Below are 44,606 nucleotides of genomic sequence, written 5' to 3'. Positions count from 1 at the left end.
ACAGCTCTTCGATCGATTGAGCACGCAGTCGATCCATTGAACCAAATCGTGCGGCCAGGATTTGTGCTGTCCGCTGCCCGACATGTCGGATATTGAGAGCAGTCAGCAATCGCCAGAGGGGTTGTTGACGAGAAGCTTCCAATCCTGCCAGGAGTGAATCGACAGATTTTTCGCCGAGTCTTTCGAGCTCAAGCAGTTCGGCTCGTTTATCCACAAGACGATAGAGATCGCTGATACTCTGTACCAAACGACTGGAAACCAGTTGCTCGACCAGCTTTGTCCCCAGGCCTTCAATATCCATCGCCTGGCGGGAAGCGAAGTATCTGAGGGATTCGCGAAAACGAGCCGGACAATTGATGTTCGGGCAGCGAATGTAAACGCCCCCTTCATCCTGTTCGACGATTGTGGAACACTCGGGGCAAGTCTCGGGAAACTGATAGGGTGCAGTGTTTGGGGGCCGCAGATGTTCTTCGACACGCACAATATGGGGAATGATCTTGCCTGCTTTTTCGACAACGACCGTATCGCCCACGCACAGGCCCAACCGTTCAATTTCATCGCGATTGTGCAGACTCGACCGCGAAACGGTGGTCCCGGCAATCTCAACAGGTTCGAGATCGGCCACTGGTGTCAATACGCCTGTTTTCCCCACCTGCACGGTGATGTTGATGACCTTGGTCGCGGCTTCGTAGCGTTCCCATTTATACGCGACAATCCAGCGCGGGCTTTTGCTGGTCATCCCCAGTTCCGCCCGTAGAGCCAGATTGTTGACTTTGAAGACGAGTCCATCGACTTCGAAATCGAGCGTCGAGAGCGCTTCCATCATGGCGGGCGCTGCAGCAACCGCTGCTTCGAAGGAGGAATGGCAAGCCGTCATGGGGACAGTCGGCAATCCCACCTGATGAAAGAGTTCCAGATAATCGGCATGTGTCTGGAATCGAGTGGCCTCCTGCTCGTCGATGGCTCCCAGGGAATGGGCAAAGAATCGAAGCTGCCTTTGAGCACACAACTTCGGATCAAGCAGCTTGAGTGACCCTGCCGTGGCATTACGGCTGTTTTTAAAGGGTTCTTCACCTCGCTCCAGTTGATGAGCACGAACTTTGGCGAAATCCTGATTGCCGATATAGGCCTCACCACGAACTTCGAGCAATCGCGGGATGTTCGATTCGGCAAAGAGCGACTTTTTGGACGAGCCATCATCCAGAAACAGTGGCACGCCTTTGACTGTTCGGGCGTTGTGGGTGACGTCGTCACCGACGCGGCCGTCGCCACGCGTGACAGCACGGATGAGTTGGCCGTCCTCATAGATCAACGAGAGAGCGACGCCATCGACTTTGAACTCGGCCAGCCATTCCATGGGGCCTTTCCAGCCGACTTCACTGGCTCGCCGGGAAACTTTCTGGCCAAACTCCAGCAGGCCCGACTCGTCGTAGACGTTATCAATCGAAAGCATGGGGACGGAGTGTGCGACCTGGACAAACCCTTCGATGGGTTCGCCACCCACTTTTTGCGATGGGCTGTCAGCGGTCACTAACTCGGGAAAAGCCGCCTCCACTTCGAGCAGGCGAGCCATCAGCCGGTCGTATTCGAGATCGCTGATCTCATTCTGGGCGAGCACATAGTACAGACGGTCATGCCGACGGATCTCACTCCGCAATTTGTCGAGAAGATGGCGGGCCTGATCTGCTGATGTCGGCAAAGGCCTGGCCAGGAGTTCTGCGATACTCATCGAGTCCCACATTGGTTCGAGGATTCCTGAATGCTCTCTCGAAGGATCATAGCGGGAAAGGTTCAATTCTCACAAATCGTGGGAGACCCTGTGCCTTCACTCGGCAAGTCAATCATGCTGTGATCTGAACCCAGGTTTGTATGGAGGGGCTTGAAAACCATGATCCCAAAGGATGCCGGCATGACATGGTTGGCAGCAAGTCCAAAGCGATTTGCGTTATGTGTCGACTCACGGAAAACGGCTCGGTCTGTCCGGTAAGCCCAGGCTATTTGCGTTTCTTCTTAGTCTTCTTGCTGTCCTCTTCGTCGTCGAAGTCATCGAAGATCTCCTCGGAGGCAGTTTCGAGGTCATCGGCACTTTCAAGGAACATCTCGTTCGAATCCTGTTCGATGGCATCGGTAAAATCATCATCGCCATCGACCACAGGTTCAAAGGACGAAGTAGCTTCGAGATCCTCTTCGATTTCGAGATCCTCATCTGCGTCGAGAACTTCCGCATCATCCTCGTCGGCAACAGCTTGCGATTTTTTCCCCGCAGGTGACTTGGCAGCAGTCTTCTTGCCTGCTGAACGGCCGCCGAAAATCAGAATCCCGACAGGCATCAGGGCGACTGTCCCGGCACAGAGCAGCGAGAGTCCCACAAAAATCTGCGACATGAGCTGGAGATTGGCCGCATGGCTCACAAACGCCATGACCAGCAAATAGCAGAGGAATCCTCCGGGAATGGCCGCGACGAGCGATGTTAACGCAAAAGAAACTTTTCCCATCAGATGCTCCTGTTGTCGAATCCCGGCCCGGCCCACATTTCGGAAGAATCTTTCCCTCGCCAGCTTAAATTGGCGGAGGGAGCCGGAACAACCCCTTGTTCTATGAGAGGCCGCACCCGGGAAAGGCTCCCGGCTGAATGTACCGATTCTGGCACAGTGTTGTTTTTTCGCTTCGCCGAACCGTGTTGTTTTTTCGCTTCGCCGAACCGTGTTGTTTTTTCGCTTCGCCGAACCGTGTTGTTTTTTCGCTGCACGGTATGGCAAGAATGCGGTGGCTACCGGGAAAGGACGGGATCCAGCCATAACCCCCAATCCTGAAAGGTTCCATCTTCTGAGGGAGAGGTGACGAGTTGCAATTGAGTGACATCGCTCACATCCACCTGGAAGGAAACGAGCTGATCAGCTTTGACAACTGGGGATTTCCACAATGTCTTGCCATCCCCCTGAATCTCGAAGATCACGGAGCCACCGGAACCCGTCGCCAATCCCACCTTCCCTGCGAGTTGTTTCCATTTCTTGCCGAGAGAGTAGACATGCTCAGCCGGTGCATGGGCATAGATTCCTCGAGCAAAGATTTCTCCCCGGCACTCGAGCAGAATGGAGGCGTTGGGTAAGCGATTGAAGGCGGGTTGCATCCAGCCCACTTTGGCAGAGTCGGCTCGATAAATGGTGAGGCTGGACTCTTTACGCTTGCCGGCTTCTTCCGCGGGTGTTTGCGAGGGTGGCGTGGTGTTGAAGAGGACGTTGGCGATGGTCTGAGCGTCACGAACCTTCAGTTTGTCTTTTTCCTGCTTGGCGAGCTTCATATTCCGGCTGTTGATGGCGGCTAGAAACGGGCCCAGCACCTGCCGGGTTTGAATGGCTTTCAACTCGGGAACACCCGCCTTCGTCACGAAGTATGAGTACTCCATTTCTCCCTGTGCGTGCTGACTCGAAGTGGCACCGTTGGCATGCAAGGCGACAAGACGCAAAGTTCCCCACTGGCCGGCAGTTAAGGCCCTGGAACTCAGCTTAAAGGCTCCGTCCCGTGTGGGAATGGCTGTTGCCGATGTGGCGTTGTAGTCGCTGTTTCCTTCGGGATCAAAGTACGCCACGACACCGTAAACGGGAGGCTCTCCCTGAATGTTTCCTTCGACAAAAATCGATTGATCTTCGGCGCGAATCCGCAGGTTTTTCAGCGTCAGATTCGTTTTGAATTCCCGCGGTTCCTGTCGACCACAGAAGAGAGGATGTGAGGCCAGGCGGAGAGCATGAGCAAATGTCAGAAATGTGCCCCGGCCTTCCCCGCGGACTTCTTCGAAGTAGGTGCGATTGCCTGCCCCCATTAACGCAGAGCCAAGGACGGCTTCATCGGGCCGGGCCGTGCAATGAGGTAATCCGAAGGCATGGCCGAGTTCGTGTGCCATGCCGCCGATGAAGATCGAGTTGTGCCTGCCTAAGGAAATGCGACCATATTCGCCGTCGCGAAGCATGGGTTCTTTTTTGGCAAGATTCAACGTGTCGAGTTCCGGAGAATCAAGTTGCCATGCCCTCCCGCTGCGATAGGTGCCGCCAGCGTAGTAGGGTGATTTGTGCTCGAAGGTCAGCTTTTTTTCGTCCCAGGTGGCGAGATTACAGAAGATGGCGATGGTTTCCTGATTGGCATCGATTCCTGCCTTTTGAAGGATGGGCAGACATTCCTTGCGAATCTCGTCGCCCGATTTCTTTTCGTATTCAGCAAAGGGTTTGGCTCCACGCACTTCGTGGATGACCACCTGGCCATTTTGTCCCAACTGTAAGCCGAAAGATTTCGGCCCAAAGCCATTTCGCTCCATCTGGGCTGCGTAGAAGGCCTGGATATGCAGGAGCATGCGAGTCATGCGAGCCTGAAAATCTGCTGGAAACTCCCGATCTTGGGGCGTGAAGCAGACGATGTGCAGATAGCGCTGAACTGGCTGGGTATTCTTTTGGACCCAGGGGTCAAGCAGATCTCGGGCGGCTTTCGCCTGAGCTGCATTCTCTGAGAGATCTGCCGCAACAACTGGTGTAAAACCAGCAAAACAGAGTGCCCATCCGCATAAGGCCGTGAAAACAGTCAACCGCCAGTTCATTCTTGATCTTTCCCCGGTGATCGGCCCAATTGCGCGACAATGATTTCATTATTGTACGCAAACGAAAACTTTTATGCCGGGGATAGACACATCGGAATGAACATTTTCCACAAGTTCACGAATTCCAATCGCTCTTTCCGATTGAGGGAATCGACCAGTCAGGCTTAGAAGCTGCCGCCACCCAGGGCCTGATAGGCGGTAATGGCTGCAGCCAGTTGTTGCTGCTTGGTTTCGATCAAGACCATCCGGGCTTCCATCATATCGCGCTGAGCCAGCAAGACTTCGACATATTCGGCCCGGGCATTCTGGAAGAGTTTGGTCGCACTATCGACCGATGCTTCAAGAGCAGCCAGTTGCTGCTTTTTGATCTCGATACTGGCCTGATAGTTCTCGACCTTGGAGAGTCGATTCACAATCTCGGTGTAGGCATTCAAAATGACTTGCTGGTAATTGTAGACACACTGCAGTTGCTGGGCGTTTGCCGTCAGATAGTCGGCCTGAATGGCACTTCTGTTGATCACAGGCGCCACCAGATCGCCCGCGACGTTGTAAATGAGTGAATCTGGAGTTGAAAACAAATACTTGGCATTGAAGGCGTTATAGCCAACACCCGCATTAACGATCAGTGAAGGATAGAATCTGGCGCGGGCGACTTTCACATCCAGCCCGGCTGCCGAGAGTTCTTTTTCTGCCTGCCGCACATCGGGTCGATTCTGCAGTATTTGGGCGGGAAGGCCGGCACAAAGAGGCTGCAGATTCAAATCCAGAAAGCTCGATGTGGAACGCATGACCGGCTGCGGATAACGACCGACCAGAAAATTGATCCGGTTTTCGACTTCCACGATCTGCTGCAGAATAATCAGTTTTTCACTTTGATTTTTGCGAACTTCCGCTTGAAAACGCTGCACGGCCAATTCGGTATCGCGACCGGCTGCTTTTCGCGCTTTGGCCAACTCCAAACTCTGCTCCTGAATTTCGATCGTTTTATCGAGGATCTGCATCTGGTTATCTAGAGACATCAACTCGTAGTATTTTTCGGCCACTTCGGAAACCAGCCTGGTCACCATGTAGGCCTGACCATCGCAAGTCCCTAAATATCGAAGTGTGGCGGCATCGCGGGCATTGCGGAGTTTTCGCCAGATATCGATTTCCCACGAGATATTCGCGGCGACCAGAAAGTTAGGTAGTGGTTCTGGAAAGGCGACGCCGGGTTTGACATCCAGTTGACTCTCGACGGCCCCTTCACGAGTAAAGAGACCTGGTTTATCGACACCAGCGCCCGCTCCTAAGGTAAAGAATGGCAGAATCGCACCCCGCCTGGCGCTGACTTCGTTATAGGCAATCTGAATATCCTGATTCAGGATTCTCAGTTCCTGATTTCCCACCATAGCCTCTTCAATGAGGCATAAGAGATTGGGATCGTCGAAAAAATCTCGCCAACTGATGAGTGCCGAGTTTTCGTAAGTATCCGCCGCCATTTCGAGGCGTGTGAAACCGACTTGCTCAACATCGGACTTCTCATCCAATGTGGCGGTGCCTGCCTCTTCCGGGCTGGGCGGAACGACGGGAACATCAGGGACGCTCCGTTTGAACCAACTGAAGCTGGATGGCATGGATGGGCCCTGTAAGGGGCCTTCCAGTTCTGGAATGCGGCACGACGGGGCACTCAGCGCCAGGCCGGCGATCAATGTTGGCAGAAGAGTACGTGCTCGACTCTTAGCTTTCGACGGTCTCACTAAGTGGTTCAAAATGTTCCTCCCTGATCAATGAACGCCCATCCGCCATCTTGGCGAATATATAGTAGAGACCTGGAATCACCAGAACTCCGATCACTGTCCCGACCAGCATTCCGCCGACGGCAGTGGTTCCAATCGTACGATTTCCAATAGCTCCCGGCCCGGTGGCTCTAACGAGCGGAATCAAACCGGCAATAAAGGCAAACGAAGTCATCAGAATCGGCCGGAAACGGACTTTACCGGCTTCAATGGCTGCATCCCGAATACTCATCCCGGCCTGCCGGAGCTGGATCGCAAACTCGATAATCAGAATTGCGTTCTTTCCTAACAGACCAACCAGCATCACCAGCCCGATCTGGGCAAAGACATCGTTCGACAACCCCATGGCCTGAAGTGCAAAGAACGAACCAAAAATCCCGACAGGTAGCGAAATAATCACGGCCAATGGGAGAATGAAACTCTCATACTGGCCAACCAGCACCATATAAACAAACACCACCACAATCAGGAAAATATAGACAGCCAGATTTCCTTTATTGGCTTCATCGTAGGACAATCCCTGCCAATCGATTCCGTAATCTGGCGGCAAAGTTTGTTTAGCAACTTCCTGAATGGCCTGAATGGCTTCCCCACTGCTGTAACCAGGTGCAGGAGCCCCCTGGATGGCTGCTGTGGGATACAGGTTATAACGGTTGATCTCATTCAAGCCCTGCTTCTTCTGGATGCGCATAAAGGCCGAATAGGGAACCATCTCTCCTTTATCGTTCTTGACGAACATGTTGTTCAAATCTTCGGGGAATCGCCGAAACTCCGGAGCCGACTGGACGTAGACTTTGTAGAACTGGCCAAAGCGGACAAAGCCCTGCTCCCACGTACTTCCCACGACAATCGAGAGATTCTCAAGGGCGTCGGCGATGGAGACCCCTTTCTGCATAGCGACGTCGTTATCGATGACAATCTCGTATTGCGGGTAGTTATCTGCAAAGAATGTAAAGAGTCCTTTTAACTCTTTTCTTTTCGATAATGCTTCCATGAACTTCTGAGTCACTTCACCCAGTCGCTTATAATTCCCCGTATTTGACTTATCGAGCAGATTCAGCGAGAAACCACCGGCGGCACCGAAGCCCGGGACTGCGGGAGGTTCAAAGAACTCGAGCTTGACGTTCGCAATCGATTTGGTCTTCTTCTCGAGTTCTTCAATGATCTGTTTCGAAGTCAGCTTCCGGTCTTCCCAGGGCTTGAGGTTGATAATACATGTCCCGGCATTTGAGCCGCGACCTTCTGTCAGCACTTCATAGCCTGCCAGAGACGAAACGGAGCTGATCTCGTCAAACTCTTTACAGACCGCCTGCAATTCATGGGATTTGGAGTTGGTGTATTCGAGGGTCGAACCAGGCGGAGTCTGGATAATCCCGTAGATGATCCCCTGATCTTCCAGAGGAATAAATCCCGAGGGAAGAATCGTATTCACGAAGAAGATGCCCGCTCCAAAGCCGGCAATGACGAGCATGGTGAGCATGCGAAGAGTGACCACACCCTTGAGAATGACGACATAGCCTCCCGTGATTCTTTCAATGAAGGCATTGAAGATTTCCAGCAGAATGGCAATAGGGCCGCGCCATCTCTTCTTATGACCGTGATTCATCGGTTTAAGAATCATCGCACAGAGTACGGGCGTCAAAGTTAAAGCGACGACACCAGAAAGGACAATCGACATCGCCATGGTCAGTGCAAACTGGCGGTAGAAGACACCGACGGGGCCCGTCATAAAGGTGACGGGGATAAAGACCGCAGTCATCACGAGAGTGATTGCGATAATCGCTCCGCCAATCTCATGAATCACTTCTTTGGTCGCGTTGTATGGTGAAAGATGCTTTTCATGCATCTTGGCATGGACGGCTTCGACAACCACAATCGCATCGTCAACGACGACACCGATGGCCAGCACCAGAGCGAATAGAGTGATCAGGTTCACTGACATGCCGAACATCAGCATGAAGAAGAATGTCCCGATGAGTGAGACGGGAACGGCCAGAGTGGGAATGAGTGTACTGCGGAAGTCTCCCAGGAAGAGAAAGACGACCAGCGACACGAGCACAAACGCCTCGAAAAGTGTGTGCACGACCTTCTCGATGGAGGCTTCCAGGAAGCTCGAAACGTCGTAGCTGACTTCGTAGTCCATGCCCGGAGGGAATGGGAGATTTTCCTTCATTTCATGCAGATGCTCTTTCACCGCCTCGATGACTTGCGTGGCGTTCGAGCCAGGCGTCTGCTTCAAGACAATGGCTGCTGAAGGATAGCCATCTTTATCGGAGTAGAGGTCGTAGAAGGAGGACGCCAGTTCGACTTTGGCGACATCTTTCAATCTAAGGATCTGTCCATCTTCATTGGCCCGCAGAATAATGTTTTCGTACTGTTCGGGCTTGGTGTAACGTCCTACCCAGGTCAGCACATATTCGATGGTTTGCGAGGTCTTTCCTGTGGCCTGACCAAGACGGCCTGGTGAGCCGATCATACTCTGTTCGGCGATGGCCTTCATAACGTCTGTGGCGGCGATGTCGTAAGCCCGCATGCGGTCAAGGTTCAATTCGACACGCATCGCGTAGGCACGGTTGCCGAGAATATTGGCAGTGCCCACGCCGCGAATTCGCTTGATTTCTGGCAGAACCTTAGCGGTTACGTAGTTATAGAGATAATTCTGATCATCACTTTTCTCAGTACTGTAAACGTTCACATACATCAGCATGCTGGACATGTTCTGCAGCACCACAATCCCCTCGCGATCTACAATCGGCGGGACGCGGCTTCTCACGCTCTGTACGCGATTATTGACATTGAGGACCGCCACGTTGGGATCGGTGCCGGGCTCAAAGACAATGGTGATGGTCGCCTCACCGGCACTGGTCGCAGCCGATGTCATGTACCGCATATCCTGAACGCCGTTGATGGCCTGTTCGAGGATCACGAGGACTGAATCGACCAGCACTTCGGCACTGGCACCGGGATAGGAGACTGCAACCACCACGCTGGGTGGTGCGACGGAGGGGAACTGAGAGATGGGCAAAGCCTTAATGGCCAGCCCCCCCATAAAGAGAATCAACAGCGAGATGACAATCGCGAGTGCAGGCCTGTGTAGGAATTTTGCGAACATACTGGTGTGCCCCTATTCGGCTTTGTTCTTGAGATGACCGAGAACTTCTGCGGGGTCGATGTACTCGTACTCGACCTCGTCACCATCTCGAACCTGCCGCACACCTTCGAGAACGATCTTTTCACCTGCCTTTAAACCACTCCTGATAATAAAGATGTCATCCTTTTCATTACGTATCTGGATCTCCCGTTGACGCACGATGCCTCTGAGAGTGTTCGCGTGATGCTCGGCATGGTGTTCGGGGGAAAGTTTCTTCAAATGGTCGTCATGATGCTTGTCATCGTGCGGTTTCTTTTCGTGAGGCAATGGTGGCCGCTTGGGGGCGGGCTTGGCTGACGGCTTTTTGTCATCTTTTTCGTCGTCGCCATCATCGTCGTCGTCGTCTTCGCCTTCCGTGTGAGCCTGGGCCTGATGCGAATCTGCCATTTCAGGTTCGTCTTTACCTTCACCTTCCGGCACAGGCTCGACAACATAGACAAACCGCTTGGCCAGAATTTCAAAGGTGGCCCGCTGTGGGATGACGACGGCATCTTTCAATGTTTTATGCAGCAGGATGGTTCCGGTCTGACCATGCCTTAAAAGTTGCTCCGGATTGGGAAAGTCAGCACGGAAGGCAATGTTGCCCGTTGTATTATTGAAGTCGGCCTCAATCGCAGTGATCTTTCCGGGGAGTGGAAAGGTGGTGTGATTGGCCAGTACAAGCTCCACTTTGACGTCGGCCTGACCTTCTTTAACCTCTTGCTGATAGGCCAGATACCTGGCTTCCGGGACATTGAAGTAGGCCCACATGACATTGTTATCAGAGAGTGTCGTAAGGATATCCCCTTCGGCGACAAGGCTGCCCTGCTGTTGGCGAAGGCGATCAATAATCCCGTCAAAAGGAGCTTTGACTTCGGTGAAATTCAGCTCGGCCTGAGCCAGTTTCACTTTGGCATTCGCTTTCGCAAGTTTGGCCTGCGCCAGAGCCACTTCCTGCTCGGAGACGACCTTTTGCTCAAACAGTTTCTTCGTATTTTTATATTCGATCTCTACGAGTTGTGCTTCAGCGATATCGGACTCGAGGCGGGCTTGATAGAGGGTTGCCAGGACACGAAAGAGGACATCCCCCTTTTTAACAAACTGGCCTTCCTTGATTTTGATTTCTTCCAGGTAGCCGCTTTCGAGGGCACGCAGTTCAATATGGCGGCAGGAGTGAATCTGACTGACATACTGCTCGGTGATCTGCATGTCTTTGGCGATAGCACTGGTGACTTTCACCAGATGATGCTCGGCGTGATGTGCTTCGGGACGCTTTGCGCAGCCGGAAAAGATGACCATCAATGCGACAGCCAAAGCCAGCGGGCTCCAGAACCGCCACGTTCGCAAACATGCCGGTGAGGACTGCCCTTGTCGTTGATGAAACATTGACTGCATCGTGACGGCCTTCAGGCAATTCGACTGCCTGACTTCAGGCAAACAGAACAATCGACTTTTGAAAATTGAGGCATGCCCATCGAGAGGACGCCTTCCCATCAGAATCGATTTAAGCAATTTCAATCGCATAGTCGCCTTACAGAAGAAATTCGGCATATTGAAGACTTCGTGCATACCTTTTTCTCAAATTGTAAGGATTGGCGAAGCCCCGCTATTTACCTAATGTTCAGAGCAACAAGGTCTTCGGGGCCTCGGTATGATGAAAATCCAAGAGTCGTTCGTAAGTTTCCCAGTTCTCAAGTCACGATTCAAAGAGCGAACAAAAACTCCGCCAATCCACAGAGAGGCCTGATTCCAAACCATGCAGCCGATCTTGCGTCTGATCTGAGAGCCGGTCCGTATGGGAAAACTCCCTGTCGCACAGAGAAGGTTTGCTCACCTATCTGAATTGAGATTATCCCATTCGGGAACCTGTCGGCGAGCAGATACGAGAACCTCACGCTATTGTCAGGGAACTCTGCCACGATCGGGCTTGTCATCAAAGACCTGCGTGCTCTGCGAGCCATGAGAATTCCGAGTGAATTGTGCCTGATTTGCAGCGTTTCAAGGTCGCTGAGTGAGTGAAGACCAACCGGCTATCGGCGATGATCAACGACCTGCAATCAGTTCAATAAGCTGCAGTAGTTATCAAACTTTTAAGCTTGATTGTGGCAGCAGGTGAGCGCTGAGGATGATCACTCGAGGATTGGCGCATGGGGGAATGGATGCGGCGAGAGTATCGAAGCAAGTGCTGTGCGAAAGAACCTCACCCTGTTTTCTCCCAGGAAGATGGGGGCGAGGGTTTTAGAGAGAGGTATTTAAATCAAGCAGGAAACGGAGTTCACCACGAAGGTCACGAAGAGCACGAAGGTTGTAAGAGAGGCAAGAAGGCAGGCGGGAGCCTGCCCGACTTAGGCTCGAAAAAGTGAATCATGCTGATCTTCTTGGAGAACTTCGCGACTTCGTGTGAGGATGAATTGGAAGTTCGATGTTTTCGCACGAAGACGCGAAGGCTGCGAAAGGGAAAGAGTTGGTGCATTTCGCTGGCGCTGCATGGCACCCTACGGTTGGAAGAATATAGAAGACCCTCACCCTGCCCTCTCCCGGAAGACCGGGCGAGGGTTCCAGAGGGAATGCACTGCGCCAAAGACCTTGGGTAAGGAAATTGAAGTCAGCGAGAGATGAATTATTGATGGGTACAAAACGAAAAGAGGCACCCAAAAGAATCGGGTGCCTCTTGAAGTTGGCTGCGGCATGGGCATTTGGATTTTGTGGATGTTCCGCTCTGTCGTGGCAAGTCATACTTTGAACAGCGTGGAGGCACAGGGGCCTTTCAGCGCGATCAAGAACCTGCCATGACAGAATGAACTTCCAACTAGGCCAGTTGCTTTTTGCGGCCTACCAGGGTTCGAATTCGTTCTGCAAGCAGCGCGGCATCGAATGGCTTACGGAATGTTTCGCTGAAGAGTGAGCGGTCGATACCACTCGCTGTGTCTTCATCGGTCAGCAATGCCACCAGAACTGCATCGGCATATTCGCCGTTTTTACGCAGATTCTGGGCAATCAGCATTGCTTCATGCCGTCCCATACTGAAATCGATGACTACCGCATCTGGATGCAGCGATTCTGCCTGAATGCCTGCTTCGAACCCGCTGGCTGCTGCTTCGATTTTGAAGTCTTCGATTGGCATCAGTTCAGTCAGGTTGTGGCGGACCTGGGAATCGAGACCCACGAGGAGCAGTTTGCCCATCGCTTCGTCTTCGAGTTCACCCAGAGGCATGCCGTGCTCCTTGAGGAAGCGGATTAAATGCTCCCTGGGAATGCGGCGATCCTGCGATCCGGGAATGCGGTAGCCGCGCAGACGCCCTGAATCAAACCATTTGGAGACGGTTCGAGGGGCAACTTTGCAGATCTTGGCGACCTGGCCAGTCGTAAAGATCGTTCTCATCGCGGGCACTCCAATCACCTATTATTGTTCACACACAGAAGGGTGTCGCGACCCTCCGGATCTTGACCCTCGCACGACGAATGTGGCTTTCATGGCCGCAACCAAAATGGCTGTCAGAGAAAATCTCTGTCAGCTTTCCGCCTCTTGAGAAACTGTGCCGGGACTCCCGCAGGAGTCTCAACCAATCTCTCAAATGTCGAACGCTGGAAATCGAATCCGACCCGATCCTTAGTTTCGAATTCGAGTGAGGGGCGGGACGTAACCAAACTGGCAGAGCGTCCCTGCTCTGTGCATGAATCAAATTGCCCGCTTGTATCCTGCCCCCCTGGCAGTCGGTTTACCGGCGTTTCCGCCACAACACGATTTCCCGTCCGAAGGCGTTTGTCGTGTCGTTCCGATGCAAACCGTCTGCGTGTTCTTTTCGGCTTTCCTGGCACGATGACTTCAATTCTCTTGTCAAGACTGTCTTTGACTCTTGACGAAGTCGCTGGTTGCCGAGTTTTCGCGCGTTTTCAGGCCGTACTGCTTGCGTGAAATACGCCATTTATCAGCACAGTTCAGGGCTCAAGGAATTCTCAGCGAAGAGGCTGCTGTGACAGAATTCCTTCAGTCGTGAAGCATCAGGACTGAAGGATTGAAAATGATTCGGAAAGGGCTCAAGTTTTCCGGCTGAATCGTATTCGTGAGGCATCTGCAGCCGGAATTTGAGGGACAGTTCAGTGACGCTGAACTTGAATCGAAGCAACGCCATACTTCGTGGCGGCACTGGTGGTGGCAGTGACATGGAACCTGAGGCGGATGACGACATCCGACGTCTGCCAGTCGGGCAAGCACCACGCCCTTTCGTGCTGTTTTGATTTTTTGGAGCTTCAGGGCATGCCACCTGCCTGCCCAGTTAGGTACGGAAAAGACTAGGTACGGAAAAGATCCTCACCCTCAGCTCTCCTGCTCAGACGCGGGCGAGGGTTCTAGATGTGTTGCTGGTTCCAGGATGTGAGCAGGGCATGTGATTGGTTCACCACGAAGGGCACGAAGAACACGAAGGGGAATTCAAAGATAAATTGTGAATGGCAGGCGGGAGCCTGCCCTACTTAGGCTGATCTTCTTGGAGAACTTCGCGACTTCGCGTGAGGATGAATTGGAAGTTCGATGTTTTCGCGCGAAGGCGCGAAGGCTGCGAAAGGAGACGAGTTGGTGCATTTCGCTGGCGCTGCATGGCACCCTACGGTTGGAAGAATGGAAAAAGACCCTCACACGGCACTTCATGCCACCTTCTCGCACGCAGACGCGGGCGAGGGTTCCAGTGGCATGATGGTATGAAGCCCATCGTTTGAGATGAATCAATCATTCAGGGCAGGGGTTGGTGGAATTCTCACTGGTTTTAAGCCAGTCGAGGGGGAAGCGGGCGAAGGTTAATGTTTCGTAGGCATGGCGGTCGCCGCACTCGTAGAGCAGGCCAATTTCGCCGTTGGCGAGTACTGTGAGGCAGGAATAGGCACTGGGTCGTGAGTCGATGAGCCGGCCTTCGGACCACGATTTTCCCAGATCTTCACTGATGCGAACGGTCATGTTGGCCCGTTTCTGGGAAGAGGCCGGGTTGGCGAAGAGGAGTGCTCCGGAGGGATGCCTTACGATGCTGGCCATGCAGGTTGGATCGGGCAACTGGCTGTAAGGGGCTGACCATGTGCCATCGGCCAGCGAGTTTTTGCCCGGTGTGAACCGTGACCAGAGTCTTTGGCCACGCTGGCTTTCATTCCGCATCGTGAAAAGGAGTGTGCCATCGGCAGCTTCTGCCACCTGAGCTTCGGATGTGGCTGGCTGATTGGCGACTGCGGGGGGCGTGAGGTGCCAGTTCTGGCCGTGATCGTTACTCCACAATAAACAGGCATGGACCACGTTATCGGCCCCTTTGTATTGAGCCGCAAAAACGAGTGTCCCGTTTTGCAATTGAATCCCGGCTCCTGGCCCCTGGAATAACAGTCGCCACGCGGATTGTTTAACTTGTGAAGTCATGGAGACGGGAGTTGACCAGGTGAGTCCATCGTCTTTGCTGGAGGAGATGACAAGCTGTCCGGTTTCTTCGGGGGAAAGTCCGGGGCCGGAACCATGCCAGGCTCGCTTGCCGAACGACCAGAGTGCGGTCACGAAGATTTCGCCGGTCTCTCGATCGACGAGAATGGCCGGATCGCCGACACCATTGCCGGCGGAGTTCGGGGCCGTTTTGTCGTAATCCATGATGGTCTGGAGTGGCCCCCAGGTTTGGCCACCATCGGTGCTGCGGAGAAGTCCCACGTCGATATCGCCCGGGAGATCGACGGCTGATTTGTGGCGATTATCGAAGACCGCGAGGAGCGTACCCTTATTCGATGTCGCCAGGCCGGGAATTCGATAGGTATGAATCCCGTCGTCTCCCTGTCGGCGAATGACGGTGCGGAAGAGTTGCTCGTCGGCTTTTAGAAGGGGAGCGGGATTCTCCTGGGCGGTGGAGAATCTGCCGGGGGTGATTAAGGCGATGAGAGCAAGTATCCAAACGATGCAGGGAGTGACAGTGATCGTGCCCACCCAGGAATGGCACCAAGCCAGGAAGGAGGTTTTCAATGAGTTGATCACAAGAGAGTTCATGGAGGAGGCTTTCGAAGACTGGGTGTGCCAGCGAGTGGGGTGAGACCAGCGGTGAAATGAAAAGTATGGCCGATCTTTTCCCCGGCGACAAAAGCGAAAGCCTTCCCGCCTGGGAAGAAATGGAAAAAGGAGAGAGGTCGTCGTTGTCTTAAAAGTCAGGAAAATTTCGCAGGCGAAGTTTTACGCGCAGGAGGAAATTGATATATTCAGTAATCAATCGGTGAAATTTTGATCCGTTCCGGCTTCTGCTCACAGCCTTGAACTGGTTCTGCCCGCCGTTTGGATGTTTCGAGATAGACTCTCGATTTTTGATCTCATTGACCTACCACTCCGAGGAAATCCCCATGCGACAGCCCAATCGACATTCCTCCGCTTCCAGCCGTCGAGAGTTTTTGAAGCAGACAGGTGCCCTGGGTGCCGCATTGTATGTGGGCAGCCAGAGTTTGAAGGCTCAGGAAACCGAGCGTTCAGCGAACAACGAGATTCGGTTTGCCTGTATTGGCGTCGAAGGTAAGGGATCAAGTGATCGCGATGACGCCGGGCGTCATGGCAAGATTGTCGCTTTGTGCGATGTCGATAGTGATCGTCTGGAAAAGGCGGCTGCCCGGTATCCTCAGGCCAAGAAGTACACCGATTTCCGCAAGATGTTCGACGAGATGTCGAAGGATATTGACGCGGTGACAGTCAGTACTCCTGACCATACACATGCCGTTTCGGCTGCTCGCGCTTTGCGGGAAGGGAAGCATGTTTTCTGCCAGAAGCCACTGACCTACACCGTTCAGGAAGCTCGTCTGCTGCATGATCTGGCCAGCGAAAAGAAGCTGTGCACCCAGATGGGTAACCAGGGAACAGCTTCTGGCGGATTGCGTGAAGCCGTGCAGATTATCCGCAAGGGTGATCTGGGTGCAGTGAAGGAAGTCCATATCTGGACGAACCGGCCCATCTGGCCACAAGGCCTGGGGCGACCAACGGCGGCTGAAACTCCCCCCAAGACACTCGACTGGGATCTGTGGCTCGGCCCTGCACCAGAACGTCCTTACAACTCGGCTTACGCTCCTTTCAAATGGCGCGGCTGGCTCGACTTCGGTACAGGTGCACTGGGCGATATGGCTTGCCATACCATGAATATGTCGGTGATGGCGCTCGATCTGTTCGACCCGGTTTCAGTCGTGGCTGAATCTTCGGGGATTATCGAGAACGAGTCGTATCCAAAGAACTCGAAGATTACCTACAAGTTCAAGGCCAACGACAAGCGTGGGCCAGTGACGCTTTACTGGTATGACGGTGGCAACCGCCCTGATCCTGCATTGATGCCCGGTGTCAAGCAGGGGGCGAGTGGTTCGCTGGTGATTGGCGAGAAGGGCCTGATCTTCTCGGATAACGATTACCACGGCACCTATACACTGCTGCCAACCGAGCAGTGGAAAGACTACACGAAGCCTGAGTACAAGGTTTCGCCTGGCCACTTCAAGGAATTCGCCGACGCCATCAAGGAAAACAAGCCTGAACTGGCAGTGTCGAACTTCGATTACGCCTGCCGCCTGACGGAAACGGTGCTGCTGGGCAACGTGGCTCTGCGTGCGGGTAAGGAAATTGAGTGGGATGGCGTGAACATGAAGGTCACGAACGTTCCTGAAGCCAACAAGTTCCTGACTCGCGAATACCGCAAGGGTTGGGAACTGTTCTAGTTTGGCGAAAGCCTCGCTGGAAGCGATGAATCGTTCATCAAGTCAATTCAAGCCCCGGTTCCTTTTCGGAGGGTCCGGGGCTTGTTGCTTGATCGGTGGCTGGGGTCAAACGTCTTCGTTTTCCCTCAGGTTTTGGCTCTCAAAGCTGATTGCGAACATGATCGAAAGTCAGAGAGACATGGGAGGATGCATTTGTGCTGGCTGTGATCAAGAACTGGGGCCAGATGAAGACATCTGACCCCAACCACCCGGATGAGTTAGAGATCGGGAGACTCACAATAGTGATGAATCAGGCAGATCTTCCTGGAGAAATTCGCGGCTTCGCGTGAGGATGATTTTTCGTTCGGACTTCTCTCGCGAAGACGCGAAGGCTGCGAAAGAGTTTGGGCGTTGTTTGGGACAATAGAGACGCATGGCGCGGCGTCTTGTTGTCGTGGCTTTGCACGACAACCCGGCCACGAGATGGCCGGGCCACCCTTGAAGGCGCGAACGGGAGAAGAGTTGGTGCATTTCGCTGGCGCTGCATGGCACCCTACGGTTGAAAGAATGGGAAGGCCCCTTACCCTGCCGTCTCCCACCAAGAGGCGGGCGTGGGGTTTAGAGGGTGGACACACATGGCCACGTGGCGGATGCGTGAAGCTGAGTTGTGCCCTCTTGTGATTGCGGGTTCAAAGCCATAATCTCTCCGGCGTCATAGAATCGTGGGATGGTGCTGATTCATGCGAACCATCGATCGCACTCGAAAAGCGAATCGATGTGGAGAGCTTGAGAACAAATCTGCAGGAGTAGGCTGGCACATGGGGATCTGGTTGTGGAGGCATATTGTTCCCGGTCTCTCGGCTATCGGACTGGCAGCAATTGTGCTGCTGATCTCGGACTTGCCGCGCAGGAGCAGTTCCGAGACGAGCAAGAGCCAGCCACCGCAGGTGGTGATGCTGCAGATGTCGTCTCAGTCGATTATGGATGAGGCCGCTGTGCAGGTGATTGCAGGGCTGGCGGAAGCCGGGTTTGTGACAGACCAGAAGTCGGCAGATCAGGGAAGCAAAAATAAGGCGATCGTGCTGAAGAGGCTTAATGCCGAAAATGACATGGCGACGGCGAACGCGATGGCGACGGAAGTGGTGGGTGGCCGATATGATCTGATCATTACGTTGTCGACCCCTTGCCTGCAGGCCGTGGCCAATGCCAACAAACGAGATCAGGTCAGGCATGTGTTTGGATTAGTCTCTGATCCCACTGTGGCGGGAGTCGGAGTCGGAAGCGGGCCCATGGATCATCCGCCCTATATGGTCGGGATCGGGACGTTGCCACCGGCTGAGAAATCCTTCGAGATTGCCAAGCAGATCAATCCGGCACTCAAGAGGGTGGGCGTTGTCTGGAACCCTGCCGAAGTGAACTCGGAAATCGCGACGAAGGTTGCTCGAACGACCTGTCAGAAATTGGGAATTGAACTGCTCGAAGCCAATGCCGAGAACACGGCGAGTGTGCGTGAAGCGGCAGTTTCACTCATTGCCCGGGAGATCGACGCGCTGTGGATTGGCGGTGATATTACCGCGCTGTCCGCGGCAGATGTATTGATTCAACTGGCCAATCAGGCCCATATTCCCGTCTTTACGTGTATGCCCGGTAATGCAGCGAAAGGGGCATTATTTGATGTGGGAGCCAACTATAGTGTGGTGGGACATCAGGTGGGAAAGCTGGCAGCACGCGTGCTGGCTGGCGAGGAACCTGCCGGGATTCCGTGGGAGGTCGCCATTCCTCCCAAGCTGTTTTTGAATAAAGGGGTGATTGGCAATTTGAAGGGAGAGTGGAAGTTTCCCAAGCAACTCGTGGATCAAGCTGATGTGATTATTGATCCGGCAGCTCAAGTACCACTTAAAACAACATCCACCCGGCCAGGTTATTCGCGACCAGTTTGCGGAGTCGGGTTCATCGATCAAGTCTGTGGTTAAGGGAGAAAACCCGATCATGCAGATTACTCCACAACCACACGGCGATCTTCTGGAACTGAAGTTGAGCGGGCGGCTCGATGCCGAGTGGGCCGACCTGTTGAAAGGTGCGATTCAAGATGCTTTGCGTCGTGGTTCGCATGCTCTGCTGCTGGATTTTACGGAAGTCCATTATGTGAGTTCAGCGGGACTTTCTGTGCTGGTGAATGCCCATCAGAAGTATCAGGAGATTCGAGGTTTCTTCGGTATTGGCGGTCTCACGGGCCCGGTCGAAGAAGTGGTGCGACTGACAGGGCTGTCGAAGCTTTTGTTGTGTGATCCGGAAACTGTGCGGAAGTCTCATGCGGGGGCCATGGCGACAGTCCATCTTCCCGTGGGAATCAAGTCGACATCTGCGGCTGATTACGAAGTGTACGACCTCGAAACCCTGGGGCCGGTCGAATGGGAATGTCTCGGGAACCCTGATGATTTTGACAGCCAGCCTATCGTGGCGAATCCGGCGAATTCCTGGGAAATGACGGCTCACGATTTTGCGATTGGTCTGGGGGCTTTTTCGCAAGGTCTAGCGACAGCCAGTTCAGCAGGATCAAGCCCGCAAGCTGGTGAACTCCTGGCTGCGGCGGGTGTGGCGGCGATTCAGACGGCAGGTGGGGCTGCACGGCCTGATTACCAGATCCTGCAAGGTGGGTATTCGCCCAAGCCTCAATTGCTGTACGGACTTCGATTTGCTGGCGAGCCGCGGTGGCTCTTGCGATTTGATCAGGATGAGAGAGAGGAGTTTTTGCCACTTCATCGGCTCGCTGAAAGTGCCCTGGAGACAGCCGGGAGTGAGTCGGCTTTGATACTCGTTCTGGCTGAAACCAGTGGCCTGGTGGGTGCCACATTACGGCAATCGCCAACGGTATCAGTTGCGGGGAGTTCGCGCTTTGAGCATCCGGGAGTTCGCGACTGGCTGGCATGGACACCACAGCGCGAGCATGGGGATTCGCTGGTGGTGGCTGTGGGTGTGGTGGCGAGCGCCCGCCGATTGGCCAATGATTCGCCACTTAAGCCGTTTCTCAGGCCATTGGCGAATGAGAGCGATCTGTGGGGGCATTTTCATGCTGCCATTTTCCCATTCAGGCCATTTAAGAAGCGATTGCTGGATTGGGGGCAATTTATTCCCGGATTGTTTGAGAGTGGGACTTTGCAAGGGGTGATGCATCTGGTGAATGATGACCGTCCGATTATCGGAGCTGGCGACAGCGAGTTTATTCGCGGTGCCTGCTGGGTAGGTCCTCTGGCGGCAGAGAGGGGGATCTCGCGATGAGCCTGTTGATTGGTGCATTGACGATGGGGCTGATGCTTTCGCTTCTGGCGATGGGAGTGTTGATCAGTTTCCGCATTCTGGCGTTTCGAGATCTGACGGTTGATGGCTCGATCACGCTGGGTGGGGCTGTCGCCGGGATGTTGATTGCTCAGGGTCATTCCCCGATCCTTTCGACGTTCGCGGCAATGCTCTGTGGGGCGCTGGCCGGGTGCGTTACGGGTATTCTTGCGACCCGGCTCAAGATCAACGGGTTGTTATCAGGAATTCTGGTGATGACCGCACTGTATTCGGTCAACCTGCGGGTGATGGGCAAAAGCAATATTCCTCTCATGAATGAGACGACTCTCTTCTCGATGGTTCAAGGCTGGGCGAAGAGCGAAGATCGCTGGACGTTTCTGATCTGGCAGGCACCGCTGCAGGACGTCTTCGTGCTGCTCCAGTTATGCGTCATGATTCCCGTGGTCGCCTTGATTGTGTGGGCCTACTTTCAGACCGAGCATGGCCTGAGCATGAGGGCCACGGGCGATAACCCGGACATGATTCGTGCTCTGGGAGTGAATGTGGACTGGATGACGGTGGCGGGTCTGGGACTCTCGAATGGATTGGTGGCACTTTCGGGAGCACTGCTGGTGCAATATCTGGGCTTTGCCGATGTGCAGATGGGGATTGGTATGGTCGTGCTGGGGTTTGCGAGTGTGATCATCGGCGAATCGCTGGTTCGCAGCAGAAGTCTTGGTTTGCTGCTGATTGGAGCGATCATGGGGTCGCTCCTGTTTCGACTGCTGGTGGCGATTGCTCTGAGATGGGGGCTCAATCCCAATGACCTGAAGCTGGTGACGGCTTTGTTTGTTCTGGCCGCTCTGGTGATGCCCATGGTTCTGGCCCGCATCTCGCGACCTGGCAAAACTCAAACTTTGGAGGTCGCTCCGGATGCTTAAGCTGGTCGATCTGAAGAAGACATTTCATCCGGGCACTCCGAATGAAGTCCGTGCTCTGCAGGGAGTGAGCCTCACGATTGAAGAAGGTTCATTCGTGGTGGTGATAGGCACGAATGGTTCGGGGAAGTCGACATTACTCAACGCGGTCGCAGGGACGTTTCTTGTCGATCAGGGAAAGATTGAACTGGCGGGTCAGGATGTGACGGGCTGGCCGGAACATCGCCGAGCGAAGTTTATCGGCCGGGTGTTTCAGAATCCTTATATGGGGTCGGCACCGCATCTTTCGATTGCCGAGAACCTGGCGTTGTCGGCAAGACGCGGTGAATTTCGTGGGTTGAACTGGGCTCTGAAGCGACGACAACTTGAGGAACTCCAGCAGCAGGTGCGCGAGATGGGCCTGGGGATGGAGAATCGCCTAACAAACCTGATTGGCAGTCTTTCAGGAGGGCAGAGGCAATCGCTGACTTTGCTGATGGCGAGCCTGAAGCGTCCTGATCTGTTGCTGCTCGATGAACATACGGCTGCGCTGGACCCCAAGTCGGCTGATCAGGTGATTCAACTGACGGAGAATCTTGTCCGCAAACAGAAGCTGACCACTTTGATGGTGACCCACTCGATGCAACAGGCGGCCACGCTGGGCGACCGGTTGATCATGATGGTGCGTGGCCAGATTCGCTACGACTTTCAAGGAGCTGCCAAAAAGCGACTGACGCCCGAGGCGATCTTGAGCAAGTTTGAGGAAGTCCGCCGGATGGATCTGCTCGATGAATCGGCTGCCGAGCTTCTTCGCCAGAGATATGTGTAGGTCTGTGATGCGGGAGAGGGGATTGGTTTACCACGAAGACCACAGAGAGCACGAAGAAATGCGGAGAAGAGTTGGGCGTGGTGAGTTGGAGAGTGAAGTGAAGTAATAGCAGGACAAACGGATGGCGCGGCTGCTTGTCGTCGTGCAAATGCACGACGACCCGGCCACGAGTTGGCCGGGCCATCCCTTGCTACTTTTGACATCAGGCTCGAATGCCACGCCCTTTCGCAAAGCCTTCAGGGCGTGCCATACGAGGCTGGAGGAGAGTGAGAGAATCAGGTGGATGAAGCGACGGTGGTTTTCAGTTGTTCGACCATCGCCTGTTGTCTGGCGGCGACCAGCTTCCGGGCTTGAGCCGCTTTTTCCTGTGCTGCTTGTGGGTCTTTGACCAGAGAGACGACAGTTTCGGAAAGCCGGGCGAGTTGAGCGGGTTGATCGAAGTCGAAGAGCCAGTCCTTGAGACCAATGGCATTCCACATCGTCCCTTTACTGGTCTGTTCCTCAAACCGGCCCACAAGAGCGGGAATCCCATTGCCAATACACATAATCGGCGAGTGCATTTCGAGACCGAATAAGCCCAGCGATTGCCGATAGACACTCAGTGCTTCATCGGTGAGCCAGTAGTTCTCACGCCAGACGATGCGTGGGCGGACATCTTCGGGAAGTTTGTCGAAGATCAGTTCTTTGCCCACCTTCATCTGTGAACGATCTTCGGGACAAAGAAGAACCTTGGCCTTCGTTTGACGCACGACTTGAGTGATGGCGTCACGCAGCGGGGCGTGATCATGTTCGGCCATGCTTTCGTTGCGGGCATGTTTTTTCTCATCGAAGGGCTGATTTTTGATGAGCCAGTAAGGGGTATAGCGAAGCCTGGGGATACAGCAGACAAACTCGCCGGGAGTGAGTTCCTGGGTGGCTAGAAATGCGTCGGCGGCTGGTTTATTGGCCAGATCGACAGCAAAGGCTCCATCGGGACCGAAATCCATGATGGGACAAGTAGCGCCATTCGCGCGGGCTCGATCGAGCGAGACTGGATCGCGAAAGTAAGTGAACCTGGCATTGTTCACCCGCTTGAGAGTCGCTTCGTCGAAGGTTCCTAAAGTGACGCCAAAGATGCCATAAGGCTTTTGAGTTTCGTTGACCCACCGGTCGATTTCTTTCACACCAACAATGGATGGCCCGGAGCCATGCAACAGAAAATCGTATTCGGTGAGTGCGGCGGAGACGTCATCGCGTGACTGCACGATCTTGAGTTGCGGGAAGCGAGCCATGAGGAGTTCGTGGACACCATCTTTGACACTGCTGGGCCATAAACCAACTTCGGCTTCGGGATAATGCTGTTCCAGGAGATGGAGTACGCCGGGCGTGTGAGCAATATCGCCGATGTTCACCGTCTGCCAGGAAGATCGCAACAGGATTTTCGGACGAGAGTTTTTTGCAGGTGCTGCCCAGGCACCAGCCGTCAGATTTCGATCGGGTCGAGCCAGTGTGCAGGCTGTGCCAAGAGCGGCAAGGTTTTTGAGAAAATCTCGTCGTTGCATCGTATAGTCCTCCCGCCTTGTCTGATCGAATGGGCGTCTGATGATGGCTTCAAGCGTGACTGTGAGCTGCTGATCATGGTTCATTCAGCATGCTTGAGGCTAATCGAAAGGATACCCGCTTGTGCAGGCAAGCGGGCTGGAAATGAATGCATGCAAAAGCAATTCACGGGCGGTCGGCATCCATGCGGATCGAGCTTGAAGCAGAATGTTCGACAGGTGGTGTGATGGAAGTTCGCACGCCATCCATGAACATCTGGACGGAGATGGCGACAAGAATCATCCCCATGAGTCGTTCGAGAGCTGTCAGTATGTTTTCACCGAGGAAACGGTAGAGCCAGGTCGAAGCACAGAGGATCGCTGCGGATGTGGCCCACGCGATCAGCAGTGCCATGAGCCACGTCCCCATGCGGTCGGGTTCGCGATTGACCAGAAGCAGCAAGGCCGCCAGCATCGACGGCCCGGCGACGCTGGGGATGGCCAGAGGCACGATGAAGGGTTCACCAGAGATCGAAGAACCAAAAATGCCGTCGCGTGGCGGGAAGATCATTTTGATTCCGATGAGAAAGAGCACAATGCCTCCGGCCATGCTGATGGACTCCTGTCGCAAATCGAGTGCAATCAGCAGATAACGGCCGAAGAAGAGCATGAGGAGTAAGACTCCCAGTGCCAGGCAGAGCTCACGGATCACAATGGGCAGGCGTCGCTCAGGGGAAACATGCTTGAGGACCGAGAGAAATAAAGGGACATTCCCCATGGGATCCATAATGAGAAACAGGAGAATGGTTGCTGAGAGCAGGTTCATTCTGGATCCAGTGGATGAAATGGGGTTCGGTGCGAAGCTGGGAAGGTGCGAGCCGAGTGTTTTTTGAGCCGTGGGTCGTATCAAGCGACTGACCATGGGGACTGGTCGCAGAGTTTAGAATGGGCTGAGAAGTTCAGCAAATCCGCAGGTGGTGGGATGACTCGAAGGAATCGAATTGCTGCAATATTTCTGTTGAGAGTGATTGCAGGTTGAGGGCGGATGAATACGATCGACTTCAGGTACCTGGCAGTTTGAAAGCATGAAGTCGAAAAGCGTGAAGACCACGCCCTTGCGCAAGGCCTTCAGGGCGTGCCACCCAAGACAAATTCTAGTGTGGTGGCAGGGAATGCGCATGGCGCGGCTTCTTGTTGTCGTGACTTTTCACGACAACCTGTGTCAGCAAGTTGGGCACGAGTTGGCCGGGCCACCCTTGGGGTTATTGGTTGAAAAACATGCTTGCCCAGAGCTGCAAGCATGGCACTCAGATCACTCTTACTACAGGGAAAGCTTATGAAAGAGGAGTCAATGATGCAGAGCCTCTCGACTGGTCTCTTCTGGTTTGCGGCTGCCCTCTGCGTGCTGTTTCTGGCGCCAGTGCCGATGGCCGGAGCTCAAGAAGTCTCGTCCTTTCCGCTCACGCTCGCTCGCGAGAAAAACTGGCTGATCATTCAGTCTCCACGATTGCCTCGAGGAGAGATTCGCATCAACTACCTGGAGGCTTATTGTCGGCCAGGCTCAACCACAGCGGACTGGCACGAGACGACGATCGGGCACAAAACGGAGCTCGTCTCGCTGAGTGACGATCGCCAGACGATGCGTCTGCGATGTACGGTGAATGATGGTGTTGTCGTTGACCACGAGATTGTGGCGAGTGATGGTGAAGTGTCATTTCAGATCAAGGCAACGAATCCCACCAAAGTGGCCTCGGCTGCGACCTGGGCTCAGCCTTGCATTCGCCTGGGAGATTTTACTGGTTTCGCGAATGAGGGAGGTGATCTGGATGATTACCTGCCTCAATGCTTCATCTTTCTCGACGGAAAATTGACCCGGCTTTCGGAGGTGCGGCCCTGGGCGAAGGAAGCACGTTACACGCCGGGGCAAGTGTGGTGTCCTCCGGGTGTCTCGCGGAAGGATGTTAATCCTCGGCCACTGAGCCCTTTGGTTCCCAGCCATGGGTTGATTGGTTGCTTCAGCCATGATGAAGAACTGTTGTTTGCCGTGGCATTTGAACCCTATCAGGAACTTTTTCAGGGAGTGGCCCGTTGCCTGCATAGTGATTTTCGCATTGGAGGTCTCGCACCTGGCGAAAGCCAGTCGATTCGAGGAAAAATCTATCTCGGCTCGAACGACATGCAACGACTGCTGAAACGTTACGAACGTGACTTTCCAGAGCACATTAAAAATGCCACGAAATAACAGATTCTCCATGCAAGGACTGGCCATTTGCCCTGTGGAGGGTATTCTTCGTAATGAGAAGTACGCAGTGAATCTGGAATTAATGATGACTTCTTCGGTCTCTGGCAGGGAATCTTGACGGGAAATCGATGGAGATCATTCAAAGAAGTTCCAGCATCCCCATGTCGGCAATCACGCCAGATTCCACGTCATCGGCCGGCCATGAGACGCCGCTGATCGATGTGGCCAAAGTTGCTGCGACAAAAGCTAATGCTGCTTCTGGCCCACTCATTGATGTGCGGGATTTGAGTCTCCGGTTCTCCACTGGGAGTGAGATTCTTGCGGCTGTGAATCTGGAGGTGAAGCGGGGAGAGTTTGTGGCCCTCCTGGGCCCTTCAGGCTGTGGGAAGTCGACGCTCTTGCGTGTCATGGCGGGGCTGATCCACAGCACAGGTGGAGTTGTGACCATTGATGGTCTGGAGCCTGCCAACGCCCGCAAAAACAGGCATCCCCTTGCCTTTGTGTTCCAAGATCCGACGCTCCTGCCCTGGAGAACTGTGCGGGATAACATCCGGCTGCCACTGGAACTGCAAGGGGTGTCTTATGCCGAGCAGATGAAGGCCGTTGAGGCAAGTCTGCCTCTGATCGGACTGACGCCAGCAGATGCAACCAAGCGGCCACGCAGTTTATCGGGTGGTATGCGCATGCGGGTTTCGCTGGCCCGGGCACTTGTGACGAATCCGCACATTCTGTTTATGGATGAGCCTTTTGCCGCTCTGGATGATGTGCTGCGGCAGCAACTGAATGAAGAAGTGCTGGCTTTGAGCCGGCAGAAGCAGTGGACCTGTGTGTTTGTGACACATAATGTGGCGGAAGCGGCCTTTATGGCTGACCGAGTGCTGGTGATGCGGTCGAAGCCTGGTTCGATTGCTCGCGTGATCGATGTGCCATTTGCTCATCCACGAACTGCCGCATTGCGGGAATCGGCTGAGTTCGCGCAGTTCGCAGGTCAGGTGAGTCGGGAACTGCGGGAGGTCATGTCATGGTGACCGGGCCGACCACGGTTGTTTCCACAACGGCTTCGCAATGGGGGTTGTACGTTTTGCGGACGATCGTGCCTCCGCTGGTTCTCTTTGTGATTGTGCTGATGGCGTGGGATGGGGCTGTGCGCTTCTGGGGAATCAAGCCTTATATTCTGCCGGGGCCCTGGCGCGTGCTGAGTGCGATTACTTCGAGCCGGGACGAGTTGACAAAAGCCTTCCTGCTGACCGGTGGGTCCGCTGTGGTGGGGTTCACATTGAGTGTGCTGGTGGGAACGCTGGTGGGTTGCCTGTTCTCGCAGTCGACGATTATTCGGAGCAGTGGCTACCCTTATGCGATCTTTTTACAGACAGTTCCCATTATTGCTGTCGCTCCACTGATCATTTTGTGGTTTGGACGAGGATTTGGGGGGGTGGTGGCAGTAGCGTTTGTCATCAGCCTGTTTCCGATGATCGCCAATGCAACTGCGGGAATGGTGCAGATTGATCCTGATCTGTTTGATCTTTTCAAACTGAATGATGCCTCGAGATGGCAGATTTTGTTTAAGCTGCGATTGCCGAACAGTGTGCCCTCGTTATGCACTGGAGCGAGGACTTCGAGTGGGCTGGCTGTGGTGGGTGCGATTGTCGGCGAATTTTACGCGGGATACGGCTCGAAACATTTTGGTTTGGGGTACATTATCCGATTGACGACTGACCAGGCGAAAACCGATGCCCTGTTTGCGGCGGTCATGGTCTCGACGTTGTTAGGGATACTGATTTTTGGCGTGGTAAGTTTAATCAGTCTGACGGTTCTGGCCCGCTGGGCACCACCTGAAGTGGGTGAAAGGGCCTGAGCAGAACCCGGGATTTCTGCGAGTTGGTCCGGGCGCACAGGTGGCTGAAAATGAATTGTCTGGCGGAAAACTGTTCGGCTGAGAATTGCGGGAGAGGGAGATTGCAAATGATGTCATCGCGGCTGGGACTGGGGTGGATGCTGTGTTGTGCTTTGTTGCTGGCGGGTTGCCCAATGAATCCTGCGAATCAGGCAGGAGAAGGGGCAGTCAAAACCACTGACGGCAAGACATTGACACCCGTGGAAATCACCTTGAACTGGTTTCCTGAAGCTGAGCATGGTGGTTTTTATGCGGCTCTCGTGAACGGTTATTTTGAAGAGGAAGGACTGGCGGTCACGATCAAGCCGGGCGGGCCCGATATTCCTGTCGTGCAATATGTGGCTGCCGGCCAGACGCAGTTTGGTGTGGATAATGCCGATAAACTGCTGCTGGTGAGAGCTCAGGAAGCAGATGCTGTAGCAATACTGGCTCCACTGCAGGATAGCCCGCGCTGCATCATGGTGCAGGCGGAATCGGGGATTAAGACGTTTGACGATCTGGCCGCTAAACCGAAGTTCACGCTGGCAATGAATCCGGGTCAGCCATTTGCGATGTATCTGCAGAAGAAGCTGGATCTTTCAAAGGTGACCGTTGTGCCTTATGGGGGGAGTCTGGTGCCATTTCTGACGGAGAAGGACTTTGGCACGCAGGCGTACAACTTCAGTGAGCCCTTCAATGCCAGGAAGCAGAATGCCAATCCGGTGAATCTGATGGTGTCGGAACTGGGCTTTAATCCTTATACCAGCCTGCTGATTACCAGCCGCGAGTTGATTGAGAAGAATCCGGAGCTGGTCCAAAAGGTGGTGCGGGCTTCACTCAAGGGTTGGCGCAAGTATCTGGATGATCCTCATGGGACGAATACGTACATCAATTCGCTGAATAAAGAAATGGGGATGGATATTCTCGACTTTGGTGTGGAGACATTGAAGCCACTGTGCGAACCGGCCCGTTTGCCAGCCGGCCAGTTAGGAAAGATGGATCCTGCCGAATGGACAAAGCTCTCGCAGCAACTGGTGGAGATCGGAGCACTCGAAGCCAACCAGTCGGCTCCTGAGAAGGCGTATACGACGCAGTTTTTTGAAGCGGCGACCAAGCCTGAGAAATAGTTGGGCTGGAAATATCGTTCACTCGATTTTCGATGATGGAGTGGCAGAAAGCCGTGTATCATCATGCGAGATGATCTTCTGATGTGAACTGCCGGATCAACACGGCGAACTTCTGGAGTCGCGAGACGATGAGCTATTTTTTCTCGTTCGATATGCAGGTTGATCGCCCCTTTCGGTTCGACAAGGCCATGCCTGTACGTGCCCTGATCTGTGGCGGTGTATTGAGTCTTTCTGCTTGCGGGCCTGGTTTTACAGAGCCGATGCAGAAATCGCCGAACTCGATTATTGGGAAAACGACTCAGGATATTGGTGAGTTCAAGCCCGAGGAGAAGAAAGAAGTCAGCGATCAGAAGCTGAATGTCACCAATCCTGTGACTGGGCCGCTGGAGGCTTATCGGCCGATGGTGGAGCGCGTGGTGATTGCCCAGATCGATCAGGCACTCCGGCTTTATGAAGCGGAGAATGGGAAGTACCCAGCGACCTACGAAGAGTTCATGGAGCAGATCATCAAAAAGAACGGCATTCGGTTGCCTGTGCTGCCGGGCGGCTGGAAGTACGAATACAACGTGGCCGAGCATAAGCTGGAAGTGGTCCAGGACAAGCCGGCTGCCCCCTGAGCGATTCATGGCCGAATACGATCGAGTTCGCCCTCATCCCGGCCTTCTCCCATCGGAACGGGAGAAGGAGTGAGAGGTGAATGCTGCCCGCTTACTTATCGGTGGCGAGTTCTCGGACGAGTTTTTGCAGGCTTTCCTGGATCTCTGCGGGGGCCTGTTTGATCTGTTGCCGGTAGATGAGTTGTGTGGCCGTCAGGAGTTTTCGTGCCACGGTGCGATCATTGGCGGCGACAAGCAATTGCACAGTATCGATACGAAGTGCGAGAAAAGGGGCAGAGCCTTTTTCAAGCCTCGCTTCGGCGGCCTGCAATCCTTTGACGACCTGAGCTAACTGGGCTGGATCGATTGTGGTGCCGATGGCTTGCAGCAGTTCCCGTCGTTCGGCTGGACGATCTGCCACTTGTGGAATCGTGAGTAAAGCCCACTGGCTCAATCGTTTGGAATCGCTGCAGACCTTCCAGGCGCGGGTTAACAACAAGCCGGCTCGCCCTGATTCCTCGGGAGTCCAGTCTTTGGAGAAGGATTCGAGTTGTTCGGCTGCCTTTTGAATGAGCACCTGCAATTGTCGCTGGCGGGTGAGATCGGGTGTCGCAACGAGTTGTAGAAGTCCTTCGAGAACTGCGGCAGCAATTGTTGATGAAGGAAGGTTGGCAGGAGTTATCAGCTTTTCGGCGGCGAGGACATCCGGGCCACTGGCGATGAGGAGAATGCGGGCCTGTGTTTGCAGGGCCTGGAGTTTCTGGGTGGTGGGTTCGTGATTGAGCCGGGCCAATTCGTCATCGGCAAGCTGCAGAAACTCTTCGGCATTCGAGATTGCGGGTGGTGATTGCCGGACAGCAAGCCAGGCTGCTCTGACAAGGAGTTCAATTTCTCCCGCGGGAAGGGGTTGATGAACGGGACGATCTTTGACGAGTTGCTGCACGTCGTTCCAGACTTGTGCGGTCTGGGCAGGATCCTTCGGGGCCAGATCAAATTGGTCTTTCTCGAAGACATCGAGCAGCGTGAGCCTGGCTGTGGTTGAAAGAGGACTGGTGGGAGCGATCTGCCTGAGCCAGTTTTTCGCTGCTGTCCAGTTGTGTTGTTCGATCGCGAGTAAACCTAAGGATTTGAGCGCTTCGTCGCCGGCGGGCTGACCCGCGAACTGCCTGGCATTCTGGAGGAGTGCTGCCTGAGCGGCCGCTTGATGTGCGGGTGTGGGTTCTGTGCGGGCAATTTGTCCTAATGACCAGGCCCATAAGATGGCAGCCTGACTGGTGTACTTATTCGACTTTTCCATGCCGGCAACTTGTTCGAGCAGGGTCGCCGCCAGAGAGTAGTCCTGGAGTTCGACAGCGATCGAGCCAGCAATAAAGCCAAGTTCAGCGGCTGCATTGAGGCGTTTTTGGGAGATCGAGGTTTTAAAGGCCTGTTGGTATTGGGCGAGTGCTTCGGCTTTTCGTCCGTCGAGATAGGCAGACCTGGCCTGTTGTGTGGCTTGAGCGAGTTCGGGGCCGAGTTCCTTGATGATGTCGGCCTGATGCAACCAGCGGTCGGCACGATCCCACCAGACGGTTCCCAACTGCTCGCGGATTCGCGTCAAGGAAAGTTGAATCTCGGCTTCAAGTTCATCAGCCAGCATGGTCTGGCCTTGTGATGCGGCGAGATCGCGGGCACTTACCAGCGCTTCGATCTGCAGTTGCCAGACTGGGCCAGACGGTTTGTTGTTGGAAGCCTTGAGTTGACGGAAGAGTTCCAGTGCCTGGTCGTAATTCTTCTGAAGTAAGGCCAACTCCATCAGCCCCGAGGTACGCTGCTGCTCGTGAAAGGGAGATGGGGCGGGCTTTAAAGCCGTGAGCATCGCCATGGCCCGTGTGGTTTCACCGCGAAGCAGAACGGCTTTGGCAAGTATCAGTCGCCCTTCCCACTGGAGGACTTCAGAGATGTTTTGCGTCGAAAGTTGACGTGTCAGACTCTCGGCTTCGAGCAAATCATCGATCCGTTCAGATCGTTTGGGATCGACCAGAGAAGAGGCTGCCAGATACATCTGCGCCTGGCGAATCGTCAACAGGCTGTCAATGTGTCGAAGCTCGGCCAGTGAGGGGGCGGCATTTCGATCACCAGTCTGTTCAGGGATCGGTTGTCGTGATTTGAAGAGTGGTTGCAGACGTTCGCGAGCCTCGCGCAAGGCGCCAGCCGCTGTATGCAATTGTTCGCGGGCCTGTAAGGAACTGCTGTCATCTCGGGAAGCGGCCCGTGCATCGGCGTCAGTTAACTCGGCTTTGGTCGCGACAATGAAAGCCTGTTCGGCATTGAGCAGCGATTGCATGGCCGGTGTGGGCTGTTTGCGGATCTGATCATCCAGCAGGCGGCGGGCACGCTCGAGCAGTTCGTCACGTTCGGGATTCAAGACCCATCGGGCGTGCGCCACGAAGGTTTGAGCCAGTTCGATGGTTGTACGACTTTCGGATTCAACTCCTTCGCGTCTCTGCTCCAGGCGTCTGAGTAAGACTTCTTCGGCCGTCGAGAAGAGACGACGTTCTCTCAATCCTGCGAAATAACGAGCGTCGGCATCGTCAGCATCAATTGATCGAGCGTTGAGCCATACGGAAGATAGAACCATGCCTGTGATCAAAGCGATGCGAAATCGTGATACAAATTGAACCTGAAATGGTTGCGCTAACATATGAAGAAACATGCTTGCCCAAAGCTGCAAGCATGGCACAGTTTTGGGATCAAATGTCGTGGTTTGCCTCCAGGAGATTTGGCGCTGATCCTTTATGGCGAACATGCTTGACACTCCTGAAGGCATGTGGCAGACGCATTCATGCTTACATTGCTATCGAACTGTGGGCGCATGAAGAGATCCGCCCGCAACCACCCACCGGCGTGACTTATCAACAGGACGCACATGGCGCGGCTTCTTGTTGTCGTGCAACTGCACAACAACCCGGCCACAAGTTGGCCGGGCCACCCTTGGGTGACGATGATACCAACCCGTTTGAAGAAACATGCTTGCCCAAAGCTGCAAGCATGGCACAGCACCGACGACTTTGGGCACATGGTGAATCTTGTCGAGCGATGATGACTCAAAGACCTGGTGAAGTCTGGTTTGGGCCATCGGGCGATCCTTCAGGTGAGCAGAACAAGCCGGTTCAAGTTCGTTATTTGGGGACGTTTTATGGCCTCCTGCCATGGTTGTCCCACGTCAATCTCGACGAGTGATTAAGGAGCGGTGGCGGGTTTGGGTTTTTCCAGTTCTTTGAGTTCGAGTTTGCGAATGGCGGCTGTAGATGTAAATGAGCAGATGCCGAGGGGTTTGGAAGGTGCAACCTCGATGCGAATCGAGAGTTTGACATCCTTGAGAGGCTGCTCAATGACCTGTTCGCCATCGATCCAGACGACGATGTTGTCATCAGTGACGCGCAGCTTGATCGCGTACCATTTATTGTTTTCGAACGAGCGGTGAGTGCCGGTCTGGTTCTCCGAAGCATCCATGCCGTCGATGCTGGAGAGGCCGACGAGACCGCCGCCCCAGCCACCGATGATCAGGCTGCATGGATCGTCTTTAACGGGGAACGTAAGGCCACAAAAGAAGTCGCTGCCGTCGACCCGCATGGCTTCGATCTGAATTTCGTAGTTGGAAGTGGGGAGTTTGGGGCCATGCCAGGTGACGCCAGTGAGTGGTGAACCGACACCCAGCATGAGTTTTCCATCAGCGACGGAGACTTCTCCTTCGCCGCCGAACTCAGTGGATTTCCAGTTTTTGAGCGTTTTTCCATCGAAGAGAGCGATTAACTGAGGAGCTTTGGCGTTGGCTGGCGGTGCGGGCTTTTCCTCGCAACTGGTTTCGTTGAGTAACGCCTCTTTGGGAGCTGGTTCCGGCTTGGAAGTGGCATCGTCACCGACGAGATCAGGGACTGCGGGAGGTGTGGTTGGCTCTGCAGGAGTCGTCGAAGAAGCTGCGGGAGCGGGAGAAGTTGCGGATGCGCCCAAAGAGGGAGACTGGTCGTTGGCCGGAGTTGTGGGTGCAGGCTTCATCTCGCTGGCCGGTGCGGATTGGTCTGTTAATCCGACATCAGGAGCTGTGGAGGACGGACTGGATGCTGTCGCAGTGGAGACGGCATCCGCTGTCGTCGTTGCATCCCCTTTGGTCGCCTTCCCTGAGGGCAAGGGAGCCATGGGCTGGCAGCCAAACGATGTGAGAGTGGCGATGAACACCCAGGCTGCCATGTGGTGCGGGAGAGAATACAACTCAGGGAAATGAGCGAATGTCGGATTCGAACTGTTGGTTGTTGAACCGATCCACAGGTTACGCATGGCGACTGATCCGAATAATGGCTGGTTCTTTTGAAAGCTCTGGAGATCATAGCAGATCTGAGGGTCGATATGCTGCTCAAAAGTGTGGTGGTCGCTGGGGGATGATTGAAGGTGAGTCGAAGGTTGCGAAGAAGATGTTGGAGGGGTGGGAGCCAGTGACGTGGTTTGACGCTGGGGAGTTGCAGTCGGGAGCACTGCTGGCAAGCCAGCAGTGCTCCCGAGAAACCAGCAGTTGCACTTGATGAGCCAGAAGTGGCACATGGAGTGAACGTTATGAATGCCAATGGCTTGTGCACGACGGGGACTCTTGAGCCTGCGGAAGAATGCCATCCGGGTCAGAAGAGAGTTTTGTGATGAGGTGGGGCGGATGGCGCGGCATCTTGTTGTCGTGTTGAACACGACAACCCGGCCACGAGTTGGCCGGGCCACCCGGCACCCGAGCCAAAGAGTGGTTTGGTGTCGAGGACATGTGGGAAGAGCACTGCTGGCAAGCCAGCAGTGGCACCCGATGAACCGGTAGTAGGACCCAATCAGCCAGCAGTGGCACGCTATGAACTCGTCGTAGCACACGACGAGTTCATAGTGGTATTGAGGTGGGATTGGGCGAGATTCAGGCGAAGGCCATCACTCGATGTTTGGCGGGTGGGGCAATCATGCGTGTGTAATCTTCCAGAGCACCAGACGCGGCGTCGGGTGCCAGGAGGCCTGTGCGAACCAGAGCCCCCATGACAGTTCGTGGATCTTCCTGCTGCGTCGCCAGTACGAAGACGGTTTCTGTCGCGGTCATCAAGCCAAGTCTTACGGCGACAGCACAGAACCGATCGCCCGTCACTTCCTGATGTTTGAGAATGCTGTGCAGTTCGGCAATGTCGAGATAGCCCATCCGCACGGCGAGTTCACCGCACTGGACGTGTGGAGTCTGGCAATCGAGCAGAACACGAGAGATTGACGGAACATCGAGGAGTCTCTGCTGGACGAGCCAGCGGCTGAAACGTGTCTGCGTGATGAGTTGCTGGAGCTGACGGTCACGTTCATCCATGACGTGGCGAACAATCGTGCGATTGCGTCCGTTACGTTTGGCTTCGTAGAGACATTCGTCGGCGACGGCAATCAGGCGGTCACCAATCCCGGTTTCGCCTCGACGAGGAATGGCAATGGCAGCACCCACACTGACTGTGATTTTGACCGGGGTGGAGCCGAAGCGGAACGCTTCTTTTTCGACGTTCTCGCGAATACGTTCGGCCAGTCGTTCGACACCTTTTTCGGAAGGCTGGCTGACGAGGACAACAAACTCTTCGCCACCAAAGCGAGCGAGTGTATCGGCGACGCGAACGGTTTCGGAGAAGATCTGGGCTACGCGTTTAAGAACCTGATCACCGAACTGGTGACCAAAAGTGTCGTTCACGTTCTTGAAGTGATCGACATCAATAAAGATGACAGCCAGAGGCTGGGCAGCCCGCACACAACGATGGACTTCTCGAAGAAGAACCTCATCGAAGAATTTGCGGTTATGGACTCCCGTGAGCGGATCGTGCAGCGCCTGTTGCTGCAATTCGCGATTGCGCGTTTCGAGTTCCCGCTTCTCCTGTTCGGCGACATGCTGCCGGATGGAAGCCTGGGTGCTGGCGACATGTTCGCGCAAAGCGAGTTGTACGAGTTGTTCGTTGGCCTGAATCATCAGGTCGGCCGAACTTTGCAGATGAGAGAGACTGACGTTAAAGAGTTCAGCCGCCTGTCGGCAGCGCTCTTCGATATTGCCCAGGAAGACAACCAGATCGTCTTCAGTCATCTCGAGGCAATGGCTGGAGATTTCGCGCAGGCTGTGGAGTGCGAGACCTTTGTTGGCCGTGCAGAAATAATCGGCGGCGGCGGCACTGAAGGCCATGGCATTGAGCAGCCGGGCGTTAGGATCGGTGCCGAGTTCGAGGACTTTTTCGAGGGGGGCATGATGAAAGGCAGCCGCATGGATAATGCCTTCGGGCAGTTTCCAGAGTGTCATCATCTGCTGAGCGATCTGGACGTGTGTGAATCCCAGATGAGCTTCTTCGAGTTGCGATAAAGTGTTTCCGGGAAGTTTGGCTTCTTCCAGAACAGCAATGTACTCGTTGGGAATAGTTTTGAGCATGGCGAGCCGGCCCAGTTCGAGCAGCAGGCCAGTAAGGAAGTATTCTCCACGTTGTGCGGGTTCAAGTTTCTGGCCAATCAGTTCGGCAGTGGCAGCCTGAACGACGGAGTGAACCCAGAAGTTGCGATAATGCTCGGCTTTGGGGCCAGTCTGGAGCGATTCATCTGTGAGAGAGAAGCTGAGTGCTAAAGAGGTGGCGACGGTTGTTCCCAGGATGGAAACAGCGCGATCCATGGCTTTGACTTCGCTGCGCACGCCGAAATAGCTGGCGTTGGCCGCTTTCACCAGTTTGGCACTGATGGCGGGATCGAGTTTGATGGTTTCGACGACATCTCGAATTTCTGACTCAGGATCACGCACGATTTCGAGCAATCGGACAGCGACAGCCGGGAGAGTGGGAAGTTGAGCAGAATTCCAGATACGTTCAACGGGAATCATGTTGGGACCTGTGGCAAATCGAGAACCGGGACGAAGTGAAAGCCCGCCAGTGGCAGATCCTGATGATTGATCAGGAAACGAATCTGGCAGATCGTAAAGATCATTTGTTGAGGAGCTAACCTGCGGCGGGAAGTCTCCTCGCCTCACAAAATTCAGTCGAGCTAGACGTGGCAGCCAACCCAGCGTTCGAGTTTGTCGCGCAGACCATCCGGGGTGAACGGCTTGACGAGATAATCAGAAACACCGGCTTGAATGGCGAGCACCACGCGAGCACGTTCGGCTTCGGTGGTGATCATGATGATCGGGATCGTCGTGTTTCGCTGGCGGATCTCTTTCAGAAGAGTGAGACCATCCATATTGGGCATATTCCAGTCGCTGAGCACGATGTCGAAAGTGTGCGCCTCGAAGGCGGCCAGAGCCTGCACACCATCTTCGGCTTCGACAATGTCGTTTACATTGAGCTTATTGAGGCAGCGCTTCTGGATAGTCCGCATGGTGCCTGAGTCGTCAACGAGCAAAACTTTCATCAGATGATCCTTAGAGGAGTCTGTTTTACGGGCAAACTGTCTCGTGGTTAAATCTTGCAGGGGCAGAGTTTCGATGGATGTTTAATAACGTCAATTTTATTGATGAATGAGCCAGCGGGCCGGGGCCTGTTGTCGAATTCAAGGTCTATTGAACAGGAAGATTTGAGAAACCAACTTCGATGGTGAATGGCCCCAGATCGGAATCGAATGAGAGGACCATCGGGATGACGTTGGACGGAAAATGAACGGTATGGTCATCGCCTGAGACAACATTCGGAATGCTGATCAGTAACGAATACTTGGCGAGCTGGGCTTTGGCGTGGCCGGCAATCATGTTGGTGACTTCACCGACAGCATCACAGACTTCGGCGTTGACCTGAGTGACTTCTGCTCCGACGAGTCGATGCAGAATTTCGATGGCTGTGGAACTGGTGAGATTGAGCACCAGAGTTCCTGCGGCCTGACCAGAGAGTCCAATGACAGCGCTGACACCACTGGAGGGTTGGCTGACTTCTGCCGGGTCTGACCTGAGCGAGAGACCGGTGCGTGTGGCTGTCGCGTTGAGCATGGTCGAAAAGACCGTGCGCGTAGCGGCAATCACTGGATTGACGTATTCGGCAGTCATACGGGATGTGGCGGAAGCAGTGACGACTGCAGACATGCAAAGTCTCCTCGTAGATGGGGCCTCGCCCCGACAGATACGACAATGCAAACTTAGTTCAGGAATTTTGGAGGTGCTGCAAAAATGCAACGAGGGATCGCTTTTTTGCGAGAGAACGAGGAGTTTTCCTGAAGCTCGCGAGAGAGGTATCGAGGTTTATCACCGAAGCAAGAAGGGTTTTGCCTCATCGAGAGGGGGTTTCGAACCACTCGAGCGGCATGGCGTTGTCAGAGGTTGGGTGGGGAACGCATGATTTTCAGTTCCACGCTGTTTGTCCCGAGAAATGCTCGAAAGCCACCTATTGGAGAGGACAGAACAGTGACGTCTGCAAGGCCGCACATGTGGTGCAAATACGACGAGTGTTCGTCAATCTCCCCACGGCATGAGGTGTTAGCCTCAATTTTCTATGGGAGCGAAAATATCGACTGGAACTTATGCGGAAGTTGATAGATTACCGGCGATGATGTTTTGGCTTTGAACTGAAGTTTTGTGAATGAGCCTCCATTCCTAGGTGTTTCTACCAGTAGTGCACGCAATTGCTTCACAAGCCTGGAAATGATCATGACTCACTGGTTTCTCCGGGATTGAGTCAACGGTGATGAGATCATTTCCTGAAGGTGGGTTGTGGGGATTGCTCACTTCCACTTCACGAGGAGTTTTGTCTGCCGCATGCTCAATGCGTTCATGCAGTTGTTTGAAATTGTTTCCCGGGCGGAGCTAACCATCTCGCAGCCCGCCGGGGAATCATGACGGGCCACATGTCTAACTTTCGCGAGACTTAATTATGGTGATGTTGCCTCACACACCGCTGTCTTTCCCGGGAATACCACTTCGTCCGACAAGTCATTCTGCTTCCTCAACCGTCGCTGGCGTCCACGCGGTGACGGATCATGTCGAATCCGGAGGGACGGTCACAGAGACAGCCCTCAAGGATGCCACCGAGAAGCAGGAAACCCGAACTTCCGCCAGGCCCCAGGGAGTGGGGAATCGCCTGGTGCGTGTCTATCTGGTGGATGATCATCAGATGATTCTCGATTGTCTTTCCGCCTATCTGACGGCTGACAGTCAGTTTGAAGTCGTCGGGAAAGCCACCAACACTGAACAGGCAATCATAGAAATTGCGCAGATACAGCCTGATGTGGTGGTCATGGATGTGGAGCTGCCAGGTCGAAGCGTCTTCGATGTGGCTGAAACCTTGCGCACGAAAGCTCATGGAGTGCGCGTGATTTACCTTTCGGGTTATGCCAGCGATGTGCTCCTTTCGAGAGCCCTTAAGCCAGGATGCTATGGGTATCTGCTCAAGGGAGAGCCAGTCAGTGCCATCCGCCAGGCGATTCTCCGGGCCATTGATGGTGAGATGAGCTTTTCTCCGGAGATCCGGCAAAGGCTGGCACAGGATCCGGTGTCCCGCCGGTTTTCCCTCCCGGCAGATACGCCGCTGACGGGCTTGACGGGGCGTCAACTGGAAGTTCTGCGACATCTGGCGAATGGAGCCAGCGTGAAAGAAATTGCCCGCCTGATGCATCTTTCACAAAAGTCGGTGGATAGCCACAAGTACCGAATTATGCACAAGTTGGGAATTCATGACCGGGTAGAACTGGCGCGGTTTGCCATTCGCGAAGGATTGACGAAGCCCTAAAATCACCTTCGAGATCTCTTTCCGCTCGACGGAATTCTGGGCTGTATCCAGACGGGCGGTCGCATTGATTTGCATGGTTTGACCAGAGACTCCCACAATTTCGTGAACACGAGATTGTTCGGGAGTTTTACTCTTTTTCCAGCCGCTGCGAACGATTTGGAAGTGGTGTGGCGATCAGTGATCCGCGAGCGAAAAACTTATCGGGCCTCATTTCGTTCCGCTCAGTTGATGAATCTCATTGCCGTCGTTACCTTATAGAGTTCCGCGAAGAAGCCACGGAAGAACCAACTCCCTCACTGGGTGTACGACGTTTATCGTGGTATTCGATGTTATTTGCGTAAATGCAGTTGAGGATAAGAGTTGTGACGACGGCTATCAAGTCTGCTCCCGACCGGACATCATTTGTCAAGCCCGCTGACGTGGCCCCTAAGTGGTTTGTCGTGGATGCGGAAGGTCAAATTGTCGGGCGTCTGGCAACCCAGATTGCCACAGTATTGATGGGCAAGCACAAGCCTGAGTACACACCGCATGTGGATACCGGCGATTATGTGATTGTCCTGAATGCTGGTAAGGTGCAGTTCACCGGTGGTGGGATGGTCCATCCCGAACACCCTGCGTTCACCACCAAGATGGCCAAGAAGAAATACTGGTGGGTCACAGGCTGGCCTTCGGGTTTGCGAAACATTCCCGCCATTAATCTCTGGGAAAAGAAGCCCGAAGAGATTCTGCGACTGGCTGTTAAGCGTATGCTTCCCAAGACTGCACTGGGACGCCACATGCTCGACAAGCTCAAGCTTGTTGAAGGGGATGTCCATCCTCATCAGGCTCAGAAGCCAGAGGCTTTTCCACCTCACCTGATGCCGGCCAAGGTTGTCTCGTAGATCTCATCGCCTCGTGATCTCAACCCTTGGTGATGAGGCGGTTCATGCTGCTGATCGCCTTGACGAATTCCACAAGTTACCATTTCTGATCTCGAAATTTTTGAGAACGTTTCTGATATGTCAGACGAAATCACACTTGCCGATCCCACTGCTCCCGCCTCACCTGCCGGTGTCACCACTGGTTCTGAATTGACGCTCGGAAGCGAAGTTGTCGCTCCTGTTGCGGAAGTTCAGGAAGAAAAGGTTGTTCACCGCCGTGGTCGTATCGACCGGTTTGGCGTGGCGATGGGGACTGGTCGTCGCAAGACCTCGGTTGCCCGTGTGCGACTGAAGCCAGGTTCGGGTTCGATTACCATCAACGACCGAACCTTTGAAAACTACTTCCCGATTGAACGTGACCGCCTGAAGATTGAAGCTCCTCTTCGCGCTTGCGAAAAGTATGGCCAGGTCGATATCTGGGTGCGTGCTGAAGGTGGTGGTTCGACCGGTCAGACGGGTGCTGTGATTCTGGGTATTGCCCGTGCTCTGGACGTGATGTTCCCGAACCTGCATCAGACACTCGCTGATGGTGGTTTCCTGACACGAGACAGCCGCATGGTGGAACGTAAGAAATACGGCTTCAAGAAAGCTCGTCGCAGCTTCCAGTTCTCGAAGCGTTAATCAGAGAGTTTCGAAGCCTGGCTTTGCCACTTTGAAGAGAGAAATTCGCAGCCCTGGAGGATCTTTGATCGCCAGGGCTTTTTCTTTCAATCTGTCGCTGTTCTGGATGATGGTCCCACATGTTAAGGTGATATGCGACTATCGAACTCGGTTCTGACAGTCGATTCCAGCTGGTGAAGTCGTCCATCTGCGGGATCTGAATGACCTGACAGTGAATGTTCGGTGCGCAGAAGAAAGCAAGAACACGTCGAGCAGAAGAGGAGGTCGATCATGTTCAGCGAACTCCTGCAACCTGATCTGCGACTGATGCTTTTGGAGGATGATCAATACGGGCTCCATGAGTTTTGCCTGGCACTTTACCCGGCGGTGGCAGCCGAGGTGTTGCATGGGCTGGAGCCGGCGGACGTCTGGCGAGTGCTCAAGGCGAGTGATGTCGAGCGGCAAGCCGAGATTTTTGCGTTCATCGATCCGCCACAGCAATTGGAACTCGTCGATAATGTCGAGCGTGAGCATCTTTCCAAGCTGATTGAAGTGATGTCGGCCGATGACCGTGTCGATCTGCTGGGGCGTATGGATGAAGACCATGTGGAGAGTCTTCTCCCACTGGTGGCCAAGGCGGAACGCGAAGAAATTCGCAAGATGCTCAGCTATCCGGAGGATTGTGCCGGTGCGATTATGACGACGGAGTATGCGTCGTTACCTGAGGATATCACTGTCCGGGAAGCACTGGATCGTCTGCGGCAACAGGCACCGGATAGTGAGACGATTTACTATATCTACATCACCGATTCCAATCGCGCTTTACATGGTGTGATTACATTACGACAACTGATTCTGGCCAGGCCGGGCCTGCGACTGGCCGATCTGATGCGTCGGGATGTGGTGGCTGTCAAGGTGAGTGACGACGCGGAAGAGGTGGCTCGCCAACTGGCTCTGTTTGACCTGATTGCCATTCCGGTCGTCGATGAAGAGAACCGTCTGGTGGGAATTATTACCCACGATGATGTGCTCGATCTGGTGCAGGAAGAAGCCAATGAAGATGCGTATCTTCAGTCGGCTATCGAACCACTGGAGAACGACTATCTGGAGACGCCAGTCGTTACGATGGCGAAGAAGCGCGGCGTCTGGCTGTTGTTGCTGGCTGCTGTGGGGTTTATCACAGCCAAGGTGAATGAAGGTTTTGAAGGGGTGAGCAGTCGGCATGACTGGCTGAGCTGGTTTTTGCCGCTGGTGCTGGCCAGTGGTGGTAATACGGGTTCACAATCGGCCACGCTCGTGATTCGCGCGATTACAGTCGATCGATCGGCGACGCGACAGAAAGTGCGTATTGCCAGTCATGAGTTAATGACTGGTTTTCTGCTGGCCAGTGCGATGTCGGCCTTCAGTTTTCTGGCAGTGATGTTTCTGTTTGGCCGCAATCTGCAGGAAGCGATGGTGGTTGCCGGTACCATTGGACTGGTGGTGACGATGGGCACGTTGCTCGGTTCGGCGCTCCCACTGATCTTTGATCGCCTGGGGATGGACCCGGCGTTGATGTCCAACCCGCTGATCTCTTCGTTGAGTGATATTCTGGGTGTCGTCATCTACTTCAGCACTGCGATCCTTATTCTGGAAATGCTGTTGTAAGCACCGGGGAGCGAGGGTCTCTTGCTCCTTCTCCCGTTCTGACGGGAGAAGGTTGGGATGAGGGCGAGCTCGAACGTTGTTGGCGTTCTATTAACCAGCGGCCTCAACGCGGAATGCTTTTCATCTCTGGACACTGACAGTCAATCGGCACCCCTGCGAAAGCCTTTGTGAAGCATGCATATCGATCGGGAAGACCCTCACCCGGCCCTCTCCCACGAAGACGCGGGCGAGGGTTTCAGAGGATGATGGTTCCAGGGTGTGAGCAGGGCATGAAATTAGTACACCACGAAGGGCACGAAGAACACGAAGGGGAATTCAGGGATAAATTGCGAGTGGCAGCGGGAATGTGTCCTGCCTGATCTTCCTGGTGAACTTCGCGGCTTCGCGTGAGGAGGGTTTGAAATTCGGAGGTCTCTCGCGACGGCGCGAAGGGGGAAGCGAAAGAGTTTGGGCGTTGTTTGGGACAGGAGAGACGCCACAAGTTGGCCGGGCCACCCGCGAAGGCGCGAGGGGTGAAGAGTTGGTGCATTTCGCTGGCGCTGCATGGCACCCTACGGTTGGAAGAATGGAGAAGACCCTCACCCTGCCCTCTCCCACGAAGACGCGGGCGAGGGTTCCAGAGGGCGAGTTGACCTGTCAGGTGCGAGGCGTTTGCTTGTTCGAAGATGTTGGCAGGAAATGCATTTAATGCATCACGAAGAGCTAGAAGATTAAAGGCGAGAATCTGGAAGAAGGCTTTTTGAGGCCCAAGGCCAGCAATGAGGATCGCAGCCAAGGAGATCATGGGGGGGGCTGAAGACAAGACAACAGTGGTGTGAGACGGGTTGAAAGAAAGCAACCTTCACGAATCAGTCTTGATAATGCAATTTTGTACGGTAACCTTGTGGCGAAGATCTGGGCATCAGACTGAAATACCATCTGGGGTGTGTTACATGCAGAGCATTCTCAATGACCTCATGAATCACGCTGATCTGGTCTGAAATATGACTTAGATGTTTGCGTGAGAAGTACAAGCCGTATTCACCATATGCATCAATTCGAACTTGATAACATCTAGTTATTCATAAGCATACATCTACACATTTCATCTTATAGCCCGCCCTTAAGGCCAGGTTTTCTGTTTGTACATTTGTCATTCAAATAAGGTCTTTAATGATGGGTCAAAATCAGGACGGATATCTTTACGCAGCCTATAAGCAGACGGTTGCCATGCCATTGCTATTCATCTCCATTCTTTCCGGAATTTGTGCATTCGTCTTTTTTACAGACTTGTACTGGTGGACTTTGGTTCCAGCTTTGATATGCGGCCTCACCGGTTGGGCTTCCATCATTCTCCTAATATCCTCCTCAAAGGTCATTGAAGAGGAGAAGAAAGCCAAAGCAAACGCCAAATTGGACGAAGATCCTTCAGTCGAGCCTTCAAGCACTGCTCAACTCGTAGAAGCTGAAGAAAAGTCGGGAGCTATTGGAGTTGCGACAGCCTTGGGAGTCGTGGCCCTGATTCTGGTTGTTGGTTTCAAATTAGTCGGGAAGATAGACAGGTTTGTGAACAATCGAGCCGCAGGTGATATGGAGATAAAAAAGGCTCCGGCAGTCCTTGATAAAGATTTACAAGATCAATTCTTACGTAAAAACAAATAGATGCCTGTTCCACCTCTTCTCACAATGATGGAAGAGGCTCGCAAACGGCAGCTTGGCACCTTGAATTCCTCAGCCGATTCAGAAGTGGAGAAGGCCGGGATGAGGGCGAGTTCGAACGTATGGGGTGGGCATTTCACAAGCGGCCTCATCGCAGGACGCTCTTGGCCTCTCGCCAATGTCAGACAATCGGCACCCCTGCGAAAGCCTTTGTGAAGCATGCATATCGATCGGGAAGACCCTCACCCTGCCCTCTCCCACGAAGACGCGGGCGAGGGTTTCAGAGGATGATGGTTCCAGGGTGTGAGCAGGGCATGTGATTGGTTCACCACGAAGGACACGAAGAACACGAAGGGAATTCAGAGATCAGTTGTGAGTGGCATGCGGGAATGTGTCCTGCCTGATCTTTTTGGTGAACTTCGCGGCTTCGCGTGAGGAGGGTTTGAAATTCGGAGGTCTCTCGCGACGGCGCGAAGGGGGAAGAGTTGGTGCATTTCGCTGGCGCTGCATGGCACCCTACGGTTGGAAGAATGGAGAAGACCCTCACCCTGCCCTC

Annotated in this window: 31 protein-coding genes; 16 read left to right on the top strand and 15 right to left on the bottom strand. The window is 54.1% G+C overall.

From position 1 onward, the window contains the following. The 8 genes from ligA to A6X21_RS13700 all read right to left on the bottom strand — a co-directional run. Window positions 1-1,741, bottom strand: a 1,741-nt coding sequence (ligA, locus tag A6X21_RS13750) for an NAD-dependent DNA ligase LigA (protein ID WP_068848758.1), incomplete at its 3' end; no start/stop codon positions are given. A 253-nt stretch (window positions 1,742-1,994) separates the two neighbouring features. After that, on the bottom strand, window positions 1,995-2,495 hold the full coding sequence (locus A6X21_RS13745; protein WP_131818338.1) for a hypothetical protein: 501 nt from the start codon (window positions 2,493-2,495) through the stop codon (window positions 1,995-1,997). Window positions 2,496-2,770: 275 nt separating this feature from the next. After that, a complete protein-coding gene (locus A6X21_RS13740; protein WP_068848754.1) occupies window positions 2,771-4,585 on the bottom strand; it encodes an NPCBM/NEW2 domain-containing protein in 1,815 nt (604 codons plus the stop codon). A gap of 164 nt (window positions 4,586-4,749) precedes the next feature. After that, the gene (locus tag A6X21_RS13735; RefSeq protein ID WP_240490263.1) at window positions 4,750-6,198 is read right to left on the bottom strand and encodes a TolC family protein; all 1,449 of its coding nucleotides are present in this window, start codon (window positions 6,196-6,198) and stop codon (window positions 4,750-4,752) included. Window positions 6,199-6,301: 103 nt separating this feature from the next. Continuing rightward, window positions 6,302-9,472, bottom strand: coding sequence for an efflux RND transporter permease subunit (locus A6X21_RS13730; protein ID WP_068848750.1), 3,171 nt, complete (start codon window positions 9,470-9,472; stop codon window positions 6,302-6,304). A gap of 12 nt (window positions 9,473-9,484) precedes the next feature. Beyond that, complete coding sequence (locus A6X21_RS13725) at window positions 9,485-10,885, bottom strand: efflux RND transporter periplasmic adaptor subunit (protein ID WP_083233609.1); 1,401 nt, start codon at window positions 10,883-10,885, stop codon at window positions 9,485-9,487. A 1,414-nt stretch (window positions 10,886-12,299) separates the two neighbouring features. Then, a complete protein-coding gene (locus tag A6X21_RS13715) occupies window positions 12,300-12,872 on the bottom strand; it encodes a helix-turn-helix domain-containing protein (protein ID WP_013111107.1) in 573 nt (190 codons plus the stop codon). 1,344 nt (window positions 12,873-14,216) lie between these two features. Continuing rightward, the gene (locus tag A6X21_RS13700; protein ID WP_068848741.1) at window positions 14,217-15,494 is read right to left on the bottom strand and encodes a sialidase family protein; all 1,278 of its coding nucleotides are present in this window, start codon (window positions 15,492-15,494) and stop codon (window positions 14,217-14,219) included. Between the two features lie 344 nt (window positions 15,495-15,838). Between A6X21_RS13700 and A6X21_RS13695 the strand changes: the two genes are divergently transcribed. The 5 genes from A6X21_RS13695 to A6X21_RS13670 all read left to right on the top strand — a co-directional run bounded on the left by A6X21_RS13695 (window position 15,839) and on the right by A6X21_RS13670 (window position 22,183). Beyond that, a complete protein-coding gene (locus A6X21_RS13695; RefSeq protein ID WP_068848739.1) occupies window positions 15,839-17,182 on the top strand; it encodes a Gfo/Idh/MocA family protein in 1,344 nt (447 codons plus the stop codon). Between the two features lie 719 nt (window positions 17,183-17,901). Beyond that, window positions 17,902-19,134 carry an ABC transporter substrate-binding protein gene (locus tag A6X21_RS13685; RefSeq protein ID WP_068848735.1) on the top strand — a complete coding sequence of 411 codons (1,233 nt, stop codon included), beginning with the start codon at window positions 17,902-17,904 and terminating at the stop codon, window positions 19,132-19,134. Between the two features lie 16 nt (window positions 19,135-19,150). Further along, window positions 19,151-20,440, top strand: a complete 1,290-nt coding sequence (locus tag A6X21_RS13680) for an STAS domain-containing protein (protein WP_068848734.1) — start codon at window positions 19,151-19,153, stop codon at window positions 20,438-20,440. Next, window positions 20,437-21,378 (top strand): ABC transporter permease, encoded by a 942-nt coding sequence (locus A6X21_RS13675; RefSeq protein WP_068848731.1) that lies wholly within the window; start codon window positions 20,437-20,439, stop codon window positions 21,376-21,378. The genes A6X21_RS13680 and A6X21_RS13675 overlap by 4 nt, the downstream gene beginning before the upstream one ends. Continuing rightward, window positions 21,371-22,183 (top strand): ABC transporter ATP-binding protein, encoded by an 813-nt coding sequence (locus A6X21_RS13670; protein ID WP_068848729.1) that lies wholly within the window; start codon window positions 21,371-21,373, stop codon window positions 22,181-22,183. The genes A6X21_RS13675 and A6X21_RS13670 overlap by 8 nt, the downstream gene beginning before the upstream one ends. Before the next feature lie 275 nt (window positions 22,184-22,458). Here A6X21_RS13670 and A6X21_RS13665 read toward each other — a convergent pair whose 3' ends face one another. Together A6X21_RS13665 and A6X21_RS13660 are read right to left on the bottom strand one after the other, a co-directional pair. Next, window positions 22,459-23,724 carry a polysaccharide pyruvyl transferase family protein gene (locus A6X21_RS13665; RefSeq protein ID WP_068848769.1) on the bottom strand — a complete coding sequence of 422 codons (1,266 nt, stop codon included), beginning with the start codon at window positions 23,722-23,724 and terminating at the stop codon, window positions 22,459-22,461. A gap of 163 nt (window positions 23,725-23,887) precedes the next feature. Next, window positions 23,888-24,526 carry a YhgN family NAAT transporter gene (locus A6X21_RS13660; protein WP_068848767.1) on the bottom strand — a complete coding sequence of 213 codons (639 nt, stop codon included), beginning with the start codon at window positions 24,524-24,526 and terminating at the stop codon, window positions 23,888-23,890. A gap of 528 nt (window positions 24,527-25,054) precedes the next feature. Here A6X21_RS13660 and A6X21_RS13650 point away from each other — a divergent pair. From A6X21_RS13650 to A6X21_RS13630, 5 genes are all read left to right on the top strand, one after another. After that, entirely contained in the window at window positions 25,055-25,942 is an 888-nt protein-coding gene (locus tag A6X21_RS13650; protein WP_068848764.1) for a hypothetical protein, read from the top strand. Window positions 25,943-26,070: 128 nt separating this feature from the next. Beyond that, the gene (locus A6X21_RS13645; protein ID WP_083233608.1) at window positions 26,071-26,970 is read left to right on the top strand and encodes an ABC transporter ATP-binding protein; all 900 of its coding nucleotides are present in this window, start codon (window positions 26,071-26,073) and stop codon (window positions 26,968-26,970) included. Next, on the top strand, window positions 26,964-27,797 hold the full coding sequence (locus tag A6X21_RS13640; protein WP_068848725.1) for an ABC transporter permease: 834 nt from the start codon (window positions 26,964-26,966) through the stop codon (window positions 27,795-27,797). The genes A6X21_RS13645 and A6X21_RS13640 overlap by 7 nt, the downstream gene beginning before the upstream one ends. Window positions 27,798-27,904: 107 nt before the next feature. Beyond that, window positions 27,905-28,942 carry an ABC transporter substrate-binding protein gene (locus A6X21_RS13635; RefSeq protein WP_240490262.1) on the top strand — a complete coding sequence of 346 codons (1,038 nt, stop codon included), beginning with the start codon at window positions 27,905-27,907 and terminating at the stop codon, window positions 28,940-28,942. 128 nt (window positions 28,943-29,070) lie between these two features. Then, the gene (locus tag A6X21_RS13630) at window positions 29,071-29,559 is read left to right on the top strand and encodes a hypothetical protein (RefSeq protein WP_131818337.1); all 489 of its coding nucleotides are present in this window, start codon (window positions 29,071-29,073) and stop codon (window positions 29,557-29,559) included. A 91-nt stretch (window positions 29,560-29,650) separates the two neighbouring features. Here the strand turns inward: A6X21_RS13630 and A6X21_RS13625 are convergent, their stop codons facing one another. Beyond that, complete coding sequence (locus A6X21_RS13625) at window positions 29,651-32,158, bottom strand: hypothetical protein (protein WP_131818336.1); 2,508 nt, start codon at window positions 32,156-32,158, stop codon at window positions 29,651-29,653. Window positions 32,159-32,184: 26 nt separating this feature from the next. Here A6X21_RS13625 and A6X21_RS13620 point away from each other — a divergent pair, with 26 nt between their 5' ends. Further along, on the top strand, window positions 32,185-32,760 hold the full coding sequence (locus tag A6X21_RS13620; RefSeq protein WP_131818335.1) for a hypothetical protein: 576 nt from the start codon (window positions 32,185-32,187) through the stop codon (window positions 32,758-32,760). Here the strand turns inward: A6X21_RS13620 and A6X21_RS23740 are convergent, their stop codons facing one another. The 4 genes from A6X21_RS23740 to A6X21_RS13600 form a co-directional block, all read right to left on the bottom strand. Continuing rightward, the gene (locus A6X21_RS23740) at window positions 32,761-33,855 is read right to left on the bottom strand and encodes a 3-keto-disaccharide hydrolase (RefSeq protein WP_165603797.1); all 1,095 of its coding nucleotides are present in this window, start codon (window positions 33,853-33,855) and stop codon (window positions 32,761-32,763) included. 610 nt (window positions 33,856-34,465) lie between these two features. Continuing rightward, window positions 34,466-36,418, bottom strand: a complete 1,953-nt coding sequence (locus tag A6X21_RS13610) for a sensor domain-containing diguanylate cyclase (protein WP_068848716.1) — start codon at window positions 36,416-36,418, stop codon at window positions 34,466-34,468. 161 nt (window positions 36,419-36,579) lie between these two features. Further along, window positions 36,580-36,945: a response regulator gene (locus A6X21_RS13605; RefSeq protein WP_013111127.1), complete on the bottom strand. Its 366-nt coding sequence runs from the start codon at window positions 36,943-36,945 to the stop codon at window positions 36,580-36,582. A 145-nt stretch (window positions 36,946-37,090) separates the two neighbouring features. After that, on the bottom strand, window positions 37,091-37,606 hold the full coding sequence (locus A6X21_RS13600) for a chemotaxis protein CheX (RefSeq protein WP_083233606.1): 516 nt from the start codon (window positions 37,604-37,606) through the stop codon (window positions 37,091-37,093). 784 nt (window positions 37,607-38,390) lie between these two features. On the opposite strand from A6X21_RS13600, the gene A6X21_RS13595 reads away from it, so the two are divergent. The 5 genes from A6X21_RS13595 (at window position 38,391) to A6X21_RS13570 (ending at window position 44,053) form a co-directional block, all read left to right on the top strand. Next, window positions 38,391-39,245 (top strand): response regulator transcription factor, encoded by an 855-nt coding sequence (locus A6X21_RS13595; RefSeq protein ID WP_068848714.1) that lies wholly within the window; start codon window positions 38,391-38,393, stop codon window positions 39,243-39,245. A gap of 362 nt (window positions 39,246-39,607) precedes the next feature. Further along, entirely contained in the window at window positions 39,608-40,126 is a 519-nt protein-coding gene (gene rplM / locus A6X21_RS13590; RefSeq protein WP_110766462.1) for a 50S ribosomal protein L13, read from the top strand. Window positions 40,127-40,243: 117 nt separating this feature from the next. Beyond that, window positions 40,244-40,786, top strand: a complete 543-nt coding sequence (rpsI, locus tag A6X21_RS13585; RefSeq protein ID WP_068848710.1) for a 30S ribosomal protein S9 — start codon at window positions 40,244-40,246, stop codon at window positions 40,784-40,786. Window positions 40,787-41,056: 270 nt separating this feature from the next. Continuing rightward, window positions 41,057-42,412, top strand: a complete 1,356-nt coding sequence (mgtE, locus tag A6X21_RS13580; protein ID WP_068848708.1) for a magnesium transporter — start codon at window positions 41,057-41,059, stop codon at window positions 42,410-42,412. Between the two features lie 1,152 nt (window positions 42,413-43,564). Further along, complete coding sequence (locus tag A6X21_RS13570; protein ID WP_068848704.1) at window positions 43,565-44,053, top strand: hypothetical protein; 489 nt, start codon at window positions 43,565-43,567, stop codon at window positions 44,051-44,053. Window positions 44,054-44,606 lie beyond the last annotated feature (553 nt).

This window comes from Planctopirus hydrillae (assembly GCF_001707835.1).
GTDB classification, from domain to species: Bacteria; Planctomycetota; Planctomycetia; order Planctomycetales; family Planctomycetaceae; genus Planctopirus; species Planctopirus hydrillae.
The sequence above is the reverse complement of the archived record's forward strand: the minus strand, read 5'-3'. Positions and strand labels throughout refer to the sequence as shown.

Coding starts and splice junctions, on each gene's coding strand:
- A6X21_RS13745 (WP_131818338.1), bottom strand. CDS start 2,495: ATGGGAAAAGTTTCTTTTGCGTTAACATCGCTCGTCGCGGCCATTCCC.
- A6X21_RS13740 (WP_068848754.1), bottom strand. CDS start 4,585: ATGAACTGGCGGTTGACTGTTTTCACGGCCTTATGCGGATGGGCACTC.
- A6X21_RS13735 (WP_240490263.1), bottom strand. CDS start 6,198: ATGCCATCCAGCTTCAGTTGGTTCAAACGGAGCGTCCCTGATGTTCCC.
- A6X21_RS13730 (WP_068848750.1), bottom strand. CDS start 9,472: ATGTTCGCAAAATTCCTACACAGGCCTGCACTCGCGATTGTCATCTCG.
- A6X21_RS13725 (WP_083233609.1), bottom strand. CDS start 10,885: ATGCAGTCAATGTTTCATCAACGACAAGGGCAGTCCTCACCGGCATGT.
- A6X21_RS13715 (WP_013111107.1), bottom strand. CDS start 12,872: ATGAGAACGATCTTTACGACTGGCCAGGTCGCCAAGATCTGCAAAGTT.
- A6X21_RS13700 (WP_068848741.1), bottom strand. CDS start 15,494: ATGAACTCTCTTGTGATCAACTCATTGAAAACCTCCTTCCTGGCTTGG.
- A6X21_RS13695 (WP_068848739.1), top strand. CDS start 15,839: ATGCGACAGCCCAATCGACATTCCTCCGCTTCCAGCCGTCGAGAGTTT.
- A6X21_RS13685 (WP_068848735.1), top strand. CDS start 17,902: ATGCGAACCATCGATCGCACTCGAAAAGCGAATCGATGTGGAGAGCTT.
- A6X21_RS13680 (WP_068848734.1), top strand. CDS start 19,151: ATGCAGATTACTCCACAACCACACGGCGATCTTCTGGAACTGAAGTTG.
- A6X21_RS13675 (WP_068848731.1), top strand. CDS start 20,437: ATGAGCCTGTTGATTGGTGCATTGACGATGGGGCTGATGCTTTCGCTT.
- A6X21_RS13670 (WP_068848729.1), top strand. CDS start 21,371: ATGCTTAAGCTGGTCGATCTGAAGAAGACATTTCATCCGGGCACTCCG.
- A6X21_RS13665 (WP_068848769.1), bottom strand. CDS start 23,724: ATGCAACGACGAGATTTTCTCAAAAACCTTGCCGCTCTTGGCACAGCC.
- A6X21_RS13660 (WP_068848767.1), bottom strand. CDS start 24,526: ATGAACCTGCTCTCAGCAACCATTCTCCTGTTTCTCATTATGGATCCC.
- A6X21_RS13650 (WP_068848764.1), top strand. CDS start 25,055: ATGCAGAGCCTCTCGACTGGTCTCTTCTGGTTTGCGGCTGCCCTCTGC.
- A6X21_RS13645 (WP_083233608.1), top strand. CDS start 26,071: ATGGAGATCATTCAAAGAAGTTCCAGCATCCCCATGTCGGCAATCACG.
- A6X21_RS13640 (WP_068848725.1), top strand. CDS start 26,964: ATGGTGACCGGGCCGACCACGGTTGTTTCCACAACGGCTTCGCAATGG.
- A6X21_RS13635 (WP_240490262.1), top strand. CDS start 27,905: ATGATGTCATCGCGGCTGGGACTGGGGTGGATGCTGTGTTGTGCTTTG.
- A6X21_RS13630 (WP_131818337.1), top strand. CDS start 29,071: ATGAGCTATTTTTTCTCGTTCGATATGCAGGTTGATCGCCCCTTTCGG.
- A6X21_RS13625 (WP_131818336.1), bottom strand. CDS start 32,158: ATGGTTCTATCTTCCGTATGGCTCAACGCTCGATCAATTGATGCTGAC.
- A6X21_RS23740 (WP_165603797.1), bottom strand. CDS start 33,855: ATGCGTAACCTGTGGATCGGTTCAACAACCAACAGTTCGAATCCGACA.
- A6X21_RS13610 (WP_068848716.1), bottom strand. CDS start 36,418: ATGATTCCCGTTGAACGTATCTGGAATTCTGCTCAACTTCCCACTCTC.
- A6X21_RS13605 (WP_013111127.1), bottom strand. CDS start 36,945: ATGAAAGTTTTGCTCGTTGACGACTCAGGCACCATGCGGACTATCCAG.
- A6X21_RS13600 (WP_083233606.1), bottom strand. CDS start 37,606: ATGTCTGCAGTCGTCACTGCTTCCGCCACATCCCGTATGACTGCCGAA.
- A6X21_RS13595 (WP_068848714.1), top strand. CDS start 38,391: ATGGTGATGTTGCCTCACACACCGCTGTCTTTCCCGGGAATACCACTT.
- rpsI (WP_068848710.1), top strand. CDS start 40,244: ATGTCAGACGAAATCACACTTGCCGATCCCACTGCTCCCGCCTCACCT.
- mgtE (WP_068848708.1), top strand. CDS start 41,057: ATGTTCAGCGAACTCCTGCAACCTGATCTGCGACTGATGCTTTTGGAG.
- A6X21_RS13570 (WP_068848704.1), top strand. CDS start 43,565: ATGATGGGTCAAAATCAGGACGGATATCTTTACGCAGCCTATAAGCAG.